The organism is Mesorhizobium sp. DCY119, from assembly GCF_003590645.1.
GTDB lineage: Bacteria > Pseudomonadota > Alphaproteobacteria > Rhizobiales > Rhizobiaceae > Mesorhizobium_M.
On record NZ_CP031834.1, the window covers coordinates 736,934 to 791,016 of the forward strand.

Here is a 54,083-nt window from a genome sequence, read left to right on the forward strand (position 1 = left end):
GATCGCATGTCTTCGGTGGACACGCAGCCCGCGCCGCTTCCGGCTGCGCCGACGGGACGCGTGACCGGCGGCTCGCTGCCGCCTCCGGTTTCCCCCGGCACCACCGACCCGTCGCAGTTCCCGAGCGCACCCGGTGCGGGCACGCAGGTCGCCGGGCTTCCACCTGCAGCCGCCCCGCAGCCCGACGCCAATGCGCCCGACCTTTCGGCCGGCAGCGTCGCCGGCGTCTGGAATGCCTCGGTCTCCGGCCAGAGCTGCCGTGTTGCCACCCCGCAGACCAAGTTCGGTCAGGGTTTCCGCGCCGGCCCGCTGCGCTGCCCGGCTCCGATCGACGGCGTGAAGTCGTGGAATGTCGCGGGCAAGCAGCTTACCCTCTATGATGAGAACGGCGGAACGCTGGCGCGCCTCTATTCTTCCGGCGCCTCGAAATTCGACGGCCAGACCGAGAGCGGCGTGCCGATCTCACTCAGCAGATAAGACGCAAGCTGCGTCTTTATTTCGGCGCGCGATCCTGTAAGAAAGCCCGCAGCTTTCGGGGATCGTGCCCGAAAAATCCGACCACGGATCTCCAGAGACATGATCAATGCATCTGCGTGACGGTATCCAGACGCGAGCTACCGTCCGGCAGCGTTACGACCATCTCGCCGAGACGGGCGCGCTGGAGCGCGACCCGGCGCAGGAAGTCATCGTCGGCGCACTCGACCGGCTGATCGACGAGCTTTGCTCAAAACGGCTGGCGCATAAATCCAGCGCGCTCGGCTGGCTGTTCGGCAAGAAGCGCGAGAACCAGGCGCCCGTCAAAGGGCTCTACATCCATGGCGATGTCGGCCGCGGCAAGACCATGCTGATGGACATGTTCTTCGAGCTGGTGCCGGTGCGGCGCAAGCGGCGCATCCATTTCAACGACTTCATGGCCGATGTGCAGGATCGGATCCAGAAGCACCGGCTTGCACGCAAGAATGGCGAGACGAAGGAAGACGATCCGATCCCGCCGGTGGCGGCAGCACTTGCCGACGAGGCCTGGGTGCTGTGCTTCGACGAGTTTTCCGTGACCGACATTGCCGACGCGATGATCCTGTCGCGGCTGTTTTCGGCACTTTTTGCGCAAGGCGTGGTGCTGGTCGCGACGTCGAACGTTGCGCCGGACGATCTCTACCGCGACGGGCTGAACCGGGCGCTTTTCCTGCCTTTCATCAGCATTCTCAAGCGTCATGCCGACGTGCTCGACCTCGATGCGGACAAGGATTACCGGCTCGAGAAGCTGAACCGCATGCCGGTCTATATGACGCCGCTGGGCGCTGAGACCGACCGGCAGATGGACGAGGCCTGGAAGGCTATGACCCATGGCGCGCCGGCGGAAGCTGCGTCGCTGACGGTCAAGGGCAGGCAGGTGGCGGTGCCGGTTGCTGCCGGCGATGCCGCCCGCTTCACCTTCGCCGAGCTGTGCGAGAAGCCGCATGGCGCGCGCGACTATCTGGCGATCACCGGGCGCTTTTCGACGATCTTCGTCGACCATGTGCCGGTGCTGGCCGAGAACCGGCGCAACGAGGCCAAGCGTTTTATTCTCTTCATAGATACGGTCTACGACCATCACGTCCGGCTGGTGGTCAGCGCCGAAGCGCCGCCGCAGGAGCTTTACGTCGGCAAGCGCGGCACGGAGGCCTTCGAGTTCGACCGCACCACATCGCGGCTGATGGAGATGCAGAGCCGCGACTGGCTCGACGACTGGGCGGTGCGCCATGCGCCTGCGCAACCTCAGGAAGCCGGCAAATCTTTGACGGCCTGACGTCCATTTCGCGAAAACTTTGACGTTTACGTAACTCCATTTGTTTCTAACCGATTGAAATCCTTGAGGTCAAAATAATCGGTTGAATTTCAAGCCCTATGGGTCTAATTCCAACGGCGAAATTCTGGCTGCATAACCCTGATCCATCTGGCCTAAACGCTCTATCCACCGGCGCCATCGCGCCCGGTTACAGACAAAGGGAAAACATCCTCACATGGCACGCAACAAGATAGCCCTCATCGGTTCCGGCATGATTGGCGGCACGCTCGCCCATATGATCGGTCTCAAGGAACTCGGCGACGTCGTCCTCTTCGACATTGCTGAAGGCATTCCGCAGGGCAAGGGCCTCGATATCGCAGAATCCTCGCCGGTCGACGGTTTTGACGCGCGCTATACCGGCGTCAACGACTATGCCGGCATCGAGGGTGCGGATGTCTGCATCGTGACGGCCGGCGTGCCGCGCAAGCCCGGCATGAGCCGCGACGATCTGATCGGCATCAACCTCAAGGTGATGGAGCAGGTCGGCGCCGGCATCAAGAAGTATGCCCCCAACGCTTTCGTCATCTGCATCACCAACCCGCTCGACGCCATGGTCTGGGCGCTGCAGAAGTTCTCCGGCCTGCCGAAGAGCCATGTCGTCGGCATGGCCGGCGTGCTCGACTCGGCCCGTTTCCGCTATTTCCTCGCCGATGAGTTCAAGGTCTCGGTCGAGGATGTCAGCGCCATGACGCTCGGCGGCCACGGCGACGACATGGTGCCGATGGTGCGCTATTCCACGGTTGCCGGCATTCCGCTGCCGGATCTCGTCAAGATGGGCTGGACCAGCCAGGAAAAGCTCGACGCCATCGTCGAGCGTACCCGCAAGGGCGGCGGCGAGATCGTTGGCCTGCTCAAGACCGGGTCGGCCTATTATGCTCCGGCTGCCTCGGCGATCGCCATGGCCGAGAGCTACCTCCGCGACAAGAAGCGCGTGCTGCCATGTGCTGCTTACCTCAGCGGCCAGTATGGCGTGAAGGACATGTATGTCGGCGTGCCGGTGGTGATCGGTGCCGGTGGCGTCGAGCGCATCATCGAGATCGACTTCAACAAGGCGGAAGAGAAGATGTTCGAGACGTCGGTCGCGGCCGTGAAGGGCCTTTGCGAAGCCTGCGTCGGCATTTCGCCCAATCTCGGCGGCAAGTGAGGATCGGCTCATGAACATTCATGAATATCAGGGCAAGGCGCTGCTGAAAGGCTTTGGCGCGCCGGTTGCCGAAGGCGTGGCGATCTTCAACGCCGGTGAGGCCGAGGCGGCTGCCAAGAAGCTGCCCGGACCGCTCTACGTGGTGAAGAGCCAGATTCATGCCGGCGGCCGCGGCAAGGGCAAGTTCAAGGAGCTTTCGGCGGACGCCAAGGGCGGCGTGCGGCTGGCGAAGTCGATCGAAGACGTCGTCGCCAATGCCAAGGAGATGCTCGGCAACACGCTGGTGACCAAGCAGACCGGCCCGGCCGGCAAGCAGGTCAACCGCCTCTATATCGAGGACGGCGCCGACATTGACCGCGAGCTCTATCTGTCGATCCTGGTCGACCGCACCGTCGGCCGCGTCGCCTTCGTGGTTTCGACCGAGGGCGGCATGGACATCGAGGCCGTGGCGCATGACACGCCGGAAAAGATCATCACCGTTGCGATCGATCCTGAAAAGGGCGTGACCGCGGACGATCTCAAGGCGCTGAACGGCGCGCTGAAGCTTTCGGGCGAGGCGGCTGCGGATGGCGAAAAGCTTTTCCCGATCCTCTACAAGGCCTTTGTCGAGAAGGACATGAGCCTGCTCGAGGTCAACCCGCTGATCGTCATGACCAATGGCCGCCTGCGCGTGCTGGACGCCAAGGTGTCGTTCGACAACAACGCCCTGTTCCGTCATCCCGATGTGCTCGAACTGCGCGACACGACCGAAGAGGACGCGAAGGAGATCGAGGCGTCGAAATACGACCTCGCCTATGTCGCGCTCGACGGCAATATCGGCTGCATGGTCAACGGCGCGGGCCTTGCCATGGCGACGATGGACATCATCAAGCTCTATGGCGCAGAGCCGGCGAACTTCCTTGATGTCGGCGGCGGCGCTTCCAAGGAGAAGGTCACCGCGGCGTTCAAGATCATCACCGCCGACCCGGCGGTCGAAGGCATTCTGATCAACATCTTCGGCGGCATCATGAAGTGCGATGTCATTGCCGAGGGCGTGATCGCGGCGGTCAAGGAAGTCGGCCTCAAGGTTCCGCTGGTGGTTCGCCTCGAAGGCACCAACGCCGAACTCGGCAAGAAGATCATCAATGAGAGCGGACTGAACGTCACCTCGGCTGACGATCTGGACGATGCGGCCAAGAAGATCGTCGCGGCGGTGAAGGGCTAGCTGATGAATACCGCGCAGTGGCCCCTCGAGCTCGTCTTCATCGCGCCTTTTGCGGTGATGTTCGTTGCTGTGTGGGGCACGAGACGCGGCAACCATCGCTTTCTTGCTGCCTTCGGAGCCGCGATTTCAATGGTGCTTGGCGGCGCGTTGCTGGTCTCGGGTGTGGATGCATCCTGTGCCATCAACGAGAGCGAGTGCATCGGCGCAACGGCGACGGCTTACCTGATTGGCTTGATTTGGCTGATAGCATTTGTGGTCAGCGTAGTTTTGATTTCACGTGCCAAGGCCGTGAATAATTTGAGATCGGAGTTCCGCAACTAATGTCCATTCTCATCGACAAGAACACCAAGATCCTGGTGCAGGGCCTGACCGGCAAGACCGGCACCTTCCACACCGAGCAGGCTTTGGCCTATCACGGCACCAAGATGGTCGGCGGCATCCATCCGAAGAAGGGTGGCGAGAGCTGGACCGGCGCCAAGGGCGAGACCCTGCCGATCTTCGCAAGCGTTGCCGAAGGCAAGGAAAAGACCGGCGCCAATGCCTCGGTCGTCTATGTGCCGCCGGCAGGTGCTGCAGAGGCGATCATCGAGGCGATCGAAGCGGAAATCCCGCTGATCGTCTGCATCACCGAAGGCATCCCGGTCGCCGACATGATCAAGGTCAAGGCGCGCCTCGACCGTTCGACGTCGCGGCTGATCGGCCCGAACTGCCCCGGCATCGTCACGCCCGACCAGTGCAAGATCGGCATCATGCCCGGCAACATCTTCCGCAAGGGCTCGGTCGGCGTTGTTTCGCGCTCCGGCACGCTTACATATGAGGCTGTGTTCCAGACGACGAATGCCGGGCTTGGCCAGTCGACTGCCGTCGGCATCGGCGGCGATCCGGTCAAGGGTACGGAATTCATCGACATGCTCGAAATGTTCCTGGCCGACGACGAGACCAAGTCGATCATCATGATCGGCGAGATCGGTGGTTCGGCCGAGGAAGACGCAGCGCAGTTCCTGATCGACGAGGCCAAGCGTGGCCGCAAGAAGCCGATGGCCGGCTTCATCGCCGGGCGCACTGCTCCGGCCGGCCGCACCATGGGCCATGCAGGCGCTGTGATCTCCGGCGGCAAGGGCGGCGCGGAAGACAAGATCGCGGCGATGGAAGCGGCAGGCATTCGCGTGTCGCCGTCGCCGGCACGTCTCGGCACGACGCTGGTCGAGGCGATCAAGGGTTAAGGGAATAAGGGAGTAGCGAATAGTGAGTAGTGAAGAGTAGCGAACGGCAGAGACTTCCTTCTTCACTACTCTCTACTGACTACTCACCATTCCCTTTCGCAAAAGGAGACGGAGCCAAAACTCCGGATTGAGAAAATGGCACGACAAGATCAGGCCAACGACCAGTTTTCCCTCACCTCGTTCCTCTATGGCGGCAATGCCGACTATATCGACGCGCTTTATGCCGCCTATGAGGACGATCCGTCCTCGGTCGATCCGGAGTGGCAGGATTTCTTTGCTTCGCTGAAGGACGACGCCGGCGACATCAAGAAGAACGCCAAGGGCGCTTCCTGGTCGACGCCGAGCTGGCCGCTGCAGTCGAATGGCGAACTCGTCTCGGCGCTGGACGGCAATTGGGGCCTGATCGAAAAGCAGATCGAGAAGAAGGTGAAGGACAAGGCCGTCGCCAATGGCGTGGCGCTCTCCGACATCGACGTCCTGCAGGCGACACGCGATTCCGTGCGCGCGATCATGATGATCCGCGCCTATCGCATGCGCGGCCATCTCCACGCCAATCTCGATCCGCTCGGCATCGCCAATCCGATCGAGGACTATAACGAGCTTTCGCCGGTCTCCTACGGCTTCACCGAGGCCGATTACGACCGCAAGATCTTCATCGACCATGTGCTCGGGCTCGAATATGCGAGCATCCGCGAGATGCTCGACATCCTGACGCGCACCTATTGCTCGACGCTCGGCGTCGAATTCATGCACATCTCCAACCCGGAGGAGAAGGCGTGGATCCAGGCCCGTATCGAGGGACCGGACAAGGGCATCGCGTTCACCGCCGAAGGCAAGAAGGCGATCATGCAGAAGCTGATCGAGGCCGAAGGCTTCGAGCAGTTCATCGACGTCAAGTACAAGGGCACCAAGCGCTTCGGCCTCGACGGCGGTGAATCGCTGATCCCGGCGCTGGAGCAGATCATGAAGCGCGGCGGCGCGCTCGGCATGAAGGACATCGTGCTCGGCATGGCCCACCGCGGCCGCCTCAACGTGCTTTCCCAGGTGATGGCCAAGCCGCACCGCGCCATCTTCCACGAATTCAAGGGTGGCTCCTACGCACCCGACGACGTCGAAGGCTCGGGCGACGTGAAGTACCATCTTGGCGCATCATCGGACCGCGAGTTCGACGGCAACAAGGTGCATCTGTCGCTGACGGCCAACCCGTCGCATCTGGAAATCGTCGACCCAGTGGTGATGGGCAAGGCCCGCGCCAAGCAGGACCAGCTCTACGGCCGCACGCCGCGCGACGAGATCGTGCCGCTGGAAGAACGCGCCAAGGTGCTGCCGCTGCTGCTGCACGGCGATGCTGCCTTTGCCGGCCAGGGCGTTATCGCCGAAATCCTCGGCCTGTCGGGCCTGCGCGGCCACCGCGTTGCCGGCACGCTGCATTTCATCATCAACAACCAGATCGGCTTCACGACGAACCCGCGCTTCTCGCGCTCGTCGCCCTATCCGTCTGACGTCGCCAAGATGATCGAGGCGCCGATCTTCCATGTGAACGGCGATGATCCGGAAGCGGTTGTCTATGCCGCCAAGGTGGCGATCGAATTCCGCATGAAGTTCCACAAGCCGGTGGTGGTGGACATGTTCTGCTATCGCCGCTTCGGCCACAATGAGGGCGACGAGCCGGCATTCACGCAGCCGATCATGTATCGCAACATCCGCACCCACAAGACGACGGTGCAGATCTATGGCGACAAGCTGATTGCCGAAGGCCATATCAGCCAGGAAGAGTTCGACAAGATGAAGGCCGACTGGCGCGCCCATCTCGAATCCGAGTGGGAAGTCGGACAGCATTACAAGCCCAACAAGGCCGACTGGCTGGACGGCGCATGGTCGGGCCTGCGCACGGCCGACAATGAGGACGAGCAGCGGCGCGGCAAGACGGCAATGCCGGTCAAGACGCTGAAGGAAATCGGCAAGAAGCTGACCGAGGTGCCGCAGGGCTTCGAGGCGCACAAGACCATCCAGCGCTTTCTCGAGACGCGGCGCAAGATGATCGATTCGGGTGAAGGCATCGACTGGTCGACGGCCGAGGCTCTGGCCTTCGGCTCGATCCTGCTCGACGGCAATCCGATCCGGCTTTCCGGCCAGGATTCGGAGCGCGGCACGTTTTCGCAGCGCCATTCGGTGCTTTACGACCAGAAGGACGAAAACCGCTACATCCCGCTCAACAACCTCTCGGCTGCCCAGGCGAATTTCGAAGTCATCAACTCGATGCTTTCGGAAGAGGCCGTGCTTGGTTTCGAATATGGCTACTCGCTGGCCGAGCCCAAGGCGCTGACGCTGTGGGAAGCGCAGTTCGGCGATTTCGCCAACGGCGCGCAGGTGGTGTTCGACCAGTTCATCTCGTCGGGCGAGCGCAAGTGGCTGCGCATGTCGGGTCTCGTCTGCTTGCTGCCGCATGGCTATGAGGGGCAGGGGCCGGAGCATTCGTCGGCAAGGCTGGAGCGTTTCCTGCAGCTCTGCGCTGAAGACAACATGCAGGTTGCCTACTGCACGACGCCGGCTAACTATTTCCACATCCTGCGCCGCCAGCTCAAGCGCGACTTCCGCAAGCCGCTGATCCTGATGACGCCGAAGTCGCTTCTGCGTCACAAGCGGGCGGTGTCGACGATCTCAGAGATTTCCGGCGAAAGCGCCTTCCATCGCCTGCTGTGGGACGATGCGCAGATGCTGCCGGACCAGGCCATCAAGCTCACCAAGGACTCGAAGATCCGCCGCGTCGTGCTGTGCTCGGGCAAGGTCTATTACGACCTCTACGAGGAGCGCGAGAAGCGCGGCATCAACGACATCTATTTGCTGCGCGTCGAACAGCTCTACCCGTTCCCGGCCAAGGCGCTGATCAACGAGCTGTCGCGCTTCCGTGGCGCGGAGATGGTGTGGTGCCAGGAAGAGCCGAAGAACATGGGTGCGTGGTCGTTCATCGACCCGTATCTGGAATGGGTGCTCGCCCATATCGACGCCAAGCATCAGCGCGTGCGCTATACGGGCCGCCCGGCGGCGGCATCGCCGGCAACGGGCCTGATGTCGAAGCATCTGGCGCAGCTCCAGGCGTTCCTCGACGACGCGCTCGGCGAATAATCCCTCAGTTCCAAAAACGGATAGGCAAAAAATGGCTACCGAAATCCGCGTCCCGACCCTCGGCGAATCCGTCAGCGAGGCGACCATCGGCAAATGGTTCAAGAAGGTCGGCGACGCGATTGCTGCCGACGAACCGCTGGTCGAGCTCGAAACCGACAAGGTGACGATCGAAGTGCCGTCGCCGTCTGCCGGCACGCTGACCGAAATCGCAGCACCCGAAGGCGAGACCGTTGGCGTCGGCGCCATTCTCGGCACGATTTCGGCAGGTGCTGGTGCGGCCGCCAAGCCCGCCGCGAAGGCCGAGGCTGCCAAGCCCGACGCGGTGGCGCAGGCAGCCGGTGCTGCAAGTGCTTCGACCACCAAGGAAGCTGCCGAAAAGACCGCCAAGATCGCTGGCGAAGGCGAGATCGAAGAGCGCAAGATGCCGCCGGCTCCGGCCGCCGCCAAGCTGCTTGCCGAGAGCAATGCATCCGTCGATCAGGTGACCGGAACCGGCAAGCGCGGCCAGGTGCTGAAGGGCGATGTGCTCGACGCCATCTCCAAGGGCTTCACCGCGCCGGCCGCTTCGGCACCGGCTGCCGCTCCGGTGGCAGCGCGCGCGCCATCGTCTGCCAGCGAGGAGGCACGCGAGGAGCGCGTGCGCATGACCAAGCTGCGCCAGACCATTGCGCGCCGCCTGAAGGAAGCGCAGTCGACCGCCGCCATGCTGACGACCTTCAACGAGGTCGACATGAAGGCGGTGATGGACCTGCGCACGAAGTACAAGGACGTCTTCGAGAAGAAACACGGCGTGAAGCTCGGCTTCATGGGCTTCTTCACCAAGGCGGTGACGCATGCGCTGAAGGAAATCCCGGCGGTGAACGCCGAGATCGACGGCACCGACATCATCTACAAGAACTACGCCCATATCGGTGTCGCCGTAGGCACCGAAAAAGGCCTCGTCGTGCCGGTGGTGCGCGATGCCGACCAGATGTCGATCGCCGAGATCGAGAAGGAAATCGGCCGGCTCGGTCTGGCTGCCCGCGACGGCAAGCTGTCGGTCGCCGACATGCAGGGCGGCACCTTCACCATCTCCAATGGCGGAGTCTACGGCTCGCTGATGTCGACGCCGATCCTGAATGCGCCGCAGTCGGGCATTCTCGGCATGCACAAGATCCAGGACCGTCCGGTGGTCGTCGGCGGGCAGATCGTCATCCGCCCGATGATGTATCTGGCGCTGTCCTACGATCACCGCATCGTCGACGGCAAGGAAGCCGTGACCTTCCTGGTACGCGTCAAGGAAAGCCTGGAGGATCCGGAACGGCTGGTGCTGGACCTCTGAGGTCCAGCCGTTTGAATTGGCGCATGATCCTTCCGGGAAATCTTCCGGTTCCAAGGGTCATGCGCTAGGCTTGCTGCCCCAAAGGAGCAGGACCATGGCCTTCGAACCCAACATTCCGCCGATCCAGGTGCATCTCTGCGTCAAGGGCGGCAGGGAAGCGATCGCGTTCTACGAGAAAGCCTTTGACGCGGTCGAAACCTTCGAGCAGATGGCCGATGACGGCGTGCGGGTGCTGCACGCCAATCTGTCGATGTTCGGCTCCGAGGTCATGCTGCATGACGAATTCCCGGAATTCGGCGGTGATGTGCTGTCGCCGCTGAGCCGTGGCGGAGCGGGGCTGTCCATCAACATCAATTTGCCCACGCCGTCGGATGTGGATAGCGCAGTGGAACAGGCGGCGGCTGCAGGTGCTGTGATAACCATGGCGCCGGAAGATGCGTTCTGGGGCTCGCGCTATGCCAGGATCACCGATCCCTTCGGCCATGTCTGGGCCTTCAACGCGCCATTGGAGAAGCAATCGTGACGGGCGGCGGGCTGCGCCCTTCGCTGAATGGATTTGCGCGTGCCGCGCTGGCGGGGGCAATTGCCGCCCTGTCCTGCGGTTCCGCATACGCCGCCTGCCCGATCGAGCTTTCGGTCTATGGCGATCGCGAGAAGGTGGCGTCGGTCGAATTTACGCCACGCGGCGAGGCGGCTGCCGTCACCAACCAGTTTCGCATGCTGCTCGACAATGACGTGGTGCTGGACGGCATCGTCATGTGGAGCGAGGGTGTGGCGCGGCCCAACGGCATGCTGATGTACAAATGCCCCGAGGGCGACGTCACCGGCGAGGAGCTGGAAACCTGCACCGTCTGGCAGGGCGTCATCTACACGGCTGATGCGACGGGCACGATCGATCTCCTGCCGGCTCAAGGGGTGAGCGCACCGGAGAAGCTCGTTTTCCCCGATCTCGCTCATTCGCTGCGTTATTCCTCCGCCTATGGCGAGAAGGGTTTTTCCAAGCTGCCCTGGGACGTTTTTTCCATACAGGGGTGCCAGGAATGACCGGCGTGGCAAAATCCGTCCTCGTCACCGGCGGCGGCCGGGGCATCGGTGCCGCGATCTGCCGGCTGGCGGCCGAGCGTGGATACCGGGTCGCGGTCAATTACGCGTCCAACGCCGATGCCGCCGAAAAGCTGGTTGCCGAGATCACGGCGAAGGGCGGCGAGGCCTTTGCGGTGAAGGGCGATGTCGGCAGCGAGAAGGACGTGCTGGCGATGTTTGCTGCGGTCGACGCCCGCTTCGGCTCGCTGGATGCGCTGGTCAACAATGCCGGGATCGTCGATGTCAAAGCCCGCGTCGACGAAATGTCGCTGTCACGGCTGGAGCGCATGATGCGCATCAACGTCATAGGCTCGATGCTGTGCGCCCGCGAGGCGGTGAAGCGCATGTCGACGCGCCACGGCGGCAAGGGCGGCGCGATCGTCAACATATCGTCCGTCGCGGCCACCGTTGGTTCGCCGGGTGAATATGTCGACTATGCCGCGTCGAAAGGCGCTATCGACACCTTCACGGTGGGCCTTTCCAAGGAAGTGGCCCTGGAAGGCATACGGGTCAATGCCGTGCGGCCGGGCATCGTCGATACCGAAATCCATGCGTCCGGCGGCCAGCCGGATCGCGTCGAACGGCTGAAGGGCATGATTCCCATGGGACGGGGCGGGACGGCCGAAGAAATTGCAAATACCGTGCTCTGGCTTCTATCGGATGAAGCGTCCTATGCGACGGGCGCGTTGGTGAACATTAGTGGTGGGCGCTAAGTTGCCCGAGATTGAAGGATTTTATCATGGCTTATGATGTGGTGGTGATTGGAACCGGCCCCGGCGGCTATGTGTGCGCCATCAAGGCGGCGCAGCTTGGCCTGAAGACCGCAGTGGTCGAGAAGCGGCCCACCCATGGCGGCACCTGCGTCAATGTCGGCTGCATTCCCTCCAAGGCGCTGCTGCACGCTTCCGAGATGTTTGCCGAGGTTTCGCATTTCGACGCGCTCGGTGTGGAGGTCGGCAAGCCGAAGCTGAACCTCAAGCAGATGCTTGCGCACAAGGACCAGACGGTCGACCAGAACGTCAAGGGCCTCGATTTCCTGATGAAGAAGAACAAGATCGACGTGCTGCGCGGAACCGGCAAGATCGTTGCCGCCGGCAAGGTTTCGGTGACCGGCGATGACGGCAAGGTCCAGGACGTCGAGACGAAGAACATCGTGATCGCCACAGGCTCGGATGTCGCCGGCATTCCCGGCGTCAAGGTCGATATCGACGAGAAGGTCATCGTGTCGTCCACCGGCGCGCTCGATTTCGCCAAGGTGCCTGCCACGATGATCGTGGTTGGCGGCGGCGTCATCGGGCTGGAGCTTGGCTCGGTCTGGTCACGTCTTGGTACCAAGGTGACGGTGGTCGAATATCTCGACACCATCCTCGGCGGCATGGATGGCGAGGTGGCAAAGCAGTTCCAGCGCATGCTGGCCAAGCAGGGTTTCGAGTTCAAGCTGAGCTCGAAGGTCACCGGCGTGGTGAAATCGAAGAAGGGTGCAACCGTCACTTTCGAGCCGGTCAAGGGCGGCGACGCCGAGACGATCGAGGCCGATGTCGTGCTGATCGCGACGGGCCGCAAGCCCTATACGGAAGGGCTCGGCCTTGCCGAGGCCGGCGTCGAGCTCGACGAGCGCGGCCGGGTGAAGACCGACGGGCATCTGAAAACCAATGTGCCGGGCATCTATGCCATCGGCGACGTGATCGCCGGCCCGATGCTGGCGCACAAGGCCGAGGACGAAGGCGTCGCGGTTGCCGAGATCATCGCCGGGCAGGCCGGTCATGTGAATTACGATGTCATTCCCGGCGTCGTCTATACGAGCCCGGAAGTGGCTTCGGTCGGCAAGACCGAGGAAGAGCTGAAGAAGGCCGGCATCGACTACAAGGTTGGTAAGTTCCCGTTCACGGCCAATGGCCGCGCGCGCGCCATGCTGAAGACAGACGGTTTCGTGAAAATCCTCGCCGACAAGGCGACAGACCGCGTGCTGGGCGCGCATATCGTCGGCTTCGGCGCCGGCGAGATGATCCACGAGGCGGCGGTGCTGATGGAGTTCGGCGGCTCGTCGGAAGACCTCGCCCGCACCTGCCACGCGCACCCAACCATGTCGGAAGCCGTGAAGGAGGCAGCACTCGCGACCTTCTTCAAGCCGATCCATATCTGAGGGCCGCCGGCATGTGGGCGTGGCTGCGCACCAATTTCCTGAAACTTGGTGTCGTTGCTTTGGTCGTCGATGTGATCTCGCGTTTTTACGCGCAGATCGGCATGCAGTGGATATCAGAGGCCGCGTCCGGCTTGAACCTGACATTCGATCAAACGATCCGGTTCGCCTATCTGGTCACGGTGTTCGACATTGCCGCGAGCTTGTTGTGGGGACTGTTCTCACTCGGATTTGCGAGCAAGGTCTTGACGCTGCTCAGTCGCGATAACGAAACGCCGTAGTATTCCAAGCATCTAAAAGAAACGGCCCGCGGAAAGCGGGCCGTTTGCGTTTCAGGATGCTCTATCAGCTTACTGCGCGGGGGCGGCAGGGGCCGGAGCAGGGGTTGCCGGGGCGGGAGCCGGTTCAGCCGGAGCTGGGGCAGCAGGCGCGGTCGCATCAGGCGCCGGCGTTGCAGGCGTAGCTGGTGCGGCGGGAGCCGTTGCATCCGGGGCAGGCGTTGCAGGCGCCGGCGTTGCCGGTGCTGTTTCAGTCGCTGCCGGAGGCGTTGCCTGTTCCACAGGCGAGTTCGGCGTGGTCGGCACAAAAATGAAATAGGCGATCACGGCTAGCACGAGAACGATCGCGGCGATCAGGATGCCGCTGCCGCCAGACCTCGATTGCACGACCGTGTTTTCGATCGGGCGGCTGCTGTTGGCCGCATTAAGACGCGGATCGGCTTCCGCGCTGGAAGCCAGCGGCGGTATTGGGTTCATCGGGTCCGTTTCGCGCGGATCCGGAATGCGCTGAGGATTGGCCATGGTGGTGGTCTCCGTCGGTTGCACTGTCACCAAAACGCGCCATTACCGATTTGGTTTCATCCGGCAGAAATTCAGCCACGTGCCGATGAGACGGCGGCGTTACGCCACGCGGCCGGCGCCGTTGAAACATGCTAGTTTCAAGCGGGTTTGTAGAAACCGAGGTCGTTGACATGCCTGCGGTACAAAGCTTTTCAAACCCGGACAAATTGCTGCCGGGTACGCGCTTCGCCGATCGTTATAGCGTTGTGGTCAAGGGACAATCGCTTGATGCAATCACGGCGTCCCAGCGGGTGTTCCTCAAAAGTCCGGCTTGGGTCGGACGGCTGATGGCGCTGCGCAACCTGCTGGTCAAACCGTTCGGGTTGAAAACCGGCGCTGGCGATCTTCCGCAACAGCAGAGACGGATCGGGATGTTTCCGGTCCTGAGCCAGACCGCATCGCGTGTGGTGATGGGGCTGGACGATCGACATCTCGATTTCAGGCTGCTGGTCGATGTGAAAGACCTTGGCGAGGGCAGGCAGGAGGTCAGCGCGTCGACGCTGGTCGCTCCGCACAACCGGTTTGGCCGGACCTACCTGGCGATAATCATGCCGTTCCACCGGATCATCGTACCGGCCATGCTGGCGCGAATTGGGAGAGGTTAACGGTCCACGGCAGTGACGGTAAAACCGTCCTTGCGGAAGAGTTCGACCAGGCCATTATCACCCGGCAAATGCAGTGCGCCGACGGCGATGAAGGCATTGCCGCGTGCAAGAATGGGCTCGGCATGTTCGACCATCACGCGGTTGCGCGCGGTGACCATGGTTTCCTCGAAATCGGCGTAGCCGGCATCGTCGCTTTCGCCACTCGGCAGAACGGCGCGGAACAGCGGCCAGAACATGCCGATCTCGCCCTTCTGGTAGAGCACGATCATGGTTTCGGTGACATCGTCCATACGGTCGCCGAGCTTCAGCGTCTCGACCAGACCCTTCATGTGGAAGTCGAGTGGTAGCGAAGCCATGGCGCGAAGCTGGTCGGCTATGGTCTCCAGCCCTTCGAGCGTCTTGCCGGAGGCCTCGGCGTCCTTGGCGAGCTTGATGTCGAGCACCGGCGCGCCTTGAGCCTTGCGGGCAAGTTCGCAAGCCGGCAGCGCAACGACTGCAGACAGCATCCACGGCTTCATCTTGGCGACGCTTGCCGGCGGAATGCCCCGCGCTTCCAGCGCCTTGTCGACGGTCGCGGCGTCTTCGGGTGACAGCAGCGAGGTCAAGGTCGTGCCGTCGGTGAACATTGTGAGGTCGGGTTCCTTCATGATCGCGGCCATCATCTTGGCCTGATCGATAACCTCCGTCGTTTCGATGACGACCGTGTCGGCGGCATCGAAAGCCTTTTGCGCCGCCGGCGTCAGCGAGGTGACGCGCGGGTCGGTCATGTGCATGGTGCCGAACAGGAAGGACGGCTTTTCGCCGGGCTTTTCCAGCTTCCACAAAAGGCCCTGGCCGTTGACGGTCTGGGCGGCTTCCGCCTTGATCTTTTCCAGCAGTGCCGGGTCGCTTTTCTGGAGGGCCACCAGCATGTCGGTGCCCTTGCAGGCCGGTGCCTCGGCATGGGCCTTGCCGATGGCCAAGAACGTCACGACGACAAAGGAAATCAAAAACAGCACGTTGAGCGCAGCAAACGCGGCAAGTGCAGTGAGCGCGGTGCGGTCGGCAATGGCGGATATGCGTTTCATGCCCGAGATGTAGGCGCAAAAAACGGCGAAACGGTTAATCGCGATGCGAAAATTATCGCCTTTGCGCTCAGGCGCGCGGATGCGCGGCTTCGTAGATTTCAAGCAGCCGCGCGGTGTCGACGCCGGTGTAGACCTGGGTCGTCGACAGGCTGGCGTGGCCAAGCAGTTCCTGGATGGTGCGCAGGTCGCCGCCACGCCCGAGCAGATGGGTGGCGAAGGAATGGCGCAGCGCATGCGGCGTCGCCGTTTCGGGCAGGTTGAGGGCGGAGCGCAGCTTCTGCATTTCGCGCTGGATGATCGCCGGGTTGAGCGGCCCGCCGCGTGTGCCGCGAAACAGCGGCGTCTCCGGCCCTAGATGATAGGGGCAGAGCTTGCGGTATTCGGCCACCGCCTGAAGCGCCACCGGCAGGACGGGAACAAGCCGCGTCTTGCCGCCCTTGCCGGTGATGCGCAGGATCGTGTCCGAAGGGCTGGAAAGGTCCAGCCCGGTAAGGCCGAGCGCTTCGGAAATGCGCAGGCCCGAACCATAGAGCAGCGTCAGCACGGCGGCATTGCGGGCTGCGACCCACGGCTCTTCTGCAAGCTGGCCGTCTGCCGATACGACGCGCCTGGCGTCGATTGCGGTCAACGGCTTGGGCAGCGACTTCGGCTGTTTCGGCGCGCGCAAGGCTGCAGCACCCGCGGCATTGACGAGGCCTTTTCGTTCCATGAACCGCAGGAGGGAACGGATGCCGGCAAGGCCGCGCCCAAGCGTGCGTGCGCCGGCGCCACCGCTGCGGCGCGAGGCCAGGAAGGCGCGCAGGTCGGCGGGGCGAAGGTCTTTTATATCGGAGATGCCGGGCGCGCCGCCACAATGGCCGGTGAGGAACTGGAAGAACTGGCGCGTGTCGCGCTCATAGGCATCGACCGTCAAAGCCGACAGCCGGCGTTCTCCAGCCAGCGCCTTCAGCCATTGCTCCCGCGCCGACTGGAGGTCGGGCCGGGCGGCGATGAGGAATTCCTGCTGCATGGACTGTCTTCTCGATGAGTCGCCCGATGCTGAAGCAAGCGGGTTAGCAAGGCGTGAAGGCCGCCGAGATTGAAAAGCTACGGTATGGGCGATAGAGACGGGCAAAGGATCGAAAACCCATGCCCAAACCCAAGAATCCCATCCAGATGGCCGTGATCGGCGCCGCCCACGGCATCAAGGGCGAGCTGCGCGTGAAAACCTTCACCGGCGATCCGCTGGCGCTGGCCGACTACGGGCCGCTCTATACCAAGGATGGCAGGGCTTTCGAGATCGTCGATATCAGGCCGGCAAACACGGTCGTGGTTGTCCGCTTCAAGGGCGTTGGTGATCGCAATGCTGCGGAAGCACTGACGGGCACGGAGCTTTTCGTCGACCGCTCGGCGCTGCCGGACGACGGCGACGATGATGAGTTCTATCACGCCGACCTGGTCGGGCTCGCGGTGAAGGATGAGACCGGGGCCGCCGTCGGCAAGGTGAGTGCCGTGCAGAATTTCGGCGGCGGCGACATTCTTGAGGTCACCTATCAGGGCCGAAAGGGCGTGCTGGTTCCCTTTACCGAGGCAGCCGTGCCGGAAATCGACATCGATGGCGGCTTCGTGCGCATCGACACGGTGGCTGCCGGGCTGGTCGAAGACGGCGACGATGGCTCGGAAGAGCTTGCTGCCGAGAAGGCCGACAATTCCAGGGCAAAAAGCCGGCCGCGCGGGCCGAAGGATGCCGGGGGCAACCGGTGAGCGGTTTTCGCGCCAGCGTGCTGACGCTTTACCCGGAGATGTTTCCGGGCGCGCTGGGCGTCTCGCTGGCGGGGCGTGCGCTGGAGCGAGGCGACTGGTCGCTGGAGGCGGTGCAGATCCGCGATTTCGCGACAGACAAGCACCGCACGGTGGACGACACGCCGGCAGGCGGCGGTGCGGGCATGGTGATGCGGGCGGATATTCTGGCCAAGGCCATCGATGCCACGGCACCCGCCGCCGATCCGCGGCCAAAGCTGCTGATGAGCCCGCGCGGAAAACCGCTGACGCAGGCCCGGGTGCGCGAGCTGGCGGCAGGGCCGGGCGTGATGATCCTGTGCGGTCGTTTCGAGGGCGTCGACCAGCGGGTCATCGAGGCGCGGGCGCTGGAAGAGGTTTCGATCGGCGATTTTATCCTGTCCGGTGGCGAACCGGCGGCACTTGTGCTGCTGGACGCCGTTGTGCGGTTGCTGCCCGGCGTGATGGGCAATGAAGTGTCGGGCGACGAGGAAAGTTTTGAAAACGGGCTGCTGGAGCATCCGCATTACACGCGGCCGCAGGAGTTCGAGGGTATTCCTGTTCCCGAGGTGCTGACCTCCGGTAATCATGGCAAGATCGCCGCGTGGCGGCGCGCTGAAGCCGAGAGACTGACCGAGGAAAGGCGGCCCGACCTGTTTTCGGCCTATGAGCGGCCCAAAACCGGCAAAAAAGCTGCGACAAAGGCGTGACAATCGCCCGGGAAGCGTGTATGTGCCCGCTCGCAACCGGGAAAAATCTCCCGGACCCGTCAACGAAAGACGGTGAAATCGCCCCTGCCTCGGCTTCTCGCAGAGAAGATAAGGCATAGCCAAGCGGTCTTTGAACTGGGTGGCAAGTGCAGGGCGCTCTGACTGTTGAGAACCAAGAAAGAGGTCATTGCGATGGACATCATCCGTCAGATCGAGGCTGAACAGGCCGCCAAAATCGAAGCGAAGCGCAAGCTTCCCGAATTCCAGTCGGGCGACACCGTCCGCGTGCTGGTCCGCGTCACCGAAGGTACGCGCACTCGCGTCCAGGCTTACGAAGGCGTCGTCATCGGGCGCTCGGGCTCGGGCTTCCAGGAAAATTTCACCGTTCGCAAGATCTCCTATGGCGAAGGCGTCGAGCGCGTTTTCCCGGTCTACTCGCCGATGGTCGAGGGCGTCGAGATCGTTCGTCGCGGTAAGGTCCGCCGCGCCAAGCTCTATTACCTGCGCGATCGTCGCGGCAAGTCGGCCCGTATTACGGAAAACACCGGCGTGCGCGCCCGCAAGCTGAACGACGCCGAGCGCGATGCGCTGAACGCCGAGAAGGCCCGCATCGAAGCCGAGAAGATCGCCGCCGCCGAGGCTCTGGCCGCCGAGAAGGCAGCGCAGGAAGCCGCCGAGAAGAAGGCCGCTGCCGAGGCAGCAGCAGCCGCTGAGGCCGCCGCTGCTGCTGAGCCGGCTGCAGAATAATCTCTGCATCATATGGTTTCGAAAAGGCGGCTTCGGCCGCCTTTTTGTTTTTCGGATATTGAATTGCGATGTTGAACCGAATGGAGCGCTGCGTCTTGACATATTAAATCGTACACGATTTAATCGTGAAAGATTTTAAGGAGATGATCATGACTGCACTCTATACCACCAAGGCTCATGTCACCGGCGGCCGGGAAGGCCGCGCAACGACCGATGACGGGCTTCTCGATGTCGCGCTTGCCATGCCGAAGTCGCTTGGCGGGGCCGGCGGCGCCACCAATCCCGAGCAGCTTTTCGCAGCCGGCTATGCCGCCTGCTTCGAAAGCGCGTTGCGCTTCATCGCGCGCAAGCAGAAGCTGCCGTTGGAAGATGCAGCGGTAACGGCCACCGTTTCGCTGCTGCCGAATGGCGAAGGGTTCCGGCTGGGCGTGGCGCTCGAGGCCGAAACGAAGGGGCTTGAGACGGGAGCCGCAGAGGCGCTGGTCGCCGCCGCGCACAAGGTCTGCCCTTATTCCAATGCCATCGCCGGCAATGTCGACGTGGCGCTGTCGGTGAAGGCTGGATGACGCAGGAAGACATCAGGGAAACCAAGGCGCGGGATACGTCCCGCGCCGATACCGCGCTGAAGCTGGAGCGCCAGCTTTGCTTTGCGCTCTATTCGGCAAGCAGCCTGTTCACGCGGCTCTATCGTCCGCTGCTCGAGCCGCTCGGCCTGACCTATCCGCAATATCTCGTCATGCTGGTGCTGTGGGAACGCTCACCGCTGACGGTGAGCGAAATCGGTGCCGCACTCGGCCTCGATTCGGCGACGCTGACGCCGCTTCTCAAGCGGCTGGAAGCGGCGGGCTATGTCACGCGCCGGCGCGATACGGCCGACGAACGCCGCGTGCTGGTGGAGCCGACCGAGCGCGGGGCGGCGTTGAAGGAAAACGCCCGGGACGTGCAGAAGGAATTGCTGTGCCGGCTGCCGCTGCCGGCTGCCGAACTCACTGCTTTGCACGAAACGCTGGGCCGGTTGAATCGCGGCATGCGCGGTGCCGGCGAAACGGAAAGCTGAGCAGCCAGCCTCGCCCGGTTTGCGCCTCCCGCGAAATGAAATCGCTGCGAGGACAGCGCGCCACGGAAATCTTGTGCCGTTGCATTGGGTGAAGCGACGGTCCCGCGCTTGCAAGGGATCGCTGGTCGAGTACAGTCTGCGGCGAAATTACCTTCGACCGCATGGCATCGTGACAGGAGCCAGACCATGAACCGCTTCCAGCTTTCGCTCGCCGGCCTCCTGGCTGTGCTTCTTCTTCCCGTAGCCGCGTTTGCGCAGTCGCTGCCCGACCTCGGCGGCAAGACGGTGACGGTGGTGACGGAGAACGCCTACCCGCCGCTGCAATTCGTCGATCCCAAGTCCGGCCAGCAGATCGGCTGGGAATATGACGCCATGAACGAGATGGCCAAGCGCCTGAACTTCAAGGTGGAGTACCAGAACACCTCCTGGGATGCGATGATACAGGCGGTGTCGGACGGGCAATATAACATAGGCATGACCGGCATCACCATCAAGGAAGACCGCAAGGAGAAGGTCGATTTCTCCGCGCCCTACATGCATTCGGAGATGCGCATGCTGGTGCGCTCCGACGAAAGCCGCTTCACTGACGCCAAGAGTTTTGCAGCACTCAAGGATGGTCTGATCGCTGCGCAGCCGGGTACTACGCCTTTCTTCGTTTCCGTCTATGACGTGCTTGACGGCAATGAGCAGAACCCGCGCATAAAGCTGTTCGAGACCTTTGGCGCGACCGTGCAGGCTTTGAAGACGGGCGATGTCGACCTGGTGCTCACCGACGGTGTTGCGGCGCAAGGCTATGTCGATGCTTCGGATGGCAAGCTGAAGATCATCGGCGGCCCGCTCGGCAGCGAGGATTTTGGCTTCATCTTCAAGAAAGGCTCGGACCTCGTCGCGCCGATCAACGCGGCGATCGCGGCACTGAAGGCCGACGGCACGCTCGATACGCTGAACAAGAAGTGGTTTCTTGACTACAAGATGGGGCAGTGAGCGTTCGGTTGAAACGCTTATACCGCCCCTCATCCTCCTGCCGGGACCTTCTCCCCGTAAGAACGGGGAGAAGGAGGTTGGCCGCAACGTTGAAGCCCCCCTCTCCCCGTTTACGGGGAGAGGGTAAGGGTGAGGGGCAGCACTGGTTTGGCAAGTCTCTCTCCCTGTCCCTCACCACCGCAACCTTCTCCTGATGCCGCCGCCCGCCACAAAACCCGACTTCCCCTATTGGCTGGTCGCCGCAGCGGCCATCGCCATTGCCGCTGCCGTTTCCATCGCCGCCAACGATCTCTACGCCCAAGTGTTTTCCGTTGTCGTCAAGGGCGTCGGCATCACGGTCTTCGTCACCATCGTCGCCTACACGCTTGCCTCAGCGCTGGGGCTCGGTGTCGCGCTGATGGGTCTTTCAGGCTCGGTGTGGCTGCGCCAGGTCGCGCGCTTCTATGTCGAGATCATCCGCAGCGTGCCGATCCTGGTGCTGCTGTTCTGGGTCGCCTTCGTCGGTGCGCCGGCCATGGTGTGGCTGTGGAACTGGGCGACGGCGCCGTTGCAGGCGGCGGGCATTGTCGGGCCGATGCAGGTGCGTGATTTTTCGCTGCTGTGGCGGGCGATCATTGCGCTGACGGTTGCCTATTCTTCCTTCATCGCCGAGATTTTCCGGGCGGGCATTCAGGCGGTCGATCCGGGCCAGATCGAGGCGGCCAAGGCGCTCGGCCTTTCCCGCTACCGGCGCTTTCGCCACATCGTCTGGCCGCAGGCGTTCAAGACCATCCTGCCGCCTTACGGCAACGACTTCATCGCCATGGTCAAGGATTCCTCGCTGGTCTCGGTGCTGGGCGTCGCCGACATCACGCAGATGGGCAAGGTCTATGCGTCGGGGTCGTTCCGTTTCTTCGAGACCTATTCGATCGTCGCCTATGTCTATCTGCTGCTGACGGTCAGCCTGTCGCTGGCCTTGAGAGCGCTGGAGCGGCGATTGCGCAAAGGACAGGAATTTCGATGAACGAAAAGCGGCACAGCGAAGGGCTGGAACAGGTCTATTCCGCCAGGACCGATACGGAGCTCACGCAGGCCTATGCCTCGTGGTCGGGCGATTACGATCGCGAGACGGCAGCCTCCGGCTATTGCCTGCCTTTCATGATCGCCGCCTGGGTGGCGCGATATGTGCCGCGCGAAGCTGGGCCGCTGCTTGATGCCGGCTGCGGCACAGGGCTTTCCGGGCCCTATCTCCGGGCGCTCGGTTATGACGGCATCGAAGGTCTGGATTTTTCCGCCGACATGCTGGCAATCGCTCGCAGGCGCAATGCATATGGTGCGCTGACGCAGGCGGCTCTTGGCGGTCCGCTGCCGTGGGGCGATGAGCATTTCGCGGCGTTTTTCTCGACAGGGGTGTTCACCGAAGGGCATGCGCCCGCCTCCAGTCTTGACGAGTTGGTGCGGATCACGCGTGCCGGCGGACATGCCGTCTTCACCGTCCGCGATGTCGTTCTGGAGAGCGGCGGGTTTCGCGAAAAGTTTGCCGAACTGGAACAGGCGGGGCGCTGGCGTCTCCTCGAGGAAAGCCCGCCGTTCCGTGCCTTCGCCGTCGATGAGGCCGATGTGCTGGTGAAGGCGTTCGTCTTCAAAATTCTTTAGCTGGCAAGCTGCGCTGGAACCTGAATGACGGAGACACGTTAGCGGCCAACGTCAGCGAGGTGATTGCGTGGAACAGCTCATCGAAGAATTCGGCCATCCGACATACACGTCCTTTCCCGTGGTGGCGGCACGGCTGCTGCTGGCGACGGCCTTCGGCGCCGTCATCGGCTTCGAACGCGAATGGCGCAACAGCCCGGCCGGCTTGAGAACGCACATCCTCGTCTGCGTGGCGGCGGCCATGTTCGGCATCCTGACGATCGAGATCATCCATGCGCCGATGTTTGCCATCGACGCGGTCAAGGTCGATCCTATCCGCGTGGTCGAGGCGGTGACGGCGGGCGTGGCGTTCCTCGCAGCCGGCTCGATCCTGTTCTCGCGCGGCGAGGTGCATGGCCTGACCACCGGCGCCGGCATGTGGCTCGCTGGCGCCATCGGCCTGGCCTGCGGATTGGGCTTCTGGCAGATTGCCGGCTTCGGCACGTTGCTTGTGCTGATCGTGCTCGGCCTGCTGCAGACGGTCCACGATCGCATGAACCTGAAAATGGACAATCAGGACAAGCCGCCAGCCGGTCCCAAGGGCAGCAAGTCGCCGGCTCGGCGGAAGGCGTGAACCCGCTGATTGCGGCATCGGCCGACTGCTGGTCGTGAAGGCGAATGCGTTCCCGCCGGTGGCGCAACCGGCAACCCGAAGCCAGTGATTGCCGAAATGCCAAAACATTGGTAAGAGCGCGGCTATGGAAGAATTGTTTGGAGATCCGGCCTACAAGGGTTTCGTGCTGCAGGACCACAAGCGCCTGCCGAGCCGATTCTTTGCCCGGGTTTCAGGCGCGCGCACCAGCCGCCTATCGTGAGCGGACGCGACCGCCGGCTCGCTTTGCCGGTTCATTCCAGAATTACCGCTCTATCCAAGGACATAGACAATGAGCGCTCCGCGTACCCTCTACGACAAGATTTTTGACGACCACGTCGTCGACCGCCAGGATGACGGCACCTGCCTGCTCTATATCGATCGCCATCTCGTCCACGAAGTGACCAGCCCGCAGGCCTTCGAAGGCCTTCGCATGACCGGCCGCAAGGTGCGTCATCCCGAACGGACGCTGGCCGTCGTCGACCACAATGTGCCGACTTCGCCGGATCGCAAGCTCGGCATCAACCGCAACGAGGAAAGCCGCGTCCAGATCGCGGCGCTCGCCCAGAACGCCAAGGATTTTGGCGTCGAATATTATTCGGAGAACGACGTTCGCCAGGGCATCGTCCACATCATCGGCCCGGAGCAGGGCTTTACCCTGCCCGGCATGACCATCGTGTGCGGCGACAGCCACACTTCGACGCATGGCGCCTTCGGCGCGCTGGCGCATGGCATCGGCACGTCCGAGGTCGAGCATGTGCTGGCAACCCAGACGCTGATCCAGCGCAAGGCCAAGAACATGCTTGTGCAGGTCGACGGCAAGCTGCCTGAAGGCGTCACCGCCAAGGACATCGTGCTTGCCATCATCGGCGAGATCGGCACTGCCGGCGGCACCGGCTATGTCATCGAATATGCCGGCGAGGCGATCCGCACGCTGTCGATGGAAGGCCGCATGACGATCTGCAACATGTCGATCGAGGGCGGTGCCCGCGCCGGCATCATCGCGCCCGACGAGATCACCTATGCCTACGTCAAGGGCAAGCCGCGCGCGCCGAAAGGCGAGGCGTTGGACATGGCGCTCGAATACTGGAAGACGCTGAAGACCGACGAAGGCGCGCATTTCGACAAGGTCGTGGTGCTCGACGCTGCCAAGCTGCCGCCGATCGTCACCTGGGGCTCGTCGCCCGAGGACGTCGTCGCCGTCACCGGCGTCGTGCCGGATGCGGACGTGATCGAGGACGAGAACAAGCGCAACTCCAAGAAGCGCGCGCTCGAATATATGGGCCTGACCGCGGGTACCAAGATCACCGACATCGGCATCGACCGCGTCTTCATCGGCTCCTGCACCAATGGCCGTATCGAGGATCTGCGCGCCGTCGCCAAGGTCGTAGAAGGCAAGACGGTCGCCTCGACCGTCAACGCCATGATCGTTCCGGGCTCGGGACTGGTGAAGGAAATGGCCGAGGCCGAAGGCCTCGACAAGATCTTCATCGCCGCCGGTTTCGACTGGCGTGAGCCGGGCTGCTCGATGTGCCTTGCCATGAATGACGACCGCCTGAAGCCGCATGAGCGCTGCGCATCGACCTCGAACCGCAATTTCGAAGGTCGCCAGGGCTTCAAGGGCCGCACGCATCTGGTCTCGCCGGCCATGGCTGCTGCTGCCGCGATCGCCGGGCACTTCGTCGACATCCGCGACTGGCACTAGCCGGCAGCTAAACCATCATTTCACCGGGCAGGCAACTGTCCGGTGAAATGCCGAGAGTTGTCACAACCGACTTAACCGGTTGTTTGTGGGTTCGCCCTAGTGTTTGCCGCAACGGAAGCGGATCAGAGACACGGGCACTTGGGGGCTAACCTTTTCATAGCGCTGCTTACGCCAGCCTTGTCGCTGGTCTTTGCATCGGCGTTCTTTCTGCTTTGGACGTACCGAAGGCATGGCCATGTGATGGTGCTTTGCCTCTCCTACGTCGCTTACGCGGTCGGTTTCCTGCTGCAGAGCTTTGACCTGCCGATCGGTGTCGCGCCGACGAAGTTTCTCTCGAACGCACTTCTGCTTGTCGCCGCCGTCTCCCTGTCCACGGCCGCCGTTGCCCGCCATGACAGGCCCTCGCCAGCCAAACTTCTGTCGTTGCTTGGTTTTGCCGGCATTGCTGCGCTGAGCTGGTTTCTTTTCGTCCAGCCGAGCCTTGTCGGTCGCATCTTCGCCATCAACCTCGCCTGTTCCGGCATATGCATGGTGGTCGTCGCTGCCCTGAAACCGGTGCCCAATAAGAGCATAGTCGACCGCGTCCTGATCGCGGTGTGCACACTGGCCGCGATAGACTTCTTCATTCGTCCGCTGACGGCGATCGGGATTCGCGGCGAGAGCTACGACGCCTACCATGCGTCGCTCTACTGGCTGCTGACGAATTTCTCCATGGTTCTCATTTCTGTGATGCTCGCGCTTTCGCTGACGACGGCTATCGCGCTCGACGTCATGAAGGAGTTGCAGGCCGAATCCCATACCGATCCGCTTTCGGGCCTGCTCAACCGGCGCGGCTTCGAAGAGCGGTCGGCAGCTTGCGCAAAACGTCCGTCGGGAGCGTCCGTACCCCTGGCAATCGTGCTCGCCGATCTCGATCATTTCAAGTCGGTGAACGACACCTATGGGCACGCCGTTGGTGATGCCGTCATCGCCGCCTTCGCCGCACATCTGCGCACTTCCTGCGGCAAGGATGCGATTGTCGGGCGCATCGGCGGCGAGGAGTTTGCCATCGTGCTTCCGGCCAGCGACCTGATGACGGCGCGACTTTTTGCGGAAGGGCTGCGCGCCTCGTTCATGCAGCATCGCATCAAGGGCTTGCCCGCAGATGCCGAGAGGATCACCGCAAGCTTCGGTGTTGCCAGCCGCGCGGCAAACGAGGATTTCGAATCCCTCATGCATCGTGCGGACCAGGCGTTGTACCGTGCCAAGAACAATGGCCGTGACAGCGTGAAGCTGGCCGATCAGCTTCCAGCCGATGCCGACTGCTTTGCCGCAGGGTATTACGGCGGGCATATCTGAACATCGACCAACGTATAATTGCCGGGAATGTGATCCACCCCTGCTCCCACGTTAACGGGTTTTTCGGCTAAGTGTGGTTGTGTGCTCATACAAAAGGGGGCGCAACGGAATGACTGGAGCAGGCGTTGTCCTGGCAATAAACCTGGCTGTTGCCGGCCTGCTCGGCGGGTCGTTTGCCATGGTTGCCGTCTATGACCGCAAGCAGGTGGCGGCGCGGTGGCTGGGCTTCACCTATGGTCTGGCGTTCGTCTATCTCCTGATCGAGTTCGCGATTTCGGTTTTCGGCGTGAATCCGCTGGTCGCAACCGTCTCCTTCGCCACATTCCTGGGCGCGATGGTGCTGTTCAATGTCGGCATGGCCCGCAAATACGAGGTGCCGGTGCCCTGGTGGCTGATGGGCTCGCTTTTCGTGGCGTCGGTCGTGTCGTGCTATCTCATACAGGACATGCCGCGGCAGTCATTCACCCGCATGATGTATTATCAGGCGCCTTATTTCATGATGCAGGCGATCGGCGCATGGATCGTGTTTGCGGCGCGCAGGCGCGGCAAGCTCGAACTCATCCTGATGGGCCTTCTTGCGGCAAGTTCGCTGCAGTTCCTGACCAAGCCATTCCTGTCGCAGGCACTCGGCGGTACGGGCCTTACTGCGCAGCAGTATCTGCAGACCAACTATGCAATGGTCTCGCAATCGATGGGGACGGTGTTTGCGCTGGCGATCGCGCTGCTCTTCCTGGTCATACTGGCCCGCGACATCCTTGCCGGTGTCACCGTGGCGTCGGAAACCGACTCACTCTCGGGGCTGCTCAATCGCGGCGGTTTCGAGCGCCATGCCCGTGCGGCCCTGCGGGAGGCGAATCGCGGCAATACGCCCTTGGCCCTGGTCATCAGCGATCTCGATCATTTCAAGTCGATCAACGACAGTTACGGCCATGCCTCCGGTGATCGGGTGATCAAGGCCTTTGCGGGTTTCCTGCGTGACGCATCCTCCAACCATCATATCGCCGGCCGGATCGGTGGCGAGGAATTCGCCATCATCATGCCCGGCGCCAATCTGGTGTCGGCGCGGCTTTTCGCCGAAGGCGCCCGCAGCGCTTTTTCCGGCTTGCCGGTGGCGGGATTGCCCGAAAACCTGCGGTTCACGGCAAGCTTCGGCGTTGCGGAACTCGCAGCCGGAGAGGATGTGTCGGAATTGCTGCTGCGCGCCGACAAGGCGCTCTACGAAGCCAAGAAGGGCGGCCGCGACTGCGTCAGGATTTCACTGGCATCGGAAAACGGCAGGCGCAGCCCGTCGACCCACAGGCGCTAAGTCCGAGCGGACTTTGATCATGATCTAGCGGCAGGGGCCGCCCTGCAGTGGAATCTCGCCCTGGTCGAAGCCGTACATATAGCTGCGGCCCTTGACCAGAACAGGCGGGCGGAAGCAGCCGCGCTCGTAGGCGAACACGCCGCCGGGCCCCTCGACATGCACGACCTTCGGCCGACCGGCCTGGGTGTAGCTTGAGAGCTCGCGGGCCATATGGCCCTGACCAACGACGATCCGCTTGTAGCCCGCCGCAGTTTCAACGACGAGATTGCCGAAACTGTCGGCATAGACGCGGTCATGGTTGCCGCCGGCCAGTGCCGGCGAGGAAGCGCCCATGGCCGCGACGGCCAGAATCACCGGCAGGAAAAGCATCTTGCGGCCGTTCGAATGCATGGCTTTCTCCATCGAGCGAGGTCGACCCCCGACGGCATAACGTTAACGCTTTATTAACCTTTGTTAAGAGCCTCGCGCGTTTGCAGCGAAATGAATTAATAAACGTGGTTAATTTTCAGTGTTTGCGCCGCCTTGGCTGCCAGCCGGGCTGATCACGGGATCCGCGGGTGCGGTCCGCAGTCCCATGGTTGATCTTTCGGTGGCAAACCGGGTAGCTTGCGCGGCATGTCAGACAGAAAATCGAGCGGCGGCGCGTTCCTCATTGCCGCATTCGCCATGATCCCGCTGTTGCTGGTCGCCTCCTGCGTTTCGGAAGGACATGCCGGCAGTGCTGCCGCCAAGGCGGCGGGCACGGAAACGACCAGTCAACCAAGCCACGCGACATACAGCTGCGGCCCGAGAGGCACGCTGACGGTCGACAATTTCCGCACCTCGGTGAAGCTGGTCGATCCCGAAGGCGAAAGCGTCGATCTACCCGCTTCGCCCGCCACGCAGCAGTCGCGCTACGGCGAAACGCCCTATGCGCTGGTGCTGGACGGCAAGGAGGCGCTCTACATGAAAAGCGGCAAGGAACCGGTGACCTGCAATCGCTGATTCGCCGTTCTGGTTGCGCTGCAACACAGCGCGATCCGAAAGCGGCGCCCCTGCTCTTGTCGCCGATGGTTCAATTCACCGTGTTTTGTCATGCAGGCTTCAATCGATTGAAGCGGAAACAGTGACTTGACCCTCTCGCGCTTTTGACGAAATAGCTCTTCCGAAACGCTTTTCCGGCTTTGACGCGGTGCAAAAAGCGCATTAGAACGCGGCTGTCCGAAGTCGCATTCCGAGAAGGCCACGCCGCATTCCCGCATCGGCACCTTCGGAATATTTCGGGCGACGAAAGGGGAGCCATGAGCAAATCACCAGCCACCCAAGCAAGGCCTCTGTCGCCGCATCTGACGATCTATAAACCGCTGATCACGATGACGATGTCGATCATCCATCGTATCACCGGCGGGGCGCTTTATTTTGGCACGCTGCTGGTCGCCTGGTGGCTGATCGCGGCAGCGACATCAGAGCAGTATTTCGACTTCGTCAGCTGGGTTCTTGGAAGCTGGATCGGCCGTCTCGTGCTGTTCGGCTACACCTGGGCGCTGATGCAGCACCTGATGGGCGGCATCCGCCACCTGATCTGGGATACAGGCGCCGGGCTTGAAAAGCGCACCGCCTCCAAGATCGCCTGGGCAACGGTGATCGCGTCGGTCGTGCTGACCGTGCTCATCTGGGTCGCCGGCTACATGGCGCGGGGGATGTGATCATGGCTGATATGCGCACACCTCTCAAAAAAGTCCGCGGCTTGGGCTCGGCCCGCGAAGGCACCGAGCATTTCTGGCGCCAACGGCTGACCGCCATCGCCAACATTCCGCTCACCCTGTTCTTCATCGGCCTGCTGGTCTCGCTCAACGGCGCCAGCTACGCCGAAGTGCGGGCAGTGCTTGCCAATCCCTTCGTGGCGCTGATCCTGGCGATGTTCCTGATCTCCGGCCTCTATCACATGCGGCTCGGCATGCAGGTCATCATCGAGGACTATGTGCATGGCGAGGGCGGCAAGCTGGCGCTCATCGTGCTCAACACGTTTTTCACCATCGCGGTCGGCGTTGCTTCGCTCTTCGCCCTGCTCAAAATCGCATTCGGGGGCTGACCATGGCCAAGGATCAAAAAGGCAATGGCGCGGCACCGGCCGGTGACGGTTACACCTATGTCGACCACAAGTTCGACGTGGTGGTGGTTGGAGCCGGCGGCTCGGGCCTGCGCGCCACGCTCGGCATGGCCGAGCAGGGGCTGAAGACCGCCTGCATCACCAAGGTTTTCCCGACGCGCTCGCACACAGTTGCGGCACAGGGCGGCATTGCCGCCTCGCTGTCCAACATGGGGCCGGATTCCTGGCAGTGGCATATGTATGACACCGTCAAGGGCTCCGACTGGCTCGGCGACATGGACGCCATGGAATACATGGTCAAGCAGGCGCCTGCGGCCGTCTACGAGCTCGAGCATTACGGCGTGCCGTTCTCGCGCACCGAGGAAGGCAAGATCTACCAGCGGCCATTCGGCGGCCACATGATGAACTATGGCGACGGCCCGCCCGTGCAGCGCACCTGCGCTGCCGCAGACCGCACCGGCCACGCCATATTGCACACGCTTTACGGCCAGTCGCTGAAGCATAATGCGCAGTTCTTCATCGAGTATTTCGCGCTCGACCTGATCATGTCGGACGATGGCGTCTGCACCGGCGTCGTCGCCTGGAACCTCGACGACGGCACCATCCACCGCTTCTCGGCCAAGATGGTGGTGCTGGCCACTGGCGGCTATGGCCGCGCCTATTTCTCGGCGACCTCGGCCCATACCTGCACCGGCGACGGTGGCGGCATGGTTGCCCGTGCCGGCCTGCCGCTGCAGGACATGGAGTTCGTGCAGTTCCACCCGACCGGCATCTACGGCTCGGGCTGCCTGATCACCGAGGGTGCGCGCGGCGAAGGCGGCTATCTCGTCAACTCCGAGGGCGAGCGCTTCATGGAGCGCTATGCGCCGTCGGCCAAGGACTTGGCCTCGCGCGACGTGGTTTCACGCTGCATGACGCTGGAAATCCGCGAGGGCCGCGGCGTCGGCAAGAACAAGGACCACATCTTCCTGCACCTCGACCATCTCGATCCGGCCGTGCTGCATGAGCGCCTGCCGGGCATTTCGGAATCGGCAAAGATTTTTGCCGGCGTCGACGTGACCCGCGAGCCGATCCCGGTTCTGCCGACCGTGCATTACAATATGGGCGGCATTCCCACGAATTACTGGGGCGAGGTGCTGAACCCGACCAAGGACAATCCCGACCGCGTGTCGCCCGGCCTGATGGCTGTCGGCGAGGCCGGCTGTGCCTCGGTGCACGGTGCGAACCGCCTCGGCTCCAATTCGCTGATCGATCTGGTGGTGTTCGGCCGCGCTGCCGCCATCCGCGCCGGCGAGGTGATCGACCGGGCGGCACCCATTCCGCCGATCAACGAGAAGTCGGTCGAGAAGATCATGGCCCGCTTCGACCGCCTGCGTAACGCCAATGGCAGCACGCCGACGGCTGTTCTTCGCGAGAAGATGCAGAAGATCATGCAGGAAGACGCCGCCGTGTTCCGCACCCAGGAATCGCTGGCGCAGGGCTGCAAGCGCATGTCGGCGCTGTGGAGCGAGCTCAAGGACGTCAAGGTGTTCGACCGCTCGATGATCTGGAATTCCGATCTCGTCGAGACGCTGGAACTGGAAAACCTGATGGCCAATGCCATACCTACCGTCTACGGCGCGGAAGCGCGCAAAGAGAGCCGCGGCGCGCATGCGCGCGAGGATTTCGACAAGCGCGACGACGCCGGCTGGCGCAAGCACACGCTGGCCCATGTCGCCGAGGACGGCAAGGTGACGCTCTCCTACCGGCCGGTTCACACCGAGCCGCTGGTCAGGGAAGAAGACGGCGGCATCAGCCTGGCAAAGATCGCGCCCAAGGCGCGGGTCTATTGATCGAGGGATAATCGAGATGGTCGAACTTACCCTTCCCAAGAACTCCCAGATCAGACAGGGCAAGACCTGGCCGAAGCCGGAGGGCGCCACCAATCTGCGCGAATACCGCATCTATCGCTGGTCGCCGGACGATGGCGAGAACCCGAGCATCGACACCTATTTCGTCGACATGGACGATTGCGGGCCGATGGTTCTCGACGCGTTGTTGTGGATCAAGAACAACATCGACCCGACGCTGACCTTGCGCCGTTCCTGCCGCGAGGGCATCTGCGGCTCCTGTGCCATGAACATCGACGGCTCGAACACGCTGGCCTGCACCAAGGGCTGCGACGATATTTCGGGCGCGATCAAGATCTATCCGCTGCCGCATATGCAGGTGGTCAAGGATTTGGTGCCGGACCTGACAAATTTCTACGCCCAGCACCGCTCGATCGAGCCCTGGCTGAAGACCGTCTCGCCGGAGCCGGCCAAGGAATGGCTGCAGAGCCATGACGACCGCGCCAAGCTCGACGGGCTCTACGAGTGCATCCTGTGCGCCTGCTGCTCGACCTCGTGCCCGAGCTACTGGTGGAACGGCGACCGCTATCTCGGCCCGGCAACGCTGCTGCAGGCCTATCGCTGGCTGATCGACAGTCGCGATGAGGCAACCGGCGAGCGGCTCGACAATCTCGAAGACCCGTTCCGGCTCTACCGCTGCCACACCATCATGAACTGCGCGCAGACTTGCCCCAAGGGTCTCAACCCGGCCAAGGCGATTGCGGAGATCAAGAAGATGATGGTGGAGCGGCGGGTTTAGGCGCCGTTGGTGCGTCCTTCGAGGCTCGCCGTTTGGAGTTTGCTCCTAACAGCATAGGGGCGTGCGGGCTCGCACCTCAGGATGAGGGGCGTTTTGCCCCGGTTGGAAGCTCTAAAGGGTTCCGGTGTTCTTGGCACGCTGGCGGTAGATCGATATTAAAGCTTGCGCGACCTTCCTCATCCTGAGGTGCGAGCCTGTTTGAAATGTCCGCGCTTGATGCGGCGTTTGATGGCGAGCCTCGAAGGACGCACGATCAGCCACATAGCGAGTTCATGAACATGTCAGATGGCGCCACAGACCTCCCCGTCCTCAATCCCTCAGAAGCCCGCGTACTCGGTTGCCTGATCGAGAAGAAGGAGCTGACGCCGGATGTCTATCCGCTGACGCTCAATGCGGCCCATGCCGCCGCCAACCAGAAAACGGCGCGCGAGCCGGTCATGGCGCTGGAGCAGGGGGAGGTGCACCGGGCGCTGAAGCTGCTTGAGCAGAAGGGGCTGGTTCGCCAGGTTTTCGGCTCGCGCGTCGAGCGCTACGAGCATCTTGCCACGCAGCGCTTTTCGATGACTTCGCCGCAGATCGCCATTGTCGGCCTGCTCCTGCTGCGCGGGCCGCAGACGGTGAACGAGCTTCTGGCGCGCAGCGAGCGCATGGCGCGGTTCCCGTCGGTAGACGAACTGCGCGAAGAACTCGACATGCTGATCGGCAAGCGCCCGGCGCTGGTGCAGGAAATCGGTCGTGGCCCCGGCCAGCGCGAGGACCGCTACGCCCATCTTCTGAGCGGGCCGGTCGATGTTGCCGCATTTGCAGCGCAGCGCAGCGTGTCATCCGTGCCGGCGTCTGATCTCGAGGTGCGGATACAGGCGCTGGAAGAAGAGGTCGCTGCCTTGCGTGCCCGCCTCGACGCGCTGGGCGCCTGAGCCGGCGACCGAAGATCGGCCCGGAACCAGTCCGTCACCTGAATAATCACGCCAGCGTGTTTCAGCTTGATTTTGAAACCTCTTGCGGTTCGGCTACGTCTTTACCGCAGGAGGATGTTTCATGGTGCGCAGAGCTTTCGCAGTAACCTGTCTTGCACTTGCTGCCGCGCTGTCAGCGCCGGCAGGTGCTGCATTCGCCAAGACGCAGACGGCGATCTTTGCCGGCGGCTGCTTCTGGTGCGTAGAATCGGACTTCGACCATGTGCCGGGCGTGACTTCAACCACCTCCGGCTATATCGGCGGCACGAACGACAATCCCACCTATGAGGATCACACCGCCGCCGGACACCGCGAGGCCGTGAAAATAGAATTCGACGATACCAAGACCAGCTACGACAAACTGCTCGACGCCTTCTGGCATTCGGTCGACCCGACGGATGGCGGCGGCCAGTTCTGCGACCGAGGCCACAGCTATACGACCGCGATCTATGCGGTCGGCGCGGAGCAACTGGCCGAGGCGGAGAAATCGAAGGAAGCGATCGCGGAGGTGCTGAAGCAGCCGATTGCCACGGAAATCGTGGCCGCACCGACCTTCTGGCCGGCCGAGGATTACCATCAGGATTACTACAAGAAAAACCCGGTCCGCTACAAATACTACCGCTATTCCTGCGGGCGCGACGACCGCATCGATGCCGTGTGGGGTAAGGCCGCGCATCAGGGCATCGCCGCGCACTGAGCGCGAGCTGCCGGAACGAAAAACGGGCGCACAGGGCGCCCGTTTTCATTTAACGAAAGATCAGGCGAGGCTGGCGTTCAGCGTGACCTTGATTGCGCCGAGCGCCTTGGAGACCGGGCATTCGGCTTTGGCCTTCTCGGTCAGTTCCTTGAATTTGGCGGCGTCGATGCCGGGCACCTTGCCGGTGAGCGTGATGGCGCTTTCGGTGATGCCGGTGCCGGGAATGAGGGTGACCACCGCCTTGGCATTCAGTTCGTCGGCGGGCGTGCCGTTTTCGGCCAGGAAATGCGACAGCTGCATGGCAAAGCAGCCGGCATGGGCGGCGGCGATCAGCTCTTCCGGATTGGTGCCGGATTTGCCGCTCTCGTCCTCGAAACGCATCTTGAAGGAGTAGGGCGCGGCCTTGAGGGCGCCGCTCTGGGTGTCGAGCGTGCCGGTACCCTCGGTGAGCGTTCCCTTCCAGATGGCGGTGGCGTGACGGTTCATGAGGTTCTCCCATTTGATTTTGCAGGCCGATGATGCGGCGACGGGTTGAATATAGCGCGCCTTTCCGCATCTGCCATGTGTGACGGCTTTCGGGGCATGCGAAAAAAGTCGATGTCAAAAATGTCGGGAAGCCGGAGCGCCTGTCGTCCTAGGGGCGGCCACGGAATGTTTCCGTGGCGTGTGCAGGAGGTTCGAATGTATTCGCTGCTTCACGCCGATCTTGGAAAGATCGTCCCCAAACCCGGTCAGGTGACTGCCGGCGGCTTTTGTATCCCGTCATCTGGCGTTGCGCGCCTGCTGGTCATGCTGACCGTCATATTTTCTGCCGTGCATGTTCTCGATGTCGCATCGTCCTATGCTCCGGACAGGCAGCCGGACCTTCTTGCGCAGGCAGATGTCACCTATGAGAGGAGATAGATCATGAAATATGTTTGCCTCGTCCATGGAGCAGAAGCCAAGCTCCATGCCATGTCGCCCGCCGAAATGAAGGCGCTCGACCACGACTCCGGTGCCTATGACGACGCGCTCACCGCCAGCGGCCATCTGATCGTCGCGCAGGCGCTGCAACCGGTTAAGGTCACGAAAACCGTCAGGAGCCGGAAGGGCAAGGCGCTGGTGACGGACGGTCCCTTCGCCGAGACCAAGGAGCAGCTTCTCGGGTTCATCATGATCGAGGCCAGGGATTTCGAAGAGGCGGTGGAAATCGCCGGCAAGATCCCGCTGGCAAAGCTGGGCGCGATCGAGGTGCGGCCTGTCTATAATTTTCGCGGAGACTAGCCCGAGGCTCGTGCAAATCGTCGAGCGTGCAACTTTTGCGTGTTGAAAGGAGGAATTAGTTTCCTTATCCTGCCGCCGTTTTCGGGGGATTTGGCATGCATATCCTGATTGCTGCGATCGGCCTTATGGGGGCTGCCGCCTTCTGGTGGTACCGGGTCAAATATATGAGCGAGGCGGCAAGTGAGGTCGCCGATGCGGTTGGCCGCGTGCGCGGCTCGGTGCGGCGCAAGAAGCTGCGCAAGCAGGCCGCACTTTCGCCGCTCACGGCCATCGACGATCCCGTCGTGGCGGCGGCGACGCTGATCACGGCGATCGTCTCGGAAGACACCCCGCTGACGCCGGCGCACGAAACCGCCATTCGGGAGGCCGTTTCCGGCATCACTGATGCGAAGAAAACCGATGAGGCCGTCATCTATGGCAAATGGGCTGCGTCGCAGATCGATGATGCGAATGTGGTGATCGACAAGCTTGCGCCGTTTCTGCGCGAGCGCCTGGATGCGGATGAGCGGGAAGAACTGGTCACGATGGTCGAGGGCGTCGCGCGGGCGTCAGGCGAGCGCTCTTCGGCCCATGATCAGCGCGTGCGACGCCTGCGCCAGAAGCTCGGCTTCGAGATCCACTAATCGATCCCTGGACGCAATTCCGGATGCTGCGTAGTTTTCCCGGAATTGTTTTCAGATCGACTCGCCCCGCAAAAGCCGCGGCGTGTTGCCGGTCAGGCCGGACGCCTGCCTTATGAAGAAAGACTTCATGCGCGGCATGCGGTCGACGAGGCCGAGGCCGATGTCGCGGGCAGCGCGCAGCGGGCCGAAATCATTGGAGAACAGGCGGTTCAGCACGTCGGTGGTGACGCCCATCTGCACCGTGTCGAAACGGCGCCAACGCTCGTAGCGCTGCAGCACGTCGAGCGCGCCGATGTCCTGGCCGAGCCGGTCGGCCTCGACGACTGTTTCTGCCAGCGCTGCCGAATCCTTGAAGCCGAGATTGAGCCCCTGGCCGGCGATGGGGTGGATGCCGTGGGCGGCATCGCCGGCGAGCGCGAAGCGTGGCGCGACGAAGGCGCGGGCAAGGGTGAGTCCCAGCGGCCAGGCGCGGGGCTTGCCCTCGACGCGCAATTCTCCGAGCTTCAGGCCGAAGCGCTGTTCCAGTTCGCTTTCGAAGACGAGTTCGTCGCTGGCGACCAGCCGCTCGGCGTCGGCGGTGCGCTCGGTCCAGACGATGGAGGAGCGGTTGCCGGTCAACGGCAGGATGGCGAAGGGGCCAGCTGGCAGGAAATGCTCTTCGGCACGGCCATTGTGCGGGCGTTCATGAGCGATGGTGCAGACGATGCCGGACTGGCCATATTCCCATTTCACCGTCTTGATGCCGGCCATGTCGCGCAGCCGCGAATTGACGCCATCGGCGGCGACCAGCAGCTTGGCTCCCAGCGACGTGCCGTCGGCAAGATGGATGGCGATGCCGGCAACGCCGGTCTCGAATGAGCTGACGGCGACGCCTTCTATGATGTCGATACCGAGTTCACCAGCGCGGCGGCGCAGCGCGCCGTTCAGCACCTTATTGGCGACCATGTGGGCGAAGGGTTCGCCGGGCGCAACTTCGCCGTCGAAGGTCAGGTAGATCGGCCGGACGGGATCAGCAGTGCGCGAATCGGTGACGATCATGTCGGTGATCGGCTGGGCCTGCGGCAGGATTTCGTCCCAGCAACCGAGGCGGCCGAGCATGCGGCAGGCGGCGGCGGCGATTGCCGAGGCGCGGGTGTCGCGCTGCCACACGCCTTCGGGTGCGGCGTCGACCACGGCGATGGCGAGATTGGGACGCGCCTGCTTCATCGAGACGGCAGCGGCAAGACCGACATAGCCCGCGCCCGCAATCAGCACGTCGAGCGTCGGTTCCTTGCGGTGTGTGCCTGCGTTTCCAGCCATCGCTCTATCCTCCGTCACTTTCGCTTCGCCTTGACTTGGGCGAATGTTCCTGTTGGAAACCGTGCCAATTCCTTCGCTTCGAAAAGGGTTCGAAAAATGTCGGCGGCCATGCAGGAACTTCTCGCCATTCTCGACCTCGAGAAGCTCGAACACAACCTGTATCGTGGTCGCAGCCCGAAACTCGACTGGCAGCGCGTGTTCGGCGGGCAGACCATCGCGCAGGCGCTGGTCGCGGCGCAGCGCACAGTCGCGCCCGACCGTTATGTGCATTCGCTGCACGGCTATTTCATGCGTCCCGGCGATACGCAGGTTCCGATCATTTATGAAGTCGACCGCATCCGCGACGGCAAGAGTTTCACCACGCGGCGCGTCGTTGCCATCCAGCACGGCCATGCCATTTTTTCGCTGGAAGCCTCGTTCCAGCTTGACGAGCCGGGGTTGGAGCATCAGGTGCCGATGCCTCTCGGCGTGCCGGCGCCCGAGACGCTCGGCACGCAGAACGACCTGATCAAGGAATTCGGCGAGACGGTGCCGGAAGGTATTCGCCGCTATTGGGAGCGCGACAGGCCGGTGGAAATGAAGCCAGTGATGCTCAAGCACTATACCAGCCGCGAAAAGCTGGACCCGGAGCAGAACATCTGGATTCGCACCACTGGACCCGTGCCGGCAGATCGCGCCACCCAAGCCGCAGTGCTTGCCTACCTCTCGGACATGACGCTGCTCGACACCTCCACCTTCGCCCACGGACGCGCGGTCTTTGATCGCGACATCCAGGCGGCGAGCCTTGACCACGCCATGTGGTTCCACAGGCAGCATCCGCTTGACGGGTGGCTGCTCTATACGCAGGACAGCCCCTCGACGATCGGTGCTCGGGGCTTCACCCGCGGTACACTTTACGGGCAGGACGGCACGCTGATCGCCTCGGTGGCGCAGGAAGGGCTTATCCGCGTGAAGCGATAGCCTGCGGAATGTGCAAAATCTATAAATTGCCTAATTTATAGGCAATCATATAGTCGCTAAAGCGGTGACTTATACTGCGCTGCAGCAAAAACCCCTTGATTTACAACGCTTTAATGCCGGTTCTGCGAACTGGCACGGAGCTTGATTTACCCTGATCACTCTCCGGCTGCTCTCGGCAACCCGGCGAAGTCATGCAATCGCGGGTTCCCGCATAAGCAAGGGGTAAAAACCTTATGAAAATCGTGATGGCAATCATCAAGCCGTTCAAGCTCGACGAGGTGCGCGAAGCGCTCACCGCCGTCGGCATCCAGGGCCTGACCGTCACCGAAGTCAAAGGCTACGGGCGTCAGAAGGGGCATACGGAAATCTATCGCGGAGCCGAATACGCGGTCAGCTTCCTGCCGAAAGTGAAGATCGAAGTGGCCGTGGCCGCTGACATGGTCGAGAAGGCCGTCGAGGCGATTTCGAGCGCGGCAAAGACCGGGCAGATCGGCGACGGAAAGATTTTCGTCTTCGGTATCGACCAGGCGGTACGCATCCGCACCGGCGAAACCGACACCGACGCGCTTTGAGCGGGCCAATCGTATTCTCATGGAGATTTCAATGAATATTCCCACCACCTTGAAGAAGGCGGCCAAAACCGCGCTTCTGGGCTCGCTTGCCCTCGGCGCACTTGGCACGCTCGCAGCCTTCGCCCAGGAAACCGCGCCTGCTGCCGCGGACGCTGCTGCAGCCGCAGCACCCGCCGTTGCCGTGCCCGACAAGGGCGACACGACCTGGATGATGATCTCGACCATCCTCGTCCTGTTCATGGCCCTGCCGGGCCTCGCTTTGTTCTATGGCGGCCTCGTGCGCACCAAGAACATGCTTTCCGTCCTCATGCAGTGCACGATGATCGTGGCTGTCGTCATCATCATCTGGGTCGTCTACGGCTACTCCTTCGCCTTCGGTGGCGGCACCAGCCCGTATTGGGGCGGTCTCGGCAAGCTGTTCCTGTCGGGCGTCACGCCTGAGAGCACGGTAGCGACCTTCTCGGATGGCGTCGTCATCCCCGAACTGGTCTTCATCTGCTTCCAGATGACCTTCGCCTGCATCACGCCGGCCCTGATCGTCGGCGCCTTCGCCGAGCGCATCAAGTTCTCGGCCGTGATCCTGTTCGTGGCGCTGTGGGTCACCTTCGTCTACTTCCCGATCGCCCACATGGTCTGGGATTCGAGCGGCATGATCTTCAACTGGGGCGCTCTCGACTTCGCCGGCGGCACGGTCGTCCACATCAATGCCGGCATCGCCGCATTGGTCGGTGCGATCCTGGTCGGCAAGCGCAACGGCTACGGACGCGACAACATGGCTCCGCACTCGATGACGCTGACCATGGTCGGTGCCTCGATCCTGTGGGTGGGCTGGTTCGGCTTCAATGCCGGCTCCAACCTTGAAGCCACCGGCGGTGCAGCTCTTGCTATGATCAACACCTTCACCGCAACTGCCGGCGCAATCATCGCCTGGGTGGCGGTGGAATCGCTGGCCCGCAAGAAGGCCTCGATGCTCGGTGCTGCCTCCGGCATGATCGCCGGCCTGGTCGCCGTCACGCCCGCTGCCGGCATCGTCGGCCCGATCGGCGCGATCGTGCTCGGCGCCATCGCCAGCATCATCTGCTACTATTTCGTCACCGTGGTGAAGATCAAGGCCGGCTACGACGACTCGCTCGACGTGTTCGGCGTGCACGGCATCGGCGGTATCGTCGGCGCCATCGGCACCGGCATCTTCGCCTCGTCGGCGCTGGGTGGCATCGGCTATGCCGACGGCGTGACCATGGGCGCGCAGGTCTGGGTGCAGATCAAGGCGGTTCTCGTCACCATCGTCTGGTGCGGTGTCGGCTCTGCCATCCTCTACAAGATCGTCGATGTGATCGTCGGGCTGCGTCCGACCGTCGAAGCCGAATCGCAGGGCCTCGACCTCACCTCGCACGGCGAAGTGGCCTACCACTCGTAAGCTTCCAACCCGGCGACGCATGCCGTCGCCGGGTGAAAATCCCGTCGTGACCGGTTTGAAGGAGCCGTGTCACGCCTTTGAGGCCCGGTTCGTCCGGGCCTCTTTTTTTGACCGCCGGCAACATGTTCCGGTGGCTGCGGCGTGGTCTGGCGGACTGCGACCGAACTGCAACAGGGAGTGGGTTTCAGAAGCTCTCTTCACGAAAAAAATCACACCGTTATATAGACAGCTAATGAAAGCCGCCTATCTTGAGCGACTGAGGACACAAATCAGTTTGCGGCAGGCTCCATATTGTCGAAGCATTCACCGGACATGATGATGCAGGCCGATCCGGCGACGCTCAGCGCGGTCGCGCGCATCGCTGAAGCGCCCAAGGCTCCGCGGCTTCACGTCACGGCGGTCAGGGGCCAGCGGATTTGGTTCAAGCATTTCGGCGCCGAGCGGACGGCTTGGGGCAAGCGCCTGCACGCGCTGGTCTCGCCGCTGATGTATCCGCGGTTCATCAGGTCATCACTGCCGGCGAGCCCGGAAGGCAAGGCCGCGCGGGAACTGCGCAAGATCAAGGCCTTTCGCGGAGCTGGTTTTCGGGCGCCGGAAGTCTTCTATCAGCGCGGCGACGTTCTGGCCCTGTCCGACATGGGCGAGACGATGCAGGCGCAGATGATACAGCTGCGACAAGCAGGAGACATGGCAGCCCATGACAGCCTCCTGATAAGTGCAGCCAAGGCTCTGGGCGAGGTGCATGCGGCCGGCCTCTGCCACGGCCGCCCGCATCCGCGCGATTTCGTCGTCGACGATAATGGGCAGTTCGGCTTTCTAGACTTCGAGGAGGAACCGGAAGCAGTGATGCCATTGGCTGACGCGCAGGCGCGCGACGTCTGGCTGCTCTTTTTCCAGATCACTTATCGTGCCCGGCAACCCCAGACACCGACGCTGGCGCTGCAGGCCTACAAGGCTTCGGCCCCGAAGCCTACGCTGGAAGCGCTTTCGCAGCTGCTTCATTTCTTCCGGGTATTGATCCCGCTCGGCCGGGTCGCGGCGAAATTCCATCTCGGCGGCGACCTCGAGCGCTTCATGACGGCGATGGACTTTTTTCGCGACGCCGAAAAGGACGCCGCCGAGAAACGGTAGGCGAGCCTGTTTCATGTGCCGCGAAGTGCTGCATGGTTAATGCGGCCTTAACCTTCCCCCCGATAATCTGATCCTCGACTCTGCCCAAGGCGCGTTCGTGCCGAGGCAACACCATTTTTGGACGGGGAAAGAGGCATGCGTTCAGCCACACAACTCGCGCTGACCGATTCGGGACACGGCCTGCAGGCGTTTGCACGCAGGCAGGTGGGGCGGATTACCGGCCTTGCGTGTTTCGCGACGGTTGCCTTCGCGCTGGCCAGCCTTGGCACCTGGAACGTCGCCGACCCGAGCTTCAGCCATGCCACCGACAACCCGATCACCAACGCGATGGGCTATCCGGGCGCGGTGTTTTCCGATCTCGCCATGCAGTTCTACGGGTTGTCTTCCGTGGCTGCTCTCGTTCCTGCCGTGATCTGGGGCTTTTTCCTGGCGACCGCGCGTGGTGTCGACCGCATGCCGCGCCGGGCGCTGGCCTGGTTCGGCGCTTCGCTTTTATTTGCGGCCATTGCCGGCTGCACCACGCCACCCGCAACCTGGCCGCTGCCGACCGGGCTTGGCGGCGTCTTCGGCGACATGGTGCTGAAGGTTCCGGGCATGGCCACCGGTGGCTATCCGACCGGCTGGGTGGCAAGCCTGATCGCCGTGGTTCTGGCAGGGCCGGCGCTCTGGCTATTCGCTTTCGGTGCAGGGCTGATTTCGCGTCCCAACGGCTTTGCCGTCGTCGATCCCGACGAAAAGGACATGCGCGAGCAGGACCTGTCGTCCTCCTTCGACGATGACGACGAGGATGAAGGCATATTGGCGCTGGGCGCGATCACCCATTGGTGGCTGTCGTTCCGTGCCTTCCTGCGCCGCCGGGCTGCGCGCCGGAAGGAGCATGACGAATATCGCGACGTCGAGGTGCGCCCCGAAAGCGCATGGCGCCGTGCGGCCGAGCGCGTCGAATTTGCCGAGCAGGCCGAGGCGAAGGTCAGCGCCAAGGGCAGGGCGCGCGTCGAGCCGGAATTCTTCGCCGCCATGGTGTCCGACGGCCGCGTTCCCCACCACGAACTCGACGACGATATCGACGCGGAAGACGATCTCGACTTCATGCCGGGCGAGGCGGCGGAGCCGCGTTCGCCTGCAGCCCAGGTCCAGAATTTCAGGACGCCTGCAGCAGCATCCGCCCGCGTGGAGGCGCCCGCGCCGCGCCCAGTTCCCGGTGCGCGGGTCCAGCGCGAAGCCCAAACGTCGCTGATCGGTTCGAACAGCTTCGAAATGCCGTCGCTGCACTTCCTGACCGAGCCGAAGAATGTCGTGCGCGACGCCAGCCTGTCGAAGGACGCGCTGGAGCAGAATGCGCGCCTGCTCGAAGGCGTGCTGGAAGACTTCGGCGTCAAGGGCGAGATCATCCATGTCAGGCCCGGCCCGGTCGTCACGCTCTATGAACTGGAGCCGGCCCCTGGCATCAAGTCGTCTCGCGTCATCGGCCTTGCCGACGACATCGCACGCTCGATGAGCGCGATTGCCGCCCGCGTCGCCGTCGTTCCCGGCCGCAACGCCATCGGCATCGAACTGCCCAACGCCAAGCGCGAGACCGTTTATCTGCGCGAGATCATGGCGAGCCGCGATTTCGAGACGACCAAGGCCAAGCTGGCACTGGCGCTCGGCAAGACGATCAATGGCGAGGCCGTCATCGTCGACATCGCCAAGATGCCGCACGTTCTCGTTGCCGGCACCACCGGCTCGGGCAAGTCTGTCGCCATCAACACCATGATCCTGTCGCTGCTCTACCGCATGACGCCGCAGGAATGCCGCCTGATCATGATCGACCCGAAGATGCTCGAACTGTCGGTCTATGACGGCATCCCGCATCTGCTGACGCCCGTCGTGACCGACCCGAAGAAGGCGGTCGTGGCGCTGAAATGGACGGTGCGGGAGATGGAGGACCGCTACCGCAAGATGTCCAAGGTCGGCGTGCGCAACATCGACGGTTTCAATGCGCGCGTCGCGCAGGCGGAGAAGAAGGGCGAGCGCATTTCACGTACGGTGCAGACCGGCTTCGACCGCCAGACCGGCGAGGCGATCTACGAGACCGAAAACCTCGACCTCGAGCCGCTGCCCTACATCGTCGTCATCATCGACGAAATGGCCGACCTGATGATGGTCGCCGGCAAGGACATCGAAGGCGCGGTGCAGCGTCTGGCGCAGATGGCGCGTGCCGCCGGCATCCATGTCATCATGGCAACGCAGCGTCCGTCGGTCGACGTCATCACCGGAACGATCAAGGCCAATTTCCCGACCCGCATCTCCTTCCAGGTGACGTCGAAGATCGACAGCCGCACCATCCTGGGCGAGCAGGGCGCCGAGCAGCTGCTCGGCATGGGCGACATGCTCTATATGGCCGGCGGCGGGCGCATCCAGCGCGTGCACGGACCGTTCGTCTCCGACGACGAGGTCGAGAAGATCGTCGGCCATCTCAAGCTGCAGGGCGTGCCCGAATATCTCGATGCCATCACCGAGGATGACGGCGAGGACGACGATGACGCACCGTCCGGCAAGGGCGGCGGTGGCGGCGGCAATTTCGAGGATTCCGACGATCCTTACGATCAGGCGGTCGCGGTGGTCCTGCGCGATGGCAAGGCCTCGACCAGCTACATCCAGCGCCGCCTCGGTATCGGTTACAACCGAGCCGCCTCGATCATCGAGAAAATGGAGCAGGAAGGCATCGTTGGCCCCGCCAACCACGCCGGAAAGCGCGAAATTCTGGTGCCGACGGAGGATGATAAGTTTTAGACGGTGTGAGTTTAAAATGACGCAGGCGTGATGGTTTGCCTCTTGCCGCCGACAAACTTCAGCCCAAGTAGAAGCCTATAGATCAAAGCTCATTTGACGCATTCGAGAGTGATGACCCGCATGAACAAAAACGCTTCGACCCTGACCCCGCGACTGCAGATGGCCCGCCGCGGCTTCCTTGGGCTGGCGGTTGCGGCTTTCGGCGTGGTTGGGCTGCAGGCGATGCCGGGTTTCGACATGATCGCGGCGGCGCAGGCCGCCCCGACGGATGCCGCGCAGAAGATCGCCGATCATTTCGCCAGCGTTCGCACCATGACCGGCGAGTTCGTGCAGTTCGGCCCGCGCGGCGAGCAGACCGGCGGCAAGTTCTTCATCGAGCGTCCGGGCAAGATCCGCTTCGACTATGACGGCGCGTCGCGCTTCCAGGTGGTCTCGGACGGCCAGTCGGTCGTGCTCGACAACAGGAAGATGAACACGGTCGATCTCTACCCGCTGTCGAAGACGCCGCTGAAGCTTTTGCTCGATGAGCGCATCGATCTCTCCGGCAACAAGGTCCGGAGCGTCAAGGAAGAGGACGACCTCACCACGATCCAGCTTGCCGACAAATCGGTGTTCGGCAACTCGACCATCACCATGATGTTCGATCCGAAATCCTACGAGCTGCGCCAATGGACGATCAAGGACGCGCAGGGCAAGGACACGACGGTGATGATCTTCAACGTCAAGCAGGGCGTGAAGTTCGATCAGGACCTGTTCAAGATCGACTACAAGCGCAATCTCGACGTCAACAAGAAGAAAAACAACCGTTAGGCCAGGCGCTGCCTGCGCTTTAACTGTGGACAGGGTTCGCAGCCGGGGTCGAGGCTGCGCTCGACCTTGTAATTGATGCCTTGCGCTGCCACTTTCCGGCCTTCTTTTTCGCAAGTGCCGGATTTCCCCAATGCCTTTCTCGATTGCCACCTGGAACATCAATTCCGTGCGGCTGCGCATGCCGCTGGTGGAGCGCCTCCTCCTTGAAAACGCACCCGACGTGCTGTGCCTGCAGGAGACGAAATGCCCGGACGACCAGTTTCCGTCTGCGGCCTTCCGCAAGCTCGGCTACGAGCATATCGCGATCAGCGGCCAGAAGGGCTATCACGGCGTCGCGACGGTGGCGCGGCGGCCGCTCGAAATCGTCGAGAAGCGCGAGTTCTGCCAGAAGGGCGATTGCCGGCATCTTTCGGTGCGGGTGAATGCCGGCGGCAAGCAGCTTCTCGTGCACAATTTCTACGTTCCGGCTGGCGGCGACGAGCCGGACCCGGAGATCAACCCGAAATTCCGCCACAAGCTCGATTTCGTCGCCGAGATGAATGCCATCCGCGCCGACCATGACGACAATTCGGGGTCGGTGCTGGTCGGCGATCTCAACATAGCGCCGCTGGAGCACGATGTCTGGTCGCACAAGCAGCTGCTGAAAGTGGTCAGCCACACGCCGATCGAGACGGAGAATTTCGAGGCGATGCGCAAGGCCGGCGACTGGGTCGACCTGATGCGGCTAAACGTGCCCGACGAGCAGAAGATCTACACCTGGTGGAGCTACCGCGCCCAGGATTGGGAAACCTCCGACCGCGGCCGGCGTCTCGACCATGTCTGGTCTTCGTCCAATCTGGTTCCGAGCTTCGGCGGCTACGAAATCCTGCGCGCTGCGCGCGGCTGGGACAGGCCGTCGGACCATGTGCCGGTGATTGCGCGTTTCGATCTCGACTAGAGATAACCCGCTCTCGCGTTTTCGCCCTACGGTAGCAGCCGGGGCGCGACTTCCTCGATGCGGCGGATGAGCGCCTGAAGCTCTTCGACGATGCGCTGGTGAAGTGCTATGGCGAGGTCGGGATATTCCCCGAGGATGCGGTGGAACATTTTCCGATTCAGCCGCAGCACTTCCGAATCGGTGGCGGCGGCTGCACTGGTCAGGCGCCTGGTGTCGGCGATCAGCGCCAGCTCGCCAAGTATGGAGCCCGGCTTGACGACCGCGATCGGCGTGCGCTTGGGGTCGTCTTCGCGAAACAGGACGATGCTGCCCTTGACGACGATATAGGCCGAATCGGCCTCGTCCTCCTCCAGAAACAGCTTGCGCTCCGCCGGCAGCCGCATCGGTTCTGCCCCGAAGGCGAGCAGGCGCAGCTGTTCCTGGCTGAAGCCCTCGAAAAGCCCCACGCCGGACAGAATGCGGATGTCATCATCCAGCGCCATTGCGTCCCCGAATTCCTGGCCTGGTCAGTCCTCCCGTTCGTGCGGCCCCCCGACCGCAAACCGGTCAGGGAACCAGCTTGTATCCGCCGCTTTCTGTCACAAGAATTTCAGCATTGGAAGGATCGCGCTCTATCTTCTGGCGCAGGCGATAGACATGGGTTTCCAGCGTGTGCGTGGTGACACCCGAATTATAGCCCCAGACCTCCTCCAGGAGGACGTCGCGGGTAACGACTTTCTGGTCTGCACGATAGAGATATTTGATGATGGACGCCTCCTTTTCGGTCAGGCGCACCTTGGCGCCGCGCTGGTCGAGAAGCAGTTTCTGGCTGGGTTTGAACGTATAGGGACCAATCGAAAAGGTTGCGTCCTCACTTTGCTCATGCTGGCGCAGCTGCGCGCGGATGCGGGCGAGCAGGACGGCGAAGCGGAACGGCTTCGTCACATAGTCGTTGGCGCCGGCTTCCAGCCCGAGGATGGTGTCGGAATCGGTGTCATGCCCGGTCAGCATGATGATCGGCGCCTTGTAGCCGCCCTTGCGCAGCAGCTTGACGGCTTCGCGGCCGTCCATGTCCGGCAGGCCGACATCCATGATCAGGAGATCGATCAGGCCGCCGCGTGCAACCGATACGCCCTTGGCGGCAGTGGCTTCCTGCAACACGTCGAATTCCTCGTAGAGCGAAAGTTGCTCGACAAGGGTCGTGCGCAGGTCTTCGTCATCGTCGACAATCAGGATGGTGCGGGAGGTCATGGATCAATCCGTTGTTTTGAAATGTATAATTCTGTTGACCAGTGATCGTTTATGCGGAACCTGATCTTCAGAACAGGCCAGTCACGGTGATTTGCTTCCGTATGCAATCATACTCCAAAAAACGTGAGCGCAATGGGGCAGGTGCAAAAAACCGACATGGGATCAAAACCTTGGTGGTTCGCGCACGCCCCGGGCACCCTTCGCAAGGGTTGCTGAATGCCGGCGGCACGGTGTTTTCCTGTGCGCTGGGGCGCGGCGGCATAACCGCCAACAAGCGCGAGGGCGATGGCGGCACGCCGCTGGCGGCGATGCGCATTCTTTCAGGTTATTTCCGGCAGGATCATTTTTTCGGGCGGCATACACGGCTGAAGATGACGCCGATCGATTCAGCACTTGGCTGGTGCGAGGTGCCGCAGGACCGCAACTACAATCGGCCCGTCAGGCTGCCTTACGCGGCGAGCCACGAGCATATGCTGCGCGACGACAGGCTCTACGATGCCTGCCTGGTGCTCGACTGGAATATTTCGCCGCGCCTGCGCGGGCGCGGCAGCGCCATATTTTTCCATCTGGCGCGGCCCGGTTTCACGCCGACGCAAGGCTGCGTGGCGGTGACGGCCAAGGTGATGGCGCGGCTGCTGCCGCTTCTGTCGGATCGGACCGTGCTGAAGGTGGTGCGCTAGCCGCGCGAACGGAACTCGTCGACCGGCAGCTTGCTCATCGCGCGATCGACTGCGGCAGCAATGTCGTGCCTGTCGACGCCGATATCGTGCAAATAGCGCTCCGGGAGCGTCTTCAGCTCGTCGGCTGCCTTGAACCTTGTCAACCAGTTGCGAAGTGTCGCGCGGATGCGAAGGCTCAGCAAAGGAGCCGGCCGTGCCGAAGCGGTGAAGCCCAAATCGTCTGTGTAGTAGGCCATGATCGTCTTCTTTCAAGAAGGATTTTAAACGCTTGTCTGATGTTCATAGTATTGGATTGAAGCTGCTGCGAAAAACGAGTAGTTTTCACCGTATCTGATAATTCAGTTTGAAGATCGATCATGTCTGGCCATCTCCCGGGAATTCGCGCGCTGAAGACGCTGGAGGCGGCCGGCCGGCATCTCAATTTCAGCCGGGCTGCTGCCGAGCTGGGCCTGACGCCGGCTGCGGTCAGCCACCAGATCAAGGAATTCGAAGAACAGCTGGGAATCAGCCTGTTCCTGCGCACAAGCCGGATGATGGAGCTGACGCAGGCCGGCGAGATCCTCCACGCAGCCGTCACCGAAGCGCTCACTGGCCTGACGCGCGCGGCGGTGCGCGTGCAGAAGATACGGTCCAACATGCGGCTGCGGGTCAGCGCATCGACGTCGATCGCCGCCAAATGGCTGGTGCCGCGCCTGGAAAAGTTCATGCAGCAATGGCCCGATGTCGACATAAGGCTCGACGTTTCGACCAGCCTGCGCGATTTCACCCGCGACGACATCGACGTCGCCTTTCGCTGGGGGCGCGGCCAGTATCCCGGCGCGCGGGCCGATCGGATGTTCGAGCACTCGATTATCCCGGTCTGCAGCCCGGCCCTGCTTGAAGCCAAGGGGCCTCTGACGGAGCCGCGCGACCTGCTGAAATGCCGGCTGATCCACGTTTCGTGGAGCGGTCTCGGCGTAACCTGGCCAGACTGGCGCATGTGGATGCTGGCTGCCGGCATCGGGGATTTCGATGACAGCCCTGGCCTGCATTTCGCCGAGACCGGGCCGGCGATACAGGCGGCAATCGACGGTCACGGCATTGCGCTCGGCGATGCCTGGATGGTAGCCGACGATCTCGCCGCTGGCCGGCTGGTAAAACCCTTCGCGCTGTCGATCGACGGTCCGCCGCAGTTTGCCTACTATATCGTCACGCCCCTCGAAGCGGCGGACGACCCGCTGATCAGGACTTTTCGCGAATGGGTTCTGGAGCAGGCAGCCGACACGCCACGCATGCCGGAGGCTGCACGCCCCACCAGCCTATGATCGCGCCCGCTCTTCCAGTGCGCGCAAACGCCGTCAAGCGTAGCGCCAGACCGTCGTGCGCTTGACCTCGGCGTCCTCCAGAGCGCGGGTGACCGGCACCTGATAGACGGCCAGCGCCTGCATCCGCTCCTTCGGCAGATAGGCACGGCCGGGATCGCCGATGAGGATTTCGGTGCCGCGCCGGCTGAGTTCGGAAAACCATGGGATCAGCCGGTCGGCGAAGGGCTTTTCGTAGAAGACGTCGCCGGCGAGGATGACGTCCCAGCCTTCATCTGCACCCACGAGATCGGCGCCGGAAAACACGGCGGAAACACCATTGGCCTGCGTGTTGAGCGCGATCGCCGCTTCGCAGAAAGGGTCTATGTCGGCGGCAGTCACTTCGCCAGCGCCGGCTTTCATGGCCGCGATTGCGACGAGACCGGAGCCGGAGGCGAAATCGAGCACGCGCTTGCCGCACACCGTCTCGGGGTGGTCGAGAATGTAACGCGCCAGCCCCTGCCCGCCGGCCCAGGCAAAGGCCCAGAAGGGCGGCGGCAGGCCGATCTCGGCAAGCTCTTCTTCCGTCTTCTTCCAGAGGTCATGCGCCTCGTCGGCGAGATGAAGCAGAACCTCCGGCACATGCGGCGGGGTCATCAGCGCCGTGTTGGCGCGGATGAAGCTTTCGGCCTCCGCTGGCGTCACGGTGCGGGGTCGAGGCCGCCCATGCGGCAGACTTCGCGCCATTCGTCCGATGTCACCGGCTGCACCGACAGGCGCATGGAGGTGACGAGCGCCATTTTGGCGAGCTTCGGATTGGCCTTCACGTCGACCAGCGTCACCGGCTTGGGCACGTCGCGCACGGCGCGGATATCGACGCATTCCCAGCGCGGGTCTTCGGTCGTGGTATCGTGATGGGCAAGCGCGCAGACCTCGGCGATGCCGACAACTTCCAGCCCCTCATTGGAGTGGTAGAAGAAGCCGAGATCGCCGATCTGCATGGCGCGCATGTTGTTGCGCGCCAGATAATTGCGCACGCCGTCCCACTGCGTGCCTTCCTTGCCCTTCGCCTTCAGCATGTCGAAGGAGAATTTGAACGGCTCGGATTTGAACAGCCAGTAGTTCATCTTTTTGCTCCCTGTCGTGCCTTCGGCCGCCTCTTGTGGTTCAGGCGCTCGCCGGGTTGTTGAAGACCCAGTTCCAGGGTTGCACCTCGACGCTTTCGAACAGGCCCGCCTTGGCGAAGGGGTCGTTGCCCGAAATCTCCGTTGCCGCTGCCTTGTCGGCAGCTTCGACGACGACGAGGCTGCCGCAGGGCTTGCCGTCATCGTCGAGAAACGGGCCGGCGAATTTCAGCGTGCCGGCGTCGTTGAGGCCGTTGAGGAAGGTGACGTGTTCCGGGCGCGTGTCGAGGCGCAGTTGCAGATGACCCGGCTTGTCCTTGCAGATGAACGCAAACAGCATGTTTTCAGCTCCTGTTTCTATTCGGCTTCGTGGCGAAGCGGGCGCGACATCAGCGCCGAGACCGCTTCCTGGATGGTGATGGCGCCGGCAAGGATGCCGGCGACGGCGGTGATGATCGGCGCGTCGACGCCGCGCTCTTTGGCGATGCGGGCGGCAATGCCGGCGGTGGCGACGCCTTCGGCCAGCGGGCGGCCTGCGAGCGGTTCGCCGCGTCCCAGCGCCAGCCCGTAGGTGAAATTGCGTGACTGCGCCGACGAACATGTCAGCAGCAGGTCGCCGAGGCCAGAAAGGCCCATCAGCGTTTCAGGCTCGGCGCCGAAGGCAGCGCCGATGCGGCGCAGTTCGACGAAGCCGCGCGTGACCATCGCGGCTTGCGCGCTGGCGCCAAGGCCGGCGCCGGTGACGGCGCCTGCTGCGATGGCAAAGACATTCTTCAGCGCGCCGCCGATTTCGACGCCGACAAGATCGCCGGTCGAATAGCAGCGGAAGCCGGCGGTGGAAAAGCGCAATGCGAGCGCTGCGGCGCGCGCCTCGTCCTGCGCGCCCACCACGACGGCCGTCGGCAAGCTTCTCGCCACATCCGAGGCGAAGCTAGGGCCGGACAGAGCCGCGACGGGGTTTTGCGGCAGGATTTCGCCAGCGATCTGCGACAGAAGCGTGCCGGTGGTGCTTTCGATGCCCTTGGCGCAGAGAACCAGCGGCACATGTGCCGGAATTTTTCCCTTCACCTCGCCGAGCACCGCGCGCAACACCTGCGCCGGGGTGACGACGAGCACGCAGTCCACGCCCTCCAGTGCCGCATTGAGGTCGGTGGTTGCTTCAAGTGCCGGGTCGAGGCGGATGCCGGGGAGATAGCGCGGATTCTCGCCCTGGCCGATCGCCGTCACCATGGCTTCGTCACGCGCCCACAGCCGCACTGCATTGCCCGCGCGGGCCATGGTCAGCGCAAGGGCCGTGCCCCAGGCGCCGCCGCCCAGCACGGTGATGCGATAGTTGCTCATGCCTTGGCTCCCCGCCGGCCCGAGCCGATCATGGGCGCGGAAATGCTGTCGAGCGGCCAGCGCGAGCGCGGCACGAAATCCATCGCGTCGGGCTCGACCAGCCCGGCGCGGATGCGCTCGATGCCGGCCCAGGCGATCATCGCGGCATTGTCGGTGCACAGCACATGCGGCGGCGCGATGAAGCTGAAGCCGTGACCGGCGCATAATGTCTCAAGCGTCGAGCGAATCTGGCGATTGGCCGCGACGCCACCGGCAACGACCAGCGCCGGCGTCTTCACATCGGGATATTCCTCGCGGAAGCGGGCGAGGCTGCGGTCGACGCGGTCGCCGAGCGCGTCCGACACGGCCAACTGGAACGAGGCGCAGATATCAGCGACATCCTGCTCGCTGAGCGGGGCGATGGCCGTTGCCGCCTGCCGCACGGCGGTCTTGAGGCCGGAGAAGGAGAAATCCGGGCGGGCCTCACCCTTCATCGGGCGGGGGAAAGCAAAGCGTTTTGCGTTGCCGCTCGCTGCTGCCTTCTCGACATTCGGGCCGCCGGGATAGGGCAGGCCGAGCATCTTGGCCGTCTTGTCGAAGGCTTCGCCGAGTGCGTCGTCTATTGTGGTCGCCCAACGCTGGTAGTCACCGACGCCTCGCACCAGCACGATCTGCGTATGACCGCCGGAAACGAGCAGCAGCAGGTAGGGAAAGGCCAGCCCGTCGGTGAGCCGCGCCGTCAGCGCATGGCCTTCGAGATGGTTGACCGCGATCAGCGGCTTGCCGGTGGCGGCAGCGATCGCCTTGGCCGTCATCAGGCCGACGATTAGCCCGCCGACGAGGCCGGGTCCGGCGGTGGCGGCGATGGCGTCGATCTCGGAAAGCGTCACATCCGAATCGGCAAGGGCTGCCTCGATGATGCCGTCCAGCGCCTCGACATGGGCGCGCGCGGCGATCTCCGGTACGACGCCGCCGAAGGCTGCGTGCTCCTCGATCTGGCTCAGCACGACATTCGACAGGATCTCAGGTGCAGCACCCTCGCGCAGGCCGACCACGCTGGCCGCTGTCTCATCGCAGCTCGTTTCGATGCCGAGCACGCGGATCATGGCGTCATTTCGTTGCATTGCCCGACCGTGATTTCCCCGATAGGAGATGCGGGGCGAAAACCCCATTCGCCGGGTGGGTATCACGGACCGAGCGTCATGCAAACTAGAGCGTTGAAAATCGGAACTCGCGGCAGTCCGCTGGCGCTGGCGCAAGCCGTGGAAACGCGCGCGCGGCTGGTTGCGGCGCACAGCCTTCCCGAAGACGCCTTCGAGATCGTGCCGCTTTCGACCAGCGGCGACCGCATCCAGGACCGGCCGCTTTCGGAAGTGGGCGGCAAGGGGCTTTTCACCAAGGAACTCGAGGATGCGCTGTATGACGGGCGCATCGACATCGCCGTGCATTCCTCGAAAGACATGGCGACCGTGCTGCCGGAAGGGCTCGAGGTCTCCACCTTCCTGCCGCGCGAAGACCCGCGCGACGCCTTCATCGGCAAGCTGGCGCCGTCGATTGCAGAGTTGCCGCACGGCGCGACCGTCGGCTCGTCATCGCTGCGGCGGCAGGCGCTGATCCGGCGCATGCGGCCCGACCTGAAGGTGGTGATGTTTCGCGGCAATGTGCAGACGCGGCTGCGCAAGCTGGAAGAAGGCATTGCAGCCGGCACCATCCTCGCCAATGCCGGGCTGCGTCGTCTCGGGCTGGAAAGCGTCATCACCGATCTGATGCCGCTCGAAAAATTTCCGCCGGCTCCCGGCCAAGGTGCGATCGGCATCGAGCACCGCTCCAGCGATAGCGAGGTGCGCGATCTGCTCGCCGCCATTCACGATGCGCCGACGGGTCATGCGCTGGCCTGCGAGCGGGCCTATCTCGCCGCGCTTGACGGCTCGTGCCGCACGCCGATTGCCGGTCATGCCGTGATCGAGGGCGATCATCTGTCGTTCAGCGGCGTCATCCTTTCGCCGGATGGAACCGAGGCGCATGAGGTGCGGGGCGAGGGCAAGGCGACCGATGCGGCGCAAATCGGCCGCGCGGCGGGCGAAGACGTTCGTGCACGCGCCGGAACGCGCTTTTTCGAGGGCTGGAGCTGAATGCGGCCCCGCGTGCTGGTGACACGGCCGGAACCCGGCGCGTCGGCCACCGCACGCCGGCTTGAAGAAGTGGGGTTTTCGCCTGTTATTATGCCGCTATCGGAAACGCTGGCGCTGCCGGTCGATGTGTCTGCGATCCCGCACGACATGGATGCAGTTGTCGTCACCAGCGCCAACGCGATACGCCATGCTTCAGACGATCTGATTGCATCTCTGGCAGGCCGGCGCTTGTTCGCGGTTGGCAGGAAAACGGCGAAGGCCGCGCGGGAAGCCGGTTTTGCCAGTGTCATTGAAGGTTCCGGCGACGCGGTGGGCCTTGCGGACAAGATCGTGGCCGAACTGCCGGCGGGTTCCAGAATCCTGTATTTGACCGGGCGAGTCCGGCTCGACCATTTCGAACGCAGCGTCGCCGAATCGGGATTGCGCATTTTTGTGACGGAGACCTACGACACACGCAGGATCGACTATCCGGAGGAAGCCGTCGCCTCGTTGCTGGCGGGGGTCAAATCGACGCGGTTCTGCTCTATTCGGCCAAGGCCGCGGAAGCGTTGTCCAGCCTCGCCGGGCAACCCGGGATGCATTCCCTTTTCGCGACAGCGCGCTATTTTTGTCTGTCCGACCGTGTTGCAGCTTCCCTGAACGCGGCGGAAAAGGACCGGATTTCGATAGCGGCCGAGCCGACAGAGGATGCATTGTTGTCGCTGCTGAAGGCCGA

At 62.9% G+C, this 54,083-nt stretch carries 61 protein-coding genes and 1 pseudogene (2 of these 62 running past the window's edge); 48 read left to right on the forward strand and 14 right to left on the reverse strand.

Annotated elements, in window-relative coordinates; translation table 11 throughout:
- From DZG07_RS03485 to DZG07_RS03545, 13 genes are all read left to right on the forward strand, one after another.
- Positions 1-477, forward strand: the 3' portion of a protein-coding gene (locus DZG07_RS03485; RefSeq protein ID WP_119814293.1) for a protease inhibitor Inh/omp19 family protein. Its footprint begins 69 nt before the window's first position; the window shows 477 of its 546 coding nt (coding positions 70-546); its start codon lies beyond the left edge, outside the window; its stop codon occupies positions 475-477.
- Between the two features lie 106 nt (positions 478-583).
- Entirely contained in the window at positions 584-1,786 is a 1,203-nt protein-coding gene (gene zapE, locus DZG07_RS03490) for a cell division protein ZapE (RefSeq protein WP_119814296.1), read from the forward strand.
- A gap of 214 nt (positions 1,787-2,000) precedes the next feature.
- Positions 2,001-2,969, forward strand: a complete 969-nt coding sequence (gene mdh / locus DZG07_RS03495) for a malate dehydrogenase (RefSeq protein ID WP_091908687.1) — start codon at positions 2,001-2,003, stop codon at positions 2,967-2,969.
- 10 nt (positions 2,970-2,979) lie between these two features.
- Positions 2,980-4,173 carry an ADP-forming succinate--CoA ligase subunit beta gene (sucC, locus tag DZG07_RS03500; protein WP_119814299.1) on the forward strand — a complete coding sequence of 398 codons (1,194 nt, stop codon included), beginning with the start codon at positions 2,980-2,982 and terminating at the stop codon, positions 4,171-4,173.
- 3 nt (positions 4,174-4,176) lie between these two features.
- A complete protein-coding gene (locus DZG07_RS03505; protein WP_091908693.1) occupies positions 4,177-4,494 on the forward strand; it encodes a hypothetical protein in 318 nt (105 codons plus the stop codon).
- Positions 4,494-5,396, forward strand: a complete 903-nt coding sequence (gene sucD, locus DZG07_RS03510; RefSeq protein ID WP_091908696.1) for a succinate--CoA ligase subunit alpha — start codon at positions 4,494-4,496, stop codon at positions 5,394-5,396. The genes DZG07_RS03505 and sucD overlap by 1 nt, the downstream gene beginning before the upstream one ends.
- A gap of 135 nt (positions 5,397-5,531) precedes the next feature.
- Complete coding sequence (locus DZG07_RS03515; RefSeq protein ID WP_119814302.1) at positions 5,532-8,522, forward strand: 2-oxoglutarate dehydrogenase E1 component; 2,991 nt, start codon at positions 5,532-5,534, stop codon at positions 8,520-8,522.
- A 31-nt stretch (positions 8,523-8,553) separates the two neighbouring features.
- Complete coding sequence (odhB, locus tag DZG07_RS03520; protein WP_119814305.1) at positions 8,554-9,843, forward strand: 2-oxoglutarate dehydrogenase complex dihydrolipoyllysine-residue succinyltransferase; 1,290 nt, start codon at positions 8,554-8,556, stop codon at positions 9,841-9,843.
- 94 nt (positions 9,844-9,937) lie between these two features.
- The gene (locus DZG07_RS03525) at positions 9,938-10,366 is read left to right on the forward strand and encodes a VOC family protein (protein ID WP_119814308.1); all 429 of its coding nucleotides are present in this window, start codon (positions 9,938-9,940) and stop codon (positions 10,364-10,366) included.
- Positions 10,367-10,413: 47 nt separating this feature from the next.
- Positions 10,414-10,887 carry a hypothetical protein gene (locus DZG07_RS03530; protein ID WP_119821361.1) on the forward strand — a complete coding sequence of 158 codons (474 nt, stop codon included), beginning with the start codon at positions 10,414-10,416 and terminating at the stop codon, positions 10,885-10,887.
- Positions 10,884-11,639, forward strand: a complete 756-nt coding sequence (locus tag DZG07_RS03535; protein ID WP_119814311.1) for an SDR family oxidoreductase — start codon at positions 10,884-10,886, stop codon at positions 11,637-11,639. Before DZG07_RS03530 ends, DZG07_RS03535 begins: the two co-directional genes overlap by 4 nt.
- Positions 11,640-11,665: 26 nt before the next feature.
- The gene (gene lpdA, locus DZG07_RS03540; protein ID WP_119814314.1) at positions 11,666-13,069 is read left to right on the forward strand and encodes a dihydrolipoyl dehydrogenase; all 1,404 of its coding nucleotides are present in this window, start codon (positions 11,666-11,668) and stop codon (positions 13,067-13,069) included.
- Positions 13,070-13,080: 11 nt separating this feature from the next.
- On the forward strand, positions 13,081-13,347 hold the full coding sequence (locus DZG07_RS03545) for a hypothetical protein (RefSeq protein WP_119814317.1): 267 nt from the start codon (positions 13,081-13,083) through the stop codon (positions 13,345-13,347).
- Positions 13,348-13,416: 69 nt separating this feature from the next.
- On the opposite strand, the gene DZG07_RS24090 is transcribed toward DZG07_RS03545, so the two are convergent.
- Positions 13,417-13,866: a hypothetical protein gene (locus DZG07_RS24090; RefSeq protein ID WP_197716835.1), complete on the reverse strand. Its 450-nt coding sequence runs from the start codon at positions 13,864-13,866 to the stop codon at positions 13,417-13,419.
- A 170-nt stretch (positions 13,867-14,036) separates the two neighbouring features.
- Between DZG07_RS24090 and DZG07_RS03555 the strand changes: the two genes are divergently transcribed.
- Positions 14,037-14,510: a DUF2867 domain-containing protein gene (locus tag DZG07_RS03555; protein ID WP_119814320.1), complete on the forward strand. Its 474-nt coding sequence runs from the start codon at positions 14,037-14,039 to the stop codon at positions 14,508-14,510.
- On the opposite strand, the gene DZG07_RS03560 is transcribed toward DZG07_RS03555, so the two are convergent.
- On the reverse strand, positions 14,507-15,577 hold the full coding sequence (locus DZG07_RS03560; RefSeq protein ID WP_119821363.1) for a TraB/GumN family protein: 1,071 nt from the start codon (positions 15,575-15,577) through the stop codon (positions 14,507-14,509). The genes DZG07_RS03555 and DZG07_RS03560 overlap by 4 nt on opposite strands.
- Before the next feature lie 67 nt (positions 15,578-15,644).
- Positions 15,645-16,586 (reverse strand): tyrosine recombinase XerC, encoded by a 942-nt coding sequence (locus tag DZG07_RS03565; protein ID WP_119814323.1) that lies wholly within the window; start codon positions 16,584-16,586, stop codon positions 15,645-15,647.
- 119 nt (positions 16,587-16,705) lie between these two features.
- Between DZG07_RS03565 and rimM the strand changes: the two genes are divergently transcribed.
- The 12 genes from rimM to DZG07_RS03630 all read left to right on the forward strand — a co-directional run bounded on the left by rimM (position 16,706) and on the right by DZG07_RS03630 (position 27,445).
- Positions 16,706-17,320: a ribosome maturation factor RimM gene (gene rimM, locus DZG07_RS03570; protein ID WP_119814326.1), complete on the forward strand. Its 615-nt coding sequence runs from the start codon at positions 16,706-16,708 to the stop codon at positions 17,318-17,320.
- A complete protein-coding gene (trmD, locus tag DZG07_RS03575; RefSeq protein WP_119814329.1) occupies positions 17,317-18,045 on the forward strand; it encodes a tRNA (guanosine(37)-N1)-methyltransferase TrmD in 729 nt (242 codons plus the stop codon). The genes rimM and trmD overlap by 4 nt, the downstream gene beginning before the upstream one ends.
- A 192-nt stretch (positions 18,046-18,237) precedes the next feature.
- Positions 18,238-18,792, forward strand: coding sequence for a 50S ribosomal protein L19 (rplS, locus tag DZG07_RS03580; protein ID WP_091908728.1), 555 nt, complete (start codon positions 18,238-18,240; stop codon positions 18,790-18,792).
- 149 nt (positions 18,793-18,941) lie between these two features.
- Entirely contained in the window at positions 18,942-19,358 is a 417-nt protein-coding gene (locus DZG07_RS03585) for an organic hydroperoxide resistance protein (RefSeq protein ID WP_119821365.1), read from the forward strand.
- On the forward strand, positions 19,355-19,849 hold the full coding sequence (locus tag DZG07_RS03590; RefSeq protein ID WP_119814332.1) for a MarR family transcriptional regulator: 495 nt from the start codon (positions 19,355-19,357) through the stop codon (positions 19,847-19,849). Before DZG07_RS03585 ends, DZG07_RS03590 begins: the two co-directional genes overlap by 4 nt.
- 186 nt (positions 19,850-20,035) lie before the next feature.
- A complete protein-coding gene (locus DZG07_RS03595) occupies positions 20,036-20,833 on the forward strand; it encodes a transporter substrate-binding domain-containing protein (protein ID WP_119814335.1) in 798 nt (265 codons plus the stop codon).
- 193 nt (positions 20,834-21,026) lie between these two features.
- Positions 21,027-21,836, forward strand: a complete 810-nt coding sequence (locus DZG07_RS03600; protein WP_119814338.1) for an amino acid ABC transporter permease — start codon at positions 21,027-21,029, stop codon at positions 21,834-21,836.
- Positions 21,833-22,468 (forward strand): methyltransferase domain-containing protein, encoded by a 636-nt coding sequence (locus DZG07_RS03605; RefSeq protein WP_119814341.1) that lies wholly within the window; start codon positions 21,833-21,835, stop codon positions 22,466-22,468. Before DZG07_RS03600 ends, DZG07_RS03605 begins: the two co-directional genes overlap by 4 nt.
- Before the next feature lie 67 nt (positions 22,469-22,535).
- Positions 22,536-23,078 carry an MgtC/SapB family protein gene (locus tag DZG07_RS03610; protein ID WP_119814343.1) on the forward strand — a complete coding sequence of 181 codons (543 nt, stop codon included), beginning with the start codon at positions 22,536-22,538 and terminating at the stop codon, positions 23,076-23,078.
- A gap of 310 nt (positions 23,079-23,388) precedes the next feature.
- Positions 23,389-24,801 carry a 3-isopropylmalate dehydratase large subunit gene (gene leuC / locus DZG07_RS03620; protein WP_119814346.1) on the forward strand — a complete coding sequence of 471 codons (1,413 nt, stop codon included), beginning with the start codon at positions 23,389-23,391 and terminating at the stop codon, positions 24,799-24,801.
- A gap of 138 nt (positions 24,802-24,939) precedes the next feature.
- Positions 24,940-26,139: a GGDEF domain-containing protein gene (locus tag DZG07_RS03625; RefSeq protein WP_119814349.1), complete on the forward strand. Its 1,200-nt coding sequence runs from the start codon at positions 24,940-24,942 to the stop codon at positions 26,137-26,139.
- 109 nt (positions 26,140-26,248) lie between these two features.
- Entirely contained in the window at positions 26,249-27,445 is a 1,197-nt protein-coding gene (locus DZG07_RS03630; RefSeq protein WP_119814352.1) for a GGDEF domain-containing protein, read from the forward strand.
- A 24-nt stretch (positions 27,446-27,469) separates the two neighbouring features.
- Here the strand turns inward: DZG07_RS03630 and DZG07_RS03635 are convergent, their stop codons facing one another.
- Positions 27,470-27,835: a hypothetical protein gene (locus tag DZG07_RS03635; RefSeq protein WP_162931539.1), complete on the reverse strand. Its 366-nt coding sequence runs from the start codon at positions 27,833-27,835 to the stop codon at positions 27,470-27,472.
- Positions 27,836-28,060: 225 nt separating this feature from the next.
- On the opposite strand from DZG07_RS03635, the gene DZG07_RS03640 reads away from it, so the two are divergent.
- The 7 genes from DZG07_RS03640 (at position 28,061) to msrA (ending at position 33,815) form a co-directional block, all read left to right on the forward strand.
- Positions 28,061-28,429 (forward strand): hypothetical protein, encoded by a 369-nt coding sequence (locus tag DZG07_RS03640; RefSeq protein WP_119814357.1) that lies wholly within the window; start codon positions 28,061-28,063, stop codon positions 28,427-28,429.
- 296 nt (positions 28,430-28,725) lie between these two features.
- Positions 28,726-29,130 carry a succinate dehydrogenase, cytochrome b556 subunit gene (gene sdhC, locus DZG07_RS03645; protein ID WP_091908758.1) on the forward strand — a complete coding sequence of 135 codons (405 nt, stop codon included), beginning with the start codon at positions 28,726-28,728 and terminating at the stop codon, positions 29,128-29,130.
- A gap of 2 nt (positions 29,131-29,132) precedes the next feature.
- Positions 29,133-29,516 carry a succinate dehydrogenase, hydrophobic membrane anchor protein gene (sdhD, locus tag DZG07_RS03650; protein ID WP_091908761.1) on the forward strand — a complete coding sequence of 128 codons (384 nt, stop codon included), beginning with the start codon at positions 29,133-29,135 and terminating at the stop codon, positions 29,514-29,516.
- Between the two features lie 2 nt (positions 29,517-29,518).
- The gene (sdhA, locus tag DZG07_RS03655) at positions 29,519-31,366 is read left to right on the forward strand and encodes a succinate dehydrogenase flavoprotein subunit (protein ID WP_119814360.1); all 1,848 of its coding nucleotides are present in this window, start codon (positions 29,519-29,521) and stop codon (positions 31,364-31,366) included.
- 16 nt (positions 31,367-31,382) lie between these two features.
- Complete coding sequence (locus DZG07_RS03660; protein WP_091908766.1) at positions 31,383-32,162, forward strand: succinate dehydrogenase iron-sulfur subunit; 780 nt, start codon at positions 31,383-31,385, stop codon at positions 32,160-32,162.
- A gap of 278 nt (positions 32,163-32,440) precedes the next feature.
- Positions 32,441-33,079 carry a DUF480 domain-containing protein gene (locus tag DZG07_RS03665; protein WP_119821367.1) on the forward strand — a complete coding sequence of 213 codons (639 nt, stop codon included), beginning with the start codon at positions 32,441-32,443 and terminating at the stop codon, positions 33,077-33,079.
- A 121-nt stretch (positions 33,080-33,200) separates the two neighbouring features.
- A complete protein-coding gene (gene msrA / locus DZG07_RS03670; RefSeq protein ID WP_119814364.1) occupies positions 33,201-33,815 on the forward strand; it encodes a peptide-methionine (S)-S-oxide reductase MsrA in 615 nt (204 codons plus the stop codon).
- A gap of 60 nt (positions 33,816-33,875) precedes the next feature.
- Here the strand turns inward: msrA and DZG07_RS03675 are convergent, their stop codons facing one another.
- Complete coding sequence (locus tag DZG07_RS03675; protein ID WP_119814367.1) at positions 33,876-34,301, reverse strand: OsmC family protein; 426 nt, start codon at positions 34,299-34,301, stop codon at positions 33,876-33,878.
- A 195-nt stretch (positions 34,302-34,496) separates the two neighbouring features.
- On the opposite strand from DZG07_RS03675, the gene DZG07_RS03680 reads away from it, so the two are divergent.
- From DZG07_RS03680 to DZG07_RS03690, 3 genes are all read left to right on the forward strand, one after another.
- The gene (locus DZG07_RS03680) at positions 34,497-34,718 is read left to right on the forward strand and encodes a hypothetical protein (RefSeq protein ID WP_091908773.1); all 222 of its coding nucleotides are present in this window, start codon (positions 34,497-34,499) and stop codon (positions 34,716-34,718) included.
- Between the two features lie 3 nt (positions 34,719-34,721).
- Positions 34,722-35,078 (forward strand): YciI family protein, encoded by a 357-nt coding sequence (locus tag DZG07_RS03685; RefSeq protein WP_119814370.1) that lies wholly within the window; start codon positions 34,722-34,724, stop codon positions 35,076-35,078.
- A gap of 95 nt (positions 35,079-35,173) precedes the next feature.
- Positions 35,174-35,701, forward strand: coding sequence for a hypothetical protein (locus DZG07_RS03690; RefSeq protein ID WP_119814373.1), 528 nt, complete (start codon positions 35,174-35,176; stop codon positions 35,699-35,701).
- A 51-nt stretch (positions 35,702-35,752) separates the two neighbouring features.
- Here DZG07_RS03690 and DZG07_RS03695 read toward each other — a convergent pair whose 3' ends face one another.
- Positions 35,753-37,000: a ubiquinone biosynthesis hydroxylase gene (locus DZG07_RS03695; protein WP_119814376.1), complete on the reverse strand. Its 1,248-nt coding sequence runs from the start codon at positions 36,998-37,000 to the stop codon at positions 35,753-35,755.
- 96 nt (positions 37,001-37,096) lie between these two features.
- Here DZG07_RS03695 and DZG07_RS03700 point away from each other — a divergent pair, with 96 nt between their 5' ends.
- The 7 genes from DZG07_RS03700 (at position 37,097) to DZG07_RS03730 (ending at position 45,602) form a co-directional block, all read left to right on the forward strand.
- Entirely contained in the window at positions 37,097-37,960 is an 864-nt protein-coding gene (locus DZG07_RS03700) for an acyl-CoA thioesterase II (RefSeq protein WP_119814379.1), read from the forward strand.
- A 233-nt stretch (positions 37,961-38,193) separates the two neighbouring features.
- Complete coding sequence (locus DZG07_RS03705; protein WP_091908789.1) at positions 38,194-38,532, forward strand: P-II family nitrogen regulator; 339 nt, start codon at positions 38,194-38,196, stop codon at positions 38,530-38,532.
- 31 nt (positions 38,533-38,563) lie between these two features.
- Positions 38,564-39,949 (forward strand): ammonium transporter, encoded by a 1,386-nt coding sequence (locus DZG07_RS03710; RefSeq protein WP_119821369.1) that lies wholly within the window; start codon positions 38,564-38,566, stop codon positions 39,947-39,949.
- Positions 39,950-40,240: 291 nt separating this feature from the next.
- Positions 40,241-41,080 (forward strand): serine/threonine protein phosphatase, encoded by an 840-nt coding sequence (locus DZG07_RS03715; RefSeq protein WP_133304720.1) that lies wholly within the window; start codon positions 40,241-40,243, stop codon positions 41,078-41,080.
- 135 nt (positions 41,081-41,215) lie between these two features.
- Complete coding sequence (locus DZG07_RS03720; protein ID WP_119814385.1) at positions 41,216-43,855, forward strand: DNA translocase FtsK; 2,640 nt, start codon at positions 41,216-41,218, stop codon at positions 43,853-43,855.
- A 222-nt stretch (positions 43,856-44,077) separates the two neighbouring features.
- On the forward strand, positions 44,078-44,665 hold the full coding sequence (locus DZG07_RS03725) for an outer membrane lipoprotein carrier protein LolA (RefSeq protein WP_244537726.1): 588 nt from the start codon (positions 44,078-44,080) through the stop codon (positions 44,663-44,665).
- Positions 44,666-44,795: 130 nt separating this feature from the next.
- Positions 44,796-45,602, forward strand: coding sequence for an exodeoxyribonuclease III (locus tag DZG07_RS03730; RefSeq protein ID WP_119814387.1), 807 nt, complete (start codon positions 44,796-44,798; stop codon positions 45,600-45,602).
- 26 nt (positions 45,603-45,628) lie between these two features.
- Here the strand turns inward: DZG07_RS03730 and DZG07_RS03735 are convergent, their stop codons facing one another.
- Both DZG07_RS03735 and DZG07_RS03740 read right to left on the reverse strand, forming a co-directional pair.
- Entirely contained in the window at positions 45,629-46,084 is a 456-nt protein-coding gene (locus DZG07_RS03735) for a cyclic nucleotide-binding domain-containing protein (protein ID WP_091908805.1), read from the reverse strand.
- Positions 46,085-46,148: 64 nt separating this feature from the next.
- Positions 46,149-46,832 carry a response regulator transcription factor gene (locus DZG07_RS03740; RefSeq protein ID WP_119814389.1) on the reverse strand — a complete coding sequence of 228 codons (684 nt, stop codon included), beginning with the start codon at positions 46,830-46,832 and terminating at the stop codon, positions 46,149-46,151.
- 86 nt (positions 46,833-46,918) lie between these two features.
- Between DZG07_RS03740 and DZG07_RS03745 the strand changes: the two genes are divergently transcribed.
- Positions 46,919-47,512 (forward strand): L,D-transpeptidase, encoded by a 594-nt coding sequence (locus DZG07_RS03745; RefSeq protein WP_119821371.1) that lies wholly within the window; start codon positions 46,919-46,921, stop codon positions 47,510-47,512.
- Here the strand turns inward: DZG07_RS03745 and DZG07_RS03750 are convergent.
- On the reverse strand, positions 47,509-47,748 hold the full coding sequence (locus DZG07_RS03750) for a DUF1127 domain-containing protein (RefSeq protein ID WP_119814391.1): 240 nt from the start codon (positions 47,746-47,748) through the stop codon (positions 47,509-47,511). The genes DZG07_RS03745 and DZG07_RS03750 overlap by 4 nt on opposite strands.
- A gap of 120 nt (positions 47,749-47,868) precedes the next feature.
- On the opposite strand from DZG07_RS03750, the gene gcvA reads away from it, so the two are divergent.
- Positions 47,869-48,816, forward strand: a complete 948-nt coding sequence (gcvA, locus tag DZG07_RS03755) for a transcriptional regulator GcvA (RefSeq protein ID WP_091908814.1) — start codon at positions 47,869-47,871, stop codon at positions 48,814-48,816.
- Between the two features lie 33 nt (positions 48,817-48,849).
- On the opposite strand, the gene DZG07_RS03760 is transcribed toward gcvA, so the two are convergent.
- Genes DZG07_RS03760 through tsaD form a run of 5 tightly spaced genes read right to left on the reverse strand, consistent with a single transcriptional unit; the run spans position 48,850 to position 52,339 of the window.
- Positions 48,850-49,539 carry a methyltransferase gene (locus DZG07_RS03760; protein WP_119814393.1) on the reverse strand — a complete coding sequence of 230 codons (690 nt, stop codon included), beginning with the start codon at positions 49,537-49,539 and terminating at the stop codon, positions 48,850-48,852.
- The gene (locus tag DZG07_RS03765; RefSeq protein WP_119814395.1) at positions 49,494-49,919 is read right to left on the reverse strand and encodes an EVE domain-containing protein; all 426 of its coding nucleotides are present in this window, start codon (positions 49,917-49,919) and stop codon (positions 49,494-49,496) included. Before DZG07_RS03765 ends, DZG07_RS03760 begins: the two co-directional genes overlap by 46 nt.
- 40 nt (positions 49,920-49,959) lie before the next feature.
- Positions 49,960-50,256: a YciI-like protein gene (locus DZG07_RS03770; RefSeq protein WP_091908823.1), complete on the reverse strand. Its 297-nt coding sequence runs from the start codon at positions 50,254-50,256 to the stop codon at positions 49,960-49,962.
- Between the two features lie 17 nt (positions 50,257-50,273).
- Positions 50,274-51,257, reverse strand: coding sequence for an NAD(P)H-dependent glycerol-3-phosphate dehydrogenase (locus DZG07_RS03775; protein WP_119814398.1), 984 nt, complete (start codon positions 51,255-51,257; stop codon positions 50,274-50,276).
- Complete coding sequence (gene tsaD / locus DZG07_RS03780; RefSeq protein ID WP_197716901.1) at positions 51,254-52,339, reverse strand: tRNA (adenosine(37)-N6)-threonylcarbamoyltransferase complex transferase subunit TsaD; 1,086 nt, start codon at positions 52,337-52,339, stop codon at positions 51,254-51,256. The genes DZG07_RS03775 and tsaD overlap by 4 nt, the downstream gene beginning before the upstream one ends.
- Positions 52,340-52,438: 99 nt before the next feature.
- On the opposite strand from tsaD, the gene hemC reads away from it, so the two are divergent.
- From hemC to DZG07_RS24390, 3 genes and pseudogenes are all read left to right on the forward strand, one after another.
- Positions 52,439-53,368 carry a hydroxymethylbilane synthase gene (gene hemC / locus DZG07_RS03785; RefSeq protein ID WP_119814403.1) on the forward strand — a complete coding sequence of 310 codons (930 nt, stop codon included), beginning with the start codon at positions 52,439-52,441 and terminating at the stop codon, positions 53,366-53,368.
- A gap of 90 nt (positions 53,369-53,458) precedes the next feature.
- Positions 53,459-53,803: pseudogene (locus tag DZG07_RS24385) on the forward strand (uroporphyrinogen-III synthase); the annotation flags it as partial.
- 113 nt (positions 53,804-53,916) lie between these two features.
- Positions 53,917-54,083 carry the 5' portion of a hypothetical protein gene (locus DZG07_RS24390; RefSeq protein ID WP_348626410.1) on the forward strand. It continues 7 nt past the right edge of the window, so only the first 167 of its 174 coding nucleotides appear in the window; it begins with the start codon at positions 53,917-53,919; its stop codon lies off the right edge, out of view.

Excerpts from the sequence above, each read along its gene's own strand:
- DZG07_RS03740 (WP_119814389.1), bottom strand. The coding sequence starts at position 46,832 with ATGACCTCCCGCACCATCCTGATTGTCGACGATGACGAAGACCTGCGC.
- DZG07_RS03700 (WP_119814379.1), top strand. The coding sequence starts at position 37,097 with ATGTCGGCGGCCATGCAGGAACTTCTCGCCATTCTCGACCTCGAGAAG.
- DZG07_RS03735 (WP_091908805.1), bottom strand. The coding sequence starts at position 46,084 with ATGGCGCTGGATGATGACATCCGCATTCTGTCCGGCGTGGGGCTTTTC.
- DZG07_RS03775 (WP_119814398.1), bottom strand. The coding sequence starts at position 51,257 with ATGAGCAACTATCGCATCACCGTGCTGGGCGGCGGCGCCTGGGGCACG.
- sdhA (WP_119814360.1), top strand. The coding sequence starts at position 29,519 with ATGGCCAAGGATCAAAAAGGCAATGGCGCGGCACCGGCCGGTGACGGT.
- DZG07_RS03760 (WP_119814393.1), bottom strand. The coding sequence starts at position 49,539 with ATGGCGCGAAGTCTGCCGCATGGGCGGCCTCGACCCCGCACCGTGACG.
- lpdA (WP_119814314.1), top strand. The coding sequence starts at position 11,666 with ATGGCTTATGATGTGGTGGTGATTGGAACCGGCCCCGGCGGCTATGTG.
- msrA (WP_119814364.1), top strand. The coding sequence starts at position 33,201 with ATGGTGCGCAGAGCTTTCGCAGTAACCTGTCTTGCACTTGCTGCCGCG.
- DZG07_RS03705 (WP_091908789.1), top strand. The coding sequence starts at position 38,194 with ATGAAAATCGTGATGGCAATCATCAAGCCGTTCAAGCTCGACGAGGTG.
- DZG07_RS03665 (WP_119821367.1), top strand. The coding sequence starts at position 32,441 with ATGTCAGATGGCGCCACAGACCTCCCCGTCCTCAATCCCTCAGAAGCC.
- hemC (WP_119814403.1), top strand. The coding sequence starts at position 52,439 with ATGCAAACTAGAGCGTTGAAAATCGGAACTCGCGGCAGTCCGCTGGCG.
- sdhD (WP_091908761.1), top strand. The coding sequence starts at position 29,133 with ATGGCTGATATGCGCACACCTCTCAAAAAAGTCCGCGGCTTGGGCTCG.
- DZG07_RS03675 (WP_119814367.1), bottom strand. The coding sequence starts at position 34,301 with ATGAACCGTCACGCCACCGCCATCTGGAAGGGAACGCTCACCGAGGGT.
- rimM (WP_119814326.1), top strand. The coding sequence starts at position 16,706 with ATGCCCAAACCCAAGAATCCCATCCAGATGGCCGTGATCGGCGCCGCC.
- DZG07_RS03710 (WP_119821369.1), top strand. The coding sequence starts at position 38,564 with ATGAATATTCCCACCACCTTGAAGAAGGCGGCCAAAACCGCGCTTCTG.
- mdh (WP_091908687.1), top strand. The coding sequence starts at position 2,001 with ATGGCACGCAACAAGATAGCCCTCATCGGTTCCGGCATGATTGGCGGC.
- zapE (WP_119814296.1), top strand. The coding sequence starts at position 584 with ATGCATCTGCGTGACGGTATCCAGACGCGAGCTACCGTCCGGCAGCGT.
- odhB (WP_119814305.1), top strand. The coding sequence starts at position 8,554 with ATGGCTACCGAAATCCGCGTCCCGACCCTCGGCGAATCCGTCAGCGAG.
- sucC (WP_119814299.1), top strand. The coding sequence starts at position 2,980 with ATGAACATTCATGAATATCAGGGCAAGGCGCTGCTGAAAGGCTTTGGC.
- DZG07_RS03555 (WP_119814320.1), top strand. The coding sequence starts at position 14,037 with ATGCCTGCGGTACAAAGCTTTTCAAACCCGGACAAATTGCTGCCGGGT.
- DZG07_RS03695 (WP_119814376.1), bottom strand. The coding sequence starts at position 37,000 with ATGGCTGGAAACGCAGGCACACACCGCAAGGAACCGACGCTCGACGTG.
- rplS (WP_091908728.1), top strand. The coding sequence starts at position 18,238 with ATGGACATCATCCGTCAGATCGAGGCTGAACAGGCCGCCAAAATCGAA.
- gcvA (WP_091908814.1), top strand. The coding sequence starts at position 47,869 with ATGTCTGGCCATCTCCCGGGAATTCGCGCGCTGAAGACGCTGGAGGCG.
- DZG07_RS03725 (WP_244537726.1), top strand. The coding sequence starts at position 44,078 with ATGCCGGGTTTCGACATGATCGCGGCGGCGCAGGCCGCCCCGACGGAT.
- DZG07_RS03590 (WP_119814332.1), top strand. The coding sequence starts at position 19,355 with ATGACGCAGGAAGACATCAGGGAAACCAAGGCGCGGGATACGTCCCGC.
- DZG07_RS03545 (WP_119814317.1), top strand. The coding sequence starts at position 13,081 with ATGTGGGCGTGGCTGCGCACCAATTTCCTGAAACTTGGTGTCGTTGCT.
- DZG07_RS03690 (WP_119814373.1), top strand. The coding sequence starts at position 35,174 with ATGCATATCCTGATTGCTGCGATCGGCCTTATGGGGGCTGCCGCCTTC.
- DZG07_RS03680 (WP_091908773.1), top strand. The coding sequence starts at position 34,497 with ATGTATTCGCTGCTTCACGCCGATCTTGGAAAGATCGTCCCCAAACCC.
- DZG07_RS03560 (WP_119821363.1), bottom strand. The coding sequence starts at position 15,577 with ATGAAACGCATATCCGCCATTGCCGACCGCACCGCGCTCACTGCACTT.
- DZG07_RS03660 (WP_091908766.1), top strand. The coding sequence starts at position 31,383 with ATGGTCGAACTTACCCTTCCCAAGAACTCCCAGATCAGACAGGGCAAG.
- DZG07_RS03685 (WP_119814370.1), top strand. The coding sequence starts at position 34,722 with ATGAAATATGTTTGCCTCGTCCATGGAGCAGAAGCCAAGCTCCATGCC.
- DZG07_RS03630 (WP_119814352.1), top strand. The coding sequence starts at position 26,249 with ATGACTGGAGCAGGCGTTGTCCTGGCAATAAACCTGGCTGTTGCCGGC.
- DZG07_RS03595 (WP_119814335.1), top strand. The coding sequence starts at position 20,036 with ATGAACCGCTTCCAGCTTTCGCTCGCCGGCCTCCTGGCTGTGCTTCTT.
- DZG07_RS03585 (WP_119821365.1), top strand. The coding sequence starts at position 18,942 with ATGACTGCACTCTATACCACCAAGGCTCATGTCACCGGCGGCCGGGAA.
- DZG07_RS03600 (WP_119814338.1), top strand. The coding sequence starts at position 21,027 with ATGCCGCCGCCCGCCACAAAACCCGACTTCCCCTATTGGCTGGTCGCC.
- DZG07_RS03535 (WP_119814311.1), top strand. The coding sequence starts at position 10,884 with ATGACCGGCGTGGCAAAATCCGTCCTCGTCACCGGCGGCGGCCGGGGC.
- sdhC (WP_091908758.1), top strand. The coding sequence starts at position 28,726 with ATGAGCAAATCACCAGCCACCCAAGCAAGGCCTCTGTCGCCGCATCTG.
- DZG07_RS03515 (WP_119814302.1), top strand. The coding sequence starts at position 5,532 with ATGGCACGACAAGATCAGGCCAACGACCAGTTTTCCCTCACCTCGTTC.
- leuC (WP_119814346.1), top strand. The coding sequence starts at position 23,389 with ATGAGCGCTCCGCGTACCCTCTACGACAAGATTTTTGACGACCACGTC.
- DZG07_RS03565 (WP_119814323.1), bottom strand. The coding sequence starts at position 16,586 with ATGCAGCAGGAATTCCTCATCGCCGCCCGGCCCGACCTCCAGTCGGCG.
- DZG07_RS03635 (WP_162931539.1), bottom strand. The coding sequence starts at position 27,835 with ATGCATTCGAACGGCCGCAAGATGCTTTTCCTGCCGGTGATTCTGGCC.
- DZG07_RS03730 (WP_119814387.1), top strand. The coding sequence starts at position 44,796 with ATGCCTTTCTCGATTGCCACCTGGAACATCAATTCCGTGCGGCTGCGC.
- DZG07_RS03505 (WP_091908693.1), top strand. The coding sequence starts at position 4,177 with ATGAATACCGCGCAGTGGCCCCTCGAGCTCGTCTTCATCGCGCCTTTT.
- DZG07_RS03605 (WP_119814341.1), top strand. The coding sequence starts at position 21,833 with ATGAACGAAAAGCGGCACAGCGAAGGGCTGGAACAGGTCTATTCCGCC.
- DZG07_RS03765 (WP_119814395.1), bottom strand. The coding sequence starts at position 49,919 with ATGAACTACTGGCTGTTCAAATCCGAGCCGTTCAAATTCTCCTTCGAC.
- DZG07_RS03720 (WP_119814385.1), top strand. The coding sequence starts at position 41,216 with ATGCGTTCAGCCACACAACTCGCGCTGACCGATTCGGGACACGGCCTG.
- DZG07_RS03770 (WP_091908823.1), bottom strand. The coding sequence starts at position 50,256 with ATGCTGTTTGCGTTCATCTGCAAGGACAAGCCGGGTCATCTGCAACTG.
- sucD (WP_091908696.1), top strand. The coding sequence starts at position 4,494 with ATGTCCATTCTCATCGACAAGAACACCAAGATCCTGGTGCAGGGCCTG.
- DZG07_RS24090 (WP_197716835.1), bottom strand. The coding sequence starts at position 13,866 with ATGGCCAATCCTCAGCGCATTCCGGATCCGCGCGAAACGGACCCGATG.
- DZG07_RS03640 (WP_119814357.1), top strand. The coding sequence starts at position 28,061 with ATGTCAGACAGAAAATCGAGCGGCGGCGCGTTCCTCATTGCCGCATTC.
- DZG07_RS03750 (WP_119814391.1), bottom strand. The coding sequence starts at position 47,748 with ATGGCCTACTACACAGACGATTTGGGCTTCACCGCTTCGGCACGGCCG.
- DZG07_RS03525 (WP_119814308.1), top strand. The coding sequence starts at position 9,938 with ATGGCCTTCGAACCCAACATTCCGCCGATCCAGGTGCATCTCTGCGTC.